Origin of the sequence: Thiothrix caldifontis (assembly GCF_900107695.1) — a bacterium.
Classification (GTDB): Bacteria; Pseudomonadota; Gammaproteobacteria; order Thiotrichales; family Thiotrichaceae; genus Thiothrix; species Thiothrix caldifontis.
In genome coordinates this window covers 112303-169378 of sequence record NZ_FNQP01000007.1, presented here as the reverse complement: position 1 = coordinate 169378, position 57076 = coordinate 112303, and the positions used below count along the sequence as shown (strand labels likewise).

57 protein-coding genes (1 of these 57 cut by a window edge) are annotated in these 57076 nt (G+C 50.1%); 33 read left to right on the top strand and 24 right to left on the bottom strand.

What is annotated here, in order from left to right:
- Window positions 1–26: 26 nt before the first annotated feature.
- The 5 genes from BLV87_RS19015 to BLV87_RS07835 all read left to right on the top strand — a co-directional run bounded on the left by BLV87_RS19015 (window position 27) and on the right by BLV87_RS07835 (window position 2601).
- Complete coding sequence (locus BLV87_RS19015) at window positions 27–305, top strand: hypothetical protein (RefSeq protein WP_139282140.1); 279 nt, start codon at window positions 27–29, stop codon at window positions 303–305.
- Window positions 230–424 (top strand): response regulator, encoded by a 195-nt coding sequence (locus tag BLV87_RS20030; RefSeq protein ID WP_093067136.1) that lies wholly within the window; start codon window positions 230–232, stop codon window positions 422–424. Before BLV87_RS19015 ends, BLV87_RS20030 begins: the two co-directional genes overlap by 76 nt.
- Before the next feature lie 67 nt (window positions 425–491).
- A complete protein-coding gene (locus BLV87_RS07845) occupies window positions 492–1619 on the top strand; it encodes a 5-(carboxyamino)imidazole ribonucleotide synthase (protein WP_093067134.1) in 1128 nt (375 codons plus the stop codon).
- Window positions 1620–1630: 11 nt separating this feature from the next.
- On the top strand, window positions 1631–2008 hold the full coding sequence (locus tag BLV87_RS07840; RefSeq protein WP_093067132.1) for a SirB2 family protein: 378 nt from the start codon (window positions 1631–1633) through the stop codon (window positions 2006–2008).
- Window positions 2008–2601, top strand: coding sequence for a class I SAM-dependent methyltransferase (locus BLV87_RS07835; RefSeq protein ID WP_093067130.1), 594 nt, complete (start codon window positions 2008–2010; stop codon window positions 2599–2601). The genes BLV87_RS07840 and BLV87_RS07835 overlap by 1 nt, the downstream gene beginning before the upstream one ends.
- Window positions 2602–2661: 60 nt before the next feature.
- On the opposite strand, the gene BLV87_RS07830 is transcribed toward BLV87_RS07835, so the two are convergent.
- A complete protein-coding gene (locus BLV87_RS07830) occupies window positions 2662–3672 on the bottom strand; it encodes a class 1 fructose-bisphosphatase (protein WP_093067128.1) in 1011 nt (336 codons plus the stop codon).
- Window positions 3673–3951: 279 nt separating this feature from the next.
- Here BLV87_RS07830 and BLV87_RS07825 point away from each other — a divergent pair, with 279 nt between their 5' ends.
- From BLV87_RS07825 to BLV87_RS19310, 4 genes are all read left to right on the top strand, one after another.
- The gene (locus BLV87_RS07825) at window positions 3952–4560 is read left to right on the top strand and encodes a sigma-70 family RNA polymerase sigma factor (protein WP_093067126.1); all 609 of its coding nucleotides are present in this window, start codon (window positions 3952–3954) and stop codon (window positions 4558–4560) included.
- Between the two features lie 22 nt (window positions 4561–4582).
- The gene (locus BLV87_RS07820) at window positions 4583–5335 is read left to right on the top strand and encodes a hypothetical protein (RefSeq protein ID WP_093067124.1); all 753 of its coding nucleotides are present in this window, start codon (window positions 4583–4585) and stop codon (window positions 5333–5335) included.
- 8 nt (window positions 5336–5343) lie between these two features.
- Entirely contained in the window at window positions 5344–6579 is a 1236-nt protein-coding gene (locus BLV87_RS07815) for a S8 family serine peptidase (RefSeq protein ID WP_093067122.1), read from the top strand.
- 134 nt (window positions 6580–6713) lie between these two features.
- Window positions 6714–6860, top strand: coding sequence for a hypothetical protein (locus tag BLV87_RS19310; RefSeq protein ID WP_175517880.1), 147 nt, complete (start codon window positions 6714–6716; stop codon window positions 6858–6860).
- An 11-nt stretch (window positions 6861–6871) separates the two neighbouring features.
- Here BLV87_RS19310 and hemF read toward each other — a convergent pair whose 3' ends face one another.
- From hemF to BLV87_RS07800, 3 genes are read right to left on the bottom strand one after another with little or no spacing between them, the layout of a single operon-like run.
- The gene (gene hemF / locus BLV87_RS07810) at window positions 6872–7789 is read right to left on the bottom strand and encodes an oxygen-dependent coproporphyrinogen oxidase (protein ID WP_093067120.1); all 918 of its coding nucleotides are present in this window, start codon (window positions 7787–7789) and stop codon (window positions 6872–6874) included.
- A gap of 58 nt (window positions 7790–7847) precedes the next feature.
- Complete coding sequence (locus BLV87_RS07805) at window positions 7848–8417, bottom strand: CAP domain-containing protein (protein WP_139282139.1); 570 nt, start codon at window positions 8415–8417, stop codon at window positions 7848–7850.
- 15 nt (window positions 8418–8432) lie between these two features.
- Window positions 8433–9062: an MBL fold metallo-hydrolase gene (locus BLV87_RS07800; protein ID WP_093067116.1), complete on the bottom strand. Its 630-nt coding sequence runs from the start codon at window positions 9060–9062 to the stop codon at window positions 8433–8435.
- Between BLV87_RS07800 and BLV87_RS07795 the strand changes: the two genes are divergently transcribed.
- Window positions 9057–9908 carry a sulfite exporter TauE/SafE family protein gene (locus BLV87_RS07795; protein WP_245706953.1) on the top strand — a complete coding sequence of 284 codons (852 nt, stop codon included), beginning with the start codon at window positions 9057–9059 and terminating at the stop codon, window positions 9906–9908. The genes BLV87_RS07800 and BLV87_RS07795 overlap by 6 nt on opposite strands.
- Before the next feature lie 74 nt (window positions 9909–9982).
- On the top strand, window positions 9983–11605 hold the full coding sequence (locus BLV87_RS07790; protein WP_093067114.1) for an ABC-F family ATPase: 1623 nt from the start codon (window positions 9983–9985) through the stop codon (window positions 11603–11605).
- A gap of 4 nt (window positions 11606–11609) precedes the next feature.
- Here the strand turns inward: BLV87_RS07790 and BLV87_RS07785 are convergent, their stop codons facing one another.
- Window positions 11610–13409 carry a tetratricopeptide repeat protein gene (locus BLV87_RS07785; protein WP_093067112.1) on the bottom strand — a complete coding sequence of 600 codons (1800 nt, stop codon included), beginning with the start codon at window positions 13407–13409 and terminating at the stop codon, window positions 11610–11612.
- Window positions 13410–13513: 104 nt separating this feature from the next.
- Between BLV87_RS07785 and BLV87_RS07780 the strand changes: the two genes are divergently transcribed.
- The 5 genes from BLV87_RS07780 to BLV87_RS07760 all read left to right on the top strand — a co-directional run bounded on the left by BLV87_RS07780 (window position 13514) and on the right by BLV87_RS07760 (window position 18341).
- The gene (locus tag BLV87_RS07780) at window positions 13514–13750 is read left to right on the top strand and encodes a DUF6489 family protein (protein WP_093067110.1); all 237 of its coding nucleotides are present in this window, start codon (window positions 13514–13516) and stop codon (window positions 13748–13750) included.
- Window positions 13751–13860: 110 nt separating this feature from the next.
- The gene (locus BLV87_RS07775; protein WP_093067108.1) at window positions 13861–14442 is read left to right on the top strand and encodes a 2-oxoacid:acceptor oxidoreductase family protein; all 582 of its coding nucleotides are present in this window, start codon (window positions 13861–13863) and stop codon (window positions 14440–14442) included.
- Window positions 14436–15689 carry a transketolase C-terminal domain-containing protein gene (locus tag BLV87_RS07770; RefSeq protein ID WP_093067106.1) on the top strand — a complete coding sequence of 418 codons (1254 nt, stop codon included), beginning with the start codon at window positions 14436–14438 and terminating at the stop codon, window positions 15687–15689. The genes BLV87_RS07775 and BLV87_RS07770 overlap by 7 nt, the downstream gene beginning before the upstream one ends.
- 13 nt (window positions 15690–15702) lie before the next feature.
- Window positions 15703–16707 (top strand): thiamine pyrophosphate-dependent enzyme, encoded by a 1005-nt coding sequence (locus BLV87_RS07765; RefSeq protein WP_245706951.1) that lies wholly within the window; start codon window positions 15703–15705, stop codon window positions 16705–16707.
- Window positions 16704–18341 (top strand): NAD(P)-binding protein, encoded by a 1638-nt coding sequence (locus BLV87_RS07760; RefSeq protein ID WP_093067104.1) that lies wholly within the window; start codon window positions 16704–16706, stop codon window positions 18339–18341. Before BLV87_RS07765 ends, BLV87_RS07760 begins: the two co-directional genes overlap by 4 nt.
- Window positions 18342–18430: 89 nt before the next feature.
- On the opposite strand, the gene BLV87_RS07755 is transcribed toward BLV87_RS07760, so the two are convergent.
- Complete coding sequence (locus tag BLV87_RS07755; RefSeq protein WP_093067102.1) at window positions 18431–21697, bottom strand: SNF2-related protein; 3267 nt, start codon at window positions 21695–21697, stop codon at window positions 18431–18433.
- 322 nt (window positions 21698–22019) lie between these two features.
- On the opposite strand from BLV87_RS07755, the gene BLV87_RS07745 reads away from it, so the two are divergent.
- A complete protein-coding gene (locus tag BLV87_RS07745; protein ID WP_175517879.1) occupies window positions 22020–22454 on the top strand; it encodes a GNAT family N-acetyltransferase in 435 nt (144 codons plus the stop codon).
- Window positions 22455–22566: 112 nt separating this feature from the next.
- On the opposite strand, the gene BLV87_RS07740 is transcribed toward BLV87_RS07745, so the two are convergent.
- Both BLV87_RS07740 and BLV87_RS19305 read right to left on the bottom strand, forming a co-directional pair.
- The gene (locus tag BLV87_RS07740; RefSeq protein ID WP_093067100.1) at window positions 22567–23568 is read right to left on the bottom strand and encodes an Abi family protein; all 1002 of its coding nucleotides are present in this window, start codon (window positions 23566–23568) and stop codon (window positions 22567–22569) included.
- A 91-nt stretch (window positions 23569–23659) separates the two neighbouring features.
- The gene (locus BLV87_RS19305) at window positions 23660–23830 is read right to left on the bottom strand and encodes a hypothetical protein (protein ID WP_175517878.1); all 171 of its coding nucleotides are present in this window, start codon (window positions 23828–23830) and stop codon (window positions 23660–23662) included.
- On the opposite strand from BLV87_RS19305, the gene BLV87_RS07735 reads away from it, so the two are divergent.
- The 4 genes from BLV87_RS07735 to BLV87_RS19300 all read left to right on the top strand — a co-directional run bounded on the left by BLV87_RS07735 (window position 23823) and on the right by BLV87_RS19300 (window position 26789).
- Window positions 23823–24233, top strand: coding sequence for a 4Fe-4S binding protein (locus BLV87_RS07735; protein WP_245706950.1), 411 nt, complete (start codon window positions 23823–23825; stop codon window positions 24231–24233). The genes BLV87_RS19305 and BLV87_RS07735 overlap by 8 nt on opposite strands.
- A gap of 239 nt (window positions 24234–24472) precedes the next feature.
- Window positions 24473–25675: an RtcB family protein gene (locus tag BLV87_RS07730; RefSeq protein ID WP_093067176.1), complete on the top strand. Its 1203-nt coding sequence runs from the start codon at window positions 24473–24475 to the stop codon at window positions 25673–25675.
- Window positions 25676–25687: 12 nt separating this feature from the next.
- On the top strand, window positions 25688–26638 hold the full coding sequence (locus BLV87_RS07725) for a hypothetical protein (protein WP_093067098.1): 951 nt from the start codon (window positions 25688–25690) through the stop codon (window positions 26636–26638).
- Window positions 26616–26789, top strand: a complete 174-nt coding sequence (locus BLV87_RS19300) for a hypothetical protein (RefSeq protein WP_175517877.1) — start codon at window positions 26616–26618, stop codon at window positions 26787–26789. The genes BLV87_RS07725 and BLV87_RS19300 overlap by 23 nt, the downstream gene beginning before the upstream one ends.
- A gap of 12 nt (window positions 26790–26801) precedes the next feature.
- On the opposite strand, the gene BLV87_RS07720 is transcribed toward BLV87_RS19300, so the two are convergent.
- Together BLV87_RS07720 and BLV87_RS07715 are read right to left on the bottom strand one after the other, a co-directional pair.
- A complete protein-coding gene (locus BLV87_RS07720) occupies window positions 26802–28472 on the bottom strand; it encodes a fibronectin type III domain-containing protein (RefSeq protein WP_175517876.1) in 1671 nt (556 codons plus the stop codon).
- 138 nt (window positions 28473–28610) lie between these two features.
- On the bottom strand, window positions 28611–29579 hold the full coding sequence (locus BLV87_RS07715) for a polysaccharide deacetylase family protein (RefSeq protein ID WP_093067094.1): 969 nt from the start codon (window positions 29577–29579) through the stop codon (window positions 28611–28613).
- 274 nt (window positions 29580–29853) lie between these two features.
- Here BLV87_RS07715 and BLV87_RS07710 point away from each other — a divergent pair, with 274 nt between their 5' ends.
- Window positions 29854–31083, top strand: a complete 1230-nt coding sequence (locus BLV87_RS07710; RefSeq protein WP_093067093.1) for an O-antigen ligase family protein — start codon at window positions 29854–29856, stop codon at window positions 31081–31083.
- A gap of 25 nt (window positions 31084–31108) precedes the next feature.
- Here the strand turns inward: BLV87_RS07710 and BLV87_RS07705 are convergent, their stop codons facing one another.
- From BLV87_RS07705 to BLV87_RS07690, 4 genes are all read right to left on the bottom strand, one after another.
- On the bottom strand, window positions 31109–34507 hold the full coding sequence (locus BLV87_RS07705) for a polysaccharide biosynthesis tyrosine autokinase (protein WP_093067091.1): 3399 nt from the start codon (window positions 34505–34507) through the stop codon (window positions 31109–31111).
- Between the two features lie 46 nt (window positions 34508–34553).
- A complete protein-coding gene (locus BLV87_RS07700) occupies window positions 34554–36038 on the bottom strand; it encodes a lipopolysaccharide biosynthesis protein (protein WP_093067089.1) in 1485 nt (494 codons plus the stop codon).
- A 2-nt stretch (window positions 36039–36040) separates the two neighbouring features.
- Window positions 36041–37162, bottom strand: coding sequence for a glycosyltransferase family 4 protein (locus BLV87_RS07695; RefSeq protein WP_093067087.1), 1122 nt, complete (start codon window positions 37160–37162; stop codon window positions 36041–36043).
- Window positions 37163–37263: 101 nt separating this feature from the next.
- Window positions 37264–38070, bottom strand: a complete 807-nt coding sequence (locus BLV87_RS07690) for an esterase/lipase family protein (protein WP_093067085.1) — start codon at window positions 38068–38070, stop codon at window positions 37264–37266.
- A gap of 81 nt (window positions 38071–38151) precedes the next feature.
- On the opposite strand from BLV87_RS07690, the gene BLV87_RS07685 reads away from it, so the two are divergent.
- The 3 genes from BLV87_RS07685 (at window position 38152) to BLV87_RS07675 (ending at window position 41770) form a co-directional block, all read left to right on the top strand.
- Window positions 38152–38841: an HAD family hydrolase gene (locus BLV87_RS07685; protein ID WP_093067083.1), complete on the top strand. Its 690-nt coding sequence runs from the start codon at window positions 38152–38154 to the stop codon at window positions 38839–38841.
- 29 nt (window positions 38842–38870) lie between these two features.
- Window positions 38871–41024, top strand: a complete 2154-nt coding sequence (locus BLV87_RS07680) for a RelA/SpoT family protein (protein ID WP_093067081.1) — start codon at window positions 38871–38873, stop codon at window positions 41022–41024.
- A gap of 206 nt (window positions 41025–41230) precedes the next feature.
- Window positions 41231–41770: a hypothetical protein gene (locus BLV87_RS07675; RefSeq protein ID WP_093067079.1), complete on the top strand. Its 540-nt coding sequence runs from the start codon at window positions 41231–41233 to the stop codon at window positions 41768–41770.
- Window positions 41771–42002: 232 nt separating this feature from the next.
- On the opposite strand, the gene BLV87_RS07670 is transcribed toward BLV87_RS07675, so the two are convergent.
- Window positions 42003–42545, bottom strand: coding sequence for a chalcone isomerase family protein (locus BLV87_RS07670; RefSeq protein ID WP_093067077.1), 543 nt, complete (start codon window positions 42543–42545; stop codon window positions 42003–42005).
- A 115-nt stretch (window positions 42546–42660) separates the two neighbouring features.
- On the opposite strand from BLV87_RS07670, the gene BLV87_RS07665 reads away from it, so the two are divergent.
- Both BLV87_RS07665 and BLV87_RS07660 read left to right on the top strand, forming a co-directional pair.
- Window positions 42661–43236 carry a LemA family protein gene (locus tag BLV87_RS07665; RefSeq protein ID WP_093067075.1) on the top strand — a complete coding sequence of 192 codons (576 nt, stop codon included), beginning with the start codon at window positions 42661–42663 and terminating at the stop codon, window positions 43234–43236.
- Entirely contained in the window at window positions 43211–44131 is a 921-nt protein-coding gene (locus BLV87_RS07660) for a hypothetical protein (protein ID WP_139282138.1), read from the top strand. The genes BLV87_RS07665 and BLV87_RS07660 overlap by 26 nt, the downstream gene beginning before the upstream one ends.
- A 175-nt stretch (window positions 44132–44306) precedes the next feature.
- Here BLV87_RS07660 and BLV87_RS07655 read toward each other — a convergent pair whose 3' ends face one another.
- Window positions 44307–46310 (bottom strand): M1 family metallopeptidase, encoded by a 2004-nt coding sequence (locus BLV87_RS07655; RefSeq protein WP_139282137.1) that lies wholly within the window; start codon window positions 46308–46310, stop codon window positions 44307–44309.
- Here BLV87_RS07655 and BLV87_RS07650 point away from each other — a divergent pair.
- From BLV87_RS07650 to BLV87_RS07640, 3 genes are all read left to right on the top strand, one after another.
- Window positions 46293–47477 (top strand): ChaN family lipoprotein, encoded by a 1185-nt coding sequence (locus tag BLV87_RS07650; protein WP_093067069.1) that lies wholly within the window; start codon window positions 46293–46295, stop codon window positions 47475–47477. The genes BLV87_RS07655 and BLV87_RS07650 overlap by 18 nt on opposite strands.
- Before the next feature lie 110 nt (window positions 47478–47587).
- Complete coding sequence (locus tag BLV87_RS07645; RefSeq protein ID WP_093067067.1) at window positions 47588–47881, top strand: helix-turn-helix domain-containing protein; 294 nt, start codon at window positions 47588–47590, stop codon at window positions 47879–47881.
- 12 nt (window positions 47882–47893) lie between these two features.
- Window positions 47894–48550 carry a thiopurine S-methyltransferase gene (locus BLV87_RS07640; protein WP_093067065.1) on the top strand — a complete coding sequence of 219 codons (657 nt, stop codon included), beginning with the start codon at window positions 47894–47896 and terminating at the stop codon, window positions 48548–48550.
- Here BLV87_RS07640 and BLV87_RS07635 read toward each other — a convergent pair.
- From BLV87_RS07635 to BLV87_RS07615, 5 genes are all read right to left on the bottom strand, one after another.
- A complete protein-coding gene (locus tag BLV87_RS07635; protein WP_093067063.1) occupies window positions 48547–49494 on the bottom strand; it encodes a hypothetical protein in 948 nt (315 codons plus the stop codon). The two genes, BLV87_RS07640 and BLV87_RS07635, sit on opposite strands and share 4 nt — an antisense overlap.
- Before the next feature lie 57 nt (window positions 49495–49551).
- Window positions 49552–50244, bottom strand: a complete 693-nt coding sequence (locus BLV87_RS07630; protein WP_093067061.1) for a hypothetical protein — start codon at window positions 50242–50244, stop codon at window positions 49552–49554.
- Window positions 50245–50344: 100 nt separating this feature from the next.
- Complete coding sequence (gene yidD, locus BLV87_RS07625; protein WP_093067059.1) at window positions 50345–50599, bottom strand: membrane protein insertion efficiency factor YidD; 255 nt, start codon at window positions 50597–50599, stop codon at window positions 50345–50347.
- Window positions 50600–50607: 8 nt separating this feature from the next.
- Window positions 50608–51990 (bottom strand): nicotinate phosphoribosyltransferase, encoded by a 1383-nt coding sequence (locus BLV87_RS07620; RefSeq protein WP_093067057.1) that lies wholly within the window; start codon window positions 51988–51990, stop codon window positions 50608–50610.
- Window positions 51991–52138: 148 nt separating this feature from the next.
- Complete coding sequence (locus BLV87_RS07615; RefSeq protein WP_093067055.1) at window positions 52139–53170, bottom strand: bifunctional nicotinamide-nucleotide adenylyltransferase/Nudix hydroxylase; 1032 nt, start codon at window positions 53168–53170, stop codon at window positions 52139–52141.
- Between the two features lie 165 nt (window positions 53171–53335).
- Here BLV87_RS07615 and BLV87_RS07610 point away from each other — a divergent pair, with 165 nt between their 5' ends.
- Both BLV87_RS07610 and BLV87_RS07605 read left to right on the top strand, forming a co-directional pair.
- Complete coding sequence (locus tag BLV87_RS07610; RefSeq protein WP_093067054.1) at window positions 53336–53989, top strand: DNA-binding transcriptional response regulator; 654 nt, start codon at window positions 53336–53338, stop codon at window positions 53987–53989.
- Window positions 53990–54105: 116 nt separating this feature from the next.
- On the top strand, window positions 54106–54573 hold the full coding sequence (locus BLV87_RS07605; protein ID WP_093067053.1) for a Dps family protein: 468 nt from the start codon (window positions 54106–54108) through the stop codon (window positions 54571–54573).
- Here BLV87_RS07605 and BLV87_RS07600 read toward each other — a convergent pair whose 3' ends face one another.
- The gene (locus BLV87_RS07600; protein WP_093067052.1) at window positions 54574–55308 is read right to left on the bottom strand and encodes a sulfite exporter TauE/SafE family protein; all 735 of its coding nucleotides are present in this window, start codon (window positions 55306–55308) and stop codon (window positions 54574–54576) included.
- Complete coding sequence (hisI, locus tag BLV87_RS07595) at window positions 55308–55694, bottom strand: phosphoribosyl-AMP cyclohydrolase (protein ID WP_093067050.1); 387 nt, start codon at window positions 55692–55694, stop codon at window positions 55308–55310. Before hisI ends, BLV87_RS07600 begins: the two co-directional genes overlap by 1 nt.
- Window positions 55695–55788: 94 nt before the next feature.
- Between hisI and BLV87_RS07590 the strand changes: the two genes are divergently transcribed.
- Window positions 55789–56457 (top strand): glutathione S-transferase family protein, encoded by a 669-nt coding sequence (locus BLV87_RS07590; RefSeq protein WP_093067048.1) that lies wholly within the window; start codon window positions 55789–55791, stop codon window positions 56455–56457.
- Between the two features lie 3 nt (window positions 56458–56460).
- Here the strand turns inward: BLV87_RS07590 and pyrC are convergent, their stop codons facing one another.
- Window positions 56461–57076, bottom strand: the 3' portion of a protein-coding gene (gene pyrC, locus BLV87_RS07585) for a dihydroorotase (protein ID WP_217629958.1). It continues 419 nt past the right edge of the window; 616 of the gene's 1035 nt are visible here — the last part of the coding sequence; the start codon falls outside the window, past its right edge; its stop codon occupies window positions 56461–56463.

Below are 57076 nucleotides of genomic sequence, written 5' to 3'. Positions count from 1 at the left end.
GGGGGTGGAGTGTCAGCATTCGATTCGTGTTGCTGCTGAGTCTGGGGTGCTCATTCGCGCCGGTAAGTGGTTCGGCGGCGGAACGTTCCCACATATTGCGTTATGCCCCAACGCCACTGGCGATAAATAATTATCTGGATTTTTTACCTGACCCCGCTGGAAAACTGGGTGTGGATGACGTGATCACGCCCGTGTATGCGGCACAGTTTCGTCACACTGGGCAGATGACATTTCTAGCAGATATGAAACAACCCGGCAGATTCGTTGCTTCAAGTCATCGGCAGAATTACCGATTATTGCGCTGACAGCACACGCCTTGGCGGGGGAACGTGAACGTTGTCTGGCGGCGGGGATGGATGATTTTTTGGTTAAGCCGTTCGAGATGGAGGATTTACAAACCATTATGCAGCAGTGGTTGCGTTGATGCGTCGTAACGCACTTTGCTGTATTCTTCGCGCTTGTTTTACCCTACTGACAGACCCTGAAGCTTCATGACACTACTCCCCGGATCAACCATCGGAATGCTCGGCGGCGGGCAACTCGGACGCATGTTTACCGTCGCAGCGCGTACCCTTGGCTATCGCGTGCTTATTCTCGAACCGGATTTTCACAGCCCCGCTGCGCAAATGTCGGATGATCACATTATTGCCGCTTACGATGATGAGGTCGCACTGGAGGCATTTGGCAAGCGTTGCGATGTGATCACCACTGAATTCGAGAACATTCCCGCGCAAACGCTGGAATTCCTTGCGCACTATGCACCAGTACGCCCCTCCGCCCATGCCGTGAAAATGGCGCAAGATCGGATTGTGGAAAAAGAATTTGTGCGGGCGTGTGGCTTGCAGCCTGTACCATTTGTGGCGATTCGCACCGCAGCCGATATTGCCGCCGCCGCTAACAGCATCCAATTTCCCGCTATCCTTAAAACCGCCCGCATGGGTTACGACGGCAAGGGGCAAGTCACGGTGCATTCGGTTGCCGAAGCACAAGCCGCGTTTGCCCAATTGCAGGGTGTGGACTGTGTGTTGGAACAGCGGGTGGCATTGGAACGCGAAATTTCGGTCATTCTCGCCCGCAGTGTTGACAGCGAAGTGCGTTGTTTCCCCGTTGCGGAGAACGAACACCGCAACGGCATTTTGCACCAAAGCATTGTGCCTGCCCGTATAGATACTGCACTCGCCGCCGCCGCGCAAGCCGCCGCCACGCGCATGGCGGATAAGCTAGATTTCGTCGGTGTCATGGCAGTCGAATTCTTCGTCACTCACCAAGGCGAATTGCTAATCAATGAAATGGCACCGCGCACCCACAATAGCGGGCATTACACGCTGGATGCTTGCGTCACCTCACAATTTGAACAGCAAGTACGCATGGTCTGCGAATTGCCGTTCGGCGCAACTGACCTGTTATCACCGGTAGTCATGGTCAATATGCTCGGCGATTTGTGGCACGATGCCCAGCCTAACTGGTTGGCATTGCTGCAAAGTGCGAATACCAAGCTACACTTGTACGGCAAACACCAAGCCCGCCCCGGTCGCAAAATGGGGCATTACTGCACCTTGAGCGCACAGCTTGACGAGGCATTAACCGAAGCGGCATATATTTTCCAACAATTGCAATAAGGACACACCACATGGACATGAATACATTGATACTGAAAGTACACGCGATTATTGCTCTGCTTTCCGTGGTTATTTACCTCATCCGGGGGGTATGGATGTTGACCAACAACCCGGCAGTGACCGGCAAGGCGGCGTTAGCGAGTGCGTCACTGTCAATGCTGATTTTACTGGGAACCGGCTTGTGGCTGGCGTTTGTCACTACCGCGCATGGTGTGGATAATTTTGTCATCATTAAAGCTGTCGGCTTGATTGTGTACGTGGTGTTGGGTGTCATTGCCCTGAAACCGGGCTTGAGCAAAGCAGCAGCGGTCATCTTATGGTTGGCAGGTGCAGCGACATTTGCGTACACCTTCCTGTATGCCAAAAATCTTGCACCGGCGATTCTCTAATGGCTGATATTCCTTACACCCAAAGCCTGCGCGACGACATCCGTTTTGATACCGAACTGTGCGGACAACCGTTCACCTTCCTGTCAACGTGGGGGATTTTTTCCCCGCGTGAAATTGATGACGGCACGGATTTGTTGCTGAAATACCTGAAAATCAACCCGACCGATGATTGCTTTGATCTCGGTTGTGGCTACGGCCCCGTCGGTTTAGTGATGGCAAAACTTGCCCCACAAGGTCAGACGTTGATGGTGGATAAGGATTTCATGGCAGTCGAATACGCCAATCGCAATGCGGGCGTGAATAAGCTAGCGAATGCCCGTGCTATGCTGAGCAACGGTTTCCAGCATATCGACAAGGATGCGCGGTTTGACGTGATTGCATCCAACCTACCCGCGAAAGTGGGCAAGGAAATGATGAGCATTTTATTGCACGACATGAAACACCACCTCAAACCGGGCGGGCGCGTGTATATCGTGACGATCAACGGCCTGCGTGAATACATGAAACGCAATCTAAAGGAAGTGTTCGGCAATTTCGACAAGCTCAAACAAGGCCAGTCATACACCGTCTCGTATGCTGAAAAAAGCAAGTAACGTAGAGAACAGAAAAGCCCTTCACCCCTTGTGGGGGAAGGGTTGGGATGGGGGGAATCTTTAAGCGTTATGGTAACCCGTAACCAATTCCACTTCATTGCGTGAACCCATTACCACTGGCACGCGCTGGTGCAAGTCAGTCGGTTGGAGTTCCATAATGCGTGAATAAGCTGTGGTTGCCATGCCGCCTGCTTGTTCAACGATGAAACCCATGGGGTTAGCTTCATACAACAGACGCAGTTTGCCGGTTTTGCCCGCCGCTTTCATTTTGCTATCCATTGGGTAGATGAAAATGCCGCCGCGAGTCAGGATACGGTGAATCTCAGCCACCATTGATGCCACCCAGCGCATATTGAAGTCTTTGCCGCGCGGTCCTTCAACCCCCAGCAAACATTCGCTGATGTAACGCTGCATCGGCGGTTCCCAATAGCGTTGGTTGGAAACGTTGATCGCAAACTCCTTGGTATCCGCAGGGATTTTTACGTCTTCGCGGGTCAGCAAGAATTCGCCGCAATCCTTATCCAGCGTAAACATGTTCACGCCATTGCCGGTGGTCAATACCATAATGGCAGAAGGCCCGTACAGGCAGTAGCCCGCTGCTACCTGTTTCGTGCCCGGCTGCATGAAATCGGCGGCAGTCGGGTTTTCGACGCCTTCAGGCGCTTTCATAATGGAGAAAATCGTACCAACCGATACATTCACATCCATATTGGAGGAGCCATCCAGCGGGTCGAATGTCACTAAATAGTGACCGCGTGGGATATTGCTAGGCAGGTTATAGACCTCATCCATTTCTTCAGAGGCTAAGGCTGCGGCGTGACCACGCGAAAGGGCTTCGATCATCACGTCATTGGTGATAATGTCCATTTTTTTCTGCTCTTCGCCCTGAACGTTTTCAGAGCCAGCAGAACCCAGTACGCCGATGAGGTCGCCTTTGCTGGTTAAGGCAGCGATTTTTTTGCAAGCGAGTGCGATGTCATTCAGTACGCAACTAAATTCGCCGGTTGCGCCTGCATGTTTACGTTGTTCTTCGAGGATAAATTGTGTCAGTGTGGTGCCAATTTGATACATACCCAGCTTCCAAGGTTAGAAAGAAAAAATCGTGTATCAGTGGATTATGATATGCTAATGGATGGATTGTAAATAAAAAAAGGCGGATCCGAAGACCCGCCAGACTTGCGAGGGAGTATTATAACTTTGAATATTACTATTTAAGTGTGTAGTGTTGCTGGTTGAGTCGCAACCACAGCGCTAGTGGTTCAACGCAAGTTGAAAAAAAGATTATTTATTGTTTTTTGGATGCTAATCCAAATTAATTAGAACCAAAACAGCAACGAGAGCGACACAGAGATGGAAGGCCACTCACAAGGCAGCAAACAACCGACTGACACCTCAAGCAAGCTGAGCGATGAAGCTCTGATGGAAAAAATTAGTCAGGGAAACCAGCAAGCATTCAGTCAGTTATACCTGAGATACCAACCTAGGTTGGTTAAGTATTGTTCGCGCGTGTTACGTGACGATATTGCTCAGGCGGCTGATTTAGTCGATGAGGCTATGTTTGATGTTTGGCGGTCAGCGGAAACGTTTGCAGGCAGGTCAAAAGTATCGACGTGGATTTATTCTATTGCCCGCAACAAAGTAGTATCGTGGTTACGTAAAACCTCGGAAGTGACACTGGAAGATGAGTCGATATTGGATGCCATGATTGACCCTGCTGCTGGCCCTCATGAGGAGTTGGCATTGGATGATATGAAACAACAATTGTTACGCATGATGAACCAGCTAACGGAAGAGCACCGTGAGGTCATCAGGCTAACCTATTTTGAAGATAAATCTGTCAAAGAAGTAGCAACACTTTTGGACATTTCCGAAAACACGGTCAAGACACGTATGTTTTATGCCCGTAAGCGCTTAGCGCAGTTATTGGAAAAGGCCGGAGTCGTTGGCTTCGACTTTTAAACGGTATTCGAGACTATACGTTATGAGCCAATATCCACATGGCGACCCTATTGAAGAAGCACGGCTACTGTTACCTTGGTTTATCACGGGAAAGTTGAGTGGGCCAGAGCGTAAGTTGGTGGAGAGTGTACTTGCAAAATACCCTGAATTAGCCGATGAATACCGCCGTGAACTTAAGATGGTCGATATGATTCGTGCCAATACGGCATTGCTAGAATTATCAGCCGTTGATACTACCCAGCAACGCTTGGAAACGCTAATGAAGCGCATCGAGCGCGAAGAGCACACGGAAAATGTGCCACAGGCTCCCCCCCAGCCATTAACACCTCAGTTGACGTGGCTACAAGGTTTGCAGCAAAAATTACATCATTTTTTCTCAAACACCTCATGGTTAATACCGGCTAACGCTGTTTTCGCTTCATTGCTACTGATTCAAGCAGGGTTCTTAGGGTGGTTTGTGTATACCAACAGTGCTTCACAAGAGGGCATTCAAGACAGTATTTATGTAACGGCCACTGCTACAGACGATTCTTCGGTTGTTCCTCTTGTTAAGGGTATGGTACTACTGGTGGATTTTAATGGGGAAGCCCAAGTGAATCAGGTGCGGGAGTTTTTGCTGCGTTGGAATGCGCGTATTGTGGATGGCCCTGAAAGCGGTGGCCTCTTCAAAATTGAAGTAAAAGATGTGTCACCATCGGCTCAAGAATCCGACGCTATCCTGCAACAAATGGGGCAGGATAATACCGTTGTCGCTTTCATCGGACGAGAATACTGAAAACCGTCATGCTAATCACACTATTACGCCCGTTTCCGCTTAGTGCTTTGATCACCCTCAGTTTACTCACCGCTTGCAGCCCCGCAGAATACAAAGTCATCGGCAAAGCCAGCGACTCCCCTGCTTGCCATCTTAGCAGCAGTATTTGTGTCGAAACGCCCATATTCCGGCGGGTGGACTATGAAAAAAATGAAATGCTTATTACCTACGACAGCCAGAAACCGGCTGAAGTTGCTGATGCGGTACTAAAAAAGTATAAATTGCGTGCTAAACGTAGTGATAATTTAGATTCCATCAAGACTACCCTGATTACGGCAGCAACGAATGGGCAAGATCCGTATGATCTGGTGAAATCTATCAAAGCCAAAGAAACCGATGTTGATGCCAATACCAGTAATTTTTACACCACTGCAAGTATGACAGGGGGGGGAAGTGGGGCATACCCATTGGGTTTGACCGGTGCAGACACCATACGCCAACGCACTACCGGGCAAGGTGTCATAGTGGGCATGATCGACACACCCATTGATATTAACCACGACTCATTTCGTTCAGACATCCGGCGTATTGACCTGATTCCGCAAGGTGATGAACGCAATCGCTTGCACGGTACGGAAGTAGCAGGCGTCATTATTAGTCAGAATAAGCGCATTGGCATTGCGCCTGATACCCGGTTGGTGGCTATCAGTGCTTTCAGCACTAACCCGGCTAACCCAGATGAACGTCGCAGCAATTCTGCTTTGGTGGCTCGAGCTTTGGAACAAGCGATGCGCGAAGGTGTACAAGTGCTCAATCTGAGTTTTGCAGGGAATGCTGATCCCGTTGTCGACAAATTGGTGCAAGCGGCTATCCAGAAAGGCATTGTCGTGGTGGCATCTGCCGGAAATGGTGGGCCGGGGGCGCAACCTGCTTATCCGGCGGCGTTGCCGGGTGTGATTGCGGTGACGGCGGTGGATAAAAATCAGAGTGTATTTAGCCGTGCTAACCGGGGTGATTACATTGACTTATCTGCGCCCGGTGTCGGCATTTTGACAACAACACCACGCAGTGCATTTCAAGTGTCTAGCGGCACTTCGTTGGCAACTGCACACGTGACGGGGGCTATTGCGTTACTTAAATCTCTGAACCCACAGTTTAATGCCGAAGCCTTGAAACAAACGGCTACTGATTTGGGTTTACCGGGGCCTGATCATGATTATGGATATGGTTTGATCAATGTTGAGCGTGCGGTAACGGCTCGATAATGAAAAACCCACAAAAATTTGATCTGTAGCAAGAAAGCAGACGTCTCGTCCCGCTTAATTTGATTTTGCGCAACGTCTCCCCTGTCTTCAACCCTTACGATAATTGCATTATTTACCGTAAGGGAGCAAACACCATGTCACATTTCTTTTCCAGTGCTGAAGGCATTGTTTTCATGTCTGTTTTCACCATTGTCTTTATTTTGGGCTTTTTAGGCTACTTGGCATGGAAGTTCTATAAACTTTCCGGTCATAAGCCAGAGCCGGGTGAAAAAAGCTGGTAAGCAAAGCGGTTTCAGGCTTCTGCCAACCAGTTACGTGGGCGTAGGAAATCGCTGTACAGGCGGGCTTCTTCGCTGCCCGGTTCAGGGTGCCAAGAATAGCGCCATTTAACCAAGGGAGGGAGTGACATCAAAATAGATTCGGTGCGTCCACCCGATTGGAGGCCGAACAGCGTGCCTCGGTCATAGACAAGGTTAAATTCCACGTAACGCCCTCGGCGGTAGAGTTGGAAGTCGCGGTGTGTTTCGGTAAACAGTAAGCCCTTACGTTTGCTGACGATGGGACGGTAAGCATTGATGTAAGCATCGCCCACGCTGCGCATAAAAGCAAAGGTGGTGTCAAAGCCCCAAGCATTCAGGTCATCGAAAAACAAGCCGCCGATGCCACGTGGTTCGTTACGGTGCTTAAGGAAGAAGTAGTCATCGCACCATTGCTTGTAGCGGGTGTACACGTCCTCACCAAACGGGTCACATGCCACTTTAGCAGCACGGTGCCAACTGATGCAATCGTCCTCAAACCCGTAATATGGCGTTAAGTCAAACCCACCGCCAAACCACCACACTGGCTCTTCGCCTTCTTTTTCAGCGACAAAAAAGCGCACATTCGCGTGTGAGGTGGGAACCAGCGGATTGTGGGGGTGAATGACCAGCGACACTCCGAGTGCCTGAAAACTACGCCCTGCCAATTCCGGGCGTTGTGCGGTGGCAGAAGGGGGCAGTTTGTCACCAAAGACGTGTGAAAAATTGACGCCACCTTGCTCAAAAACTGCACCATTGCTAATCACACGGGTACGCCCGCCACCACCACCAGAGCGCTCCCAAGCATCTTCCACAAACGTTGCACCGCCATCCTCGGCTGCTAACTGCGTGCAAATATCATCCTGCAAAGCCAGCAGGTAGTGTTTGACGGCGGCAATATCCACTTGCGACATGGTGTTCGTCCTTTGATGCTTGAAAAGCGCCTATTGTAGCGGGAAATATGCGCTGGCTCTAATAGGGTTTTTCACCAAGCACATTACCCTGTGGGTTGTAGTTGCACACCCAAATTTGGCCTTTGTCAGGGCAAATAGCCATTGCACAGCCCACTTCGGTGGAATTACGCCACACCATTTGAGTGTAATGCCCGCACATTTTACCCGGCACACAGGTATTGCTGGCGTAATCGTAGTCAGCTATTTCACTTGCCCATGCACTCGCAACGTGGGCAGACGTAATGCTTTGGACTTCAGTACGTCCATCCGTCCATTGCACGGCACTTGCCCAATACAGGTTTTCACCGGCATTCAATGGGTTCATGCCCGCAACAGAACGGTGCTGCATTTGGCAACCATTGTTCGTCGCTAAATGATTAGCCCACTGTTGCGCATAATCCGTCATTTGACTAGACCAGATCAGTGGCATCACCGCAACAGCAGCGCGTGTTTGATTATGGCTGTCCAACATTTCCATTACATTAAGGGAAGTCGTTGTCGCCGTTGATGTTGTAGAGGAAGTGTCTGAGCCACCACCACAAGCAGTGAGTAGTACCGCTCCAAGCAGCATAACAAGCGTATTGCGCACTTTACCGTCCTCGCATTATCGGATAAAGGGGTTGTGTCGGCGTTCATGACCGATTGTTGTGTTCGGCCCATGACCGGGAATGACGATAACATCATCCCCCAATAACCACAACTTAGCCTTTATAGACTCCATTAGCTGCTGATGGTTCCCCCCCGGAAAGTCGCTGCGCCCAATCGAGCCGTTAAATAACACATCACCAACAAAAACCACGCGACTCTCTTGATGGAACAATACGACATGACCGGGGGTGTGTCCGGGGGTATGTAACACCTTGAGCGTTTGTTGTCCTACGTTTAAGGTGTCGCCATCATGTAACCACACATCTGGCAAAAATGCCTCACAATGGGGTAAGCCAAATTGCTTAGCTTGCACGGGCAAAGCGTCTAGCCAATACTTGTCAGCCTCATGGGGGCCGGAAATGGGAATACCATAATGCTTTGCCAACCCCATTGTTCCCCCCACATGATCCAGATGTGCATGAGTTAGAAACACACCGGTAGGTTTCAAGTGGTGTTTTGTAACGGCTGCTATCAAGGTATCGGTATCGCCGCCGGGGTCGACAAAGGCACATTCCCGCGTGGTTTCACACCAGATAATGCTGCAATTTTGCTGAAAAGCCGTGACAGGGATAGTGAGATATTGCATAAAGTTGCCCTGAGTTTGAAGATTTACAATGGCGGAGATTATACCGTGGAATGGCAATTGCTGGTTTCATTTCTGGCACTGGGTTTGGTGGTGGGTTTTGCGGCGGGGCTACTCGGTATCGGCGGTGGTGGCATTATGGTTCCGGTGCTGACCGCTTTGTTTGTGGCGCAAGGTTTTCCGGCGGAACATGTTGTTCACGTGGCCTTGGCGACCTCCATGGCGGCGATTGTCCCTACCGCGTTATCCAGTATGCGGGCGCATCATGCCAAACAAGCGGTGCAATGGTCGGTGGTGCAACAGATTACACCGGGGATTTTGCAGGGAACCTTTGCTGCTACGTTTCTAGCTGCGGTCTTATCAACACGTGGCTTGGCGATTTTCTTTGCCGTATTCATGGCGTATGTTGCACTGCAAATGTGGTTGAATATCAAACCCAAACCCCACCGGGAATTGCCGGGGATGGCAGGTTTGTCGCTGGCAGGACTGGTGATTGGCGGTGTTTCTGCACTGGTGGCGATTGGCGGCGGCTCATTATCCGTGCCCTACATGATGTGGTGCAATGTCGATGTGCGTAAAGCTATTGCCACCTCGGCGGGGATTGGGTTTCCGATTGCCGTCGCAGGGACGTTAGGCTACCTCATCAATGGTTGGGGACAGGCGGGTTTGCCGGAACATACTATTGGGTTTGTGTATTGGCCTGCGGTGGTGTTGATTGCGCTGACCAGCTTTTTTACCACACGGCTGGGGGCAAATTTAGCGCATACACTACCCATTGCCATGTTGAAAAAAGTGTTTGCGGTATTGCTGGTGTTGTTGAGTGCGAAGATGTTGCATTCGGTACTGTGAACCATGGTTCGGAATATCAGAAAATGCTACAGTACCCCCCCATCACGCCCAATCAGATTTCAAGAGGATTTCCAGTGCTAGTTGCTGCCAATGTCACCATCCAGTTCGGTGCTAAACCGCTATTCGATAACGTTTCCGTCAAATTCGGTGACGGCAACCGCTACGGCTTGATTGGCGCGAATGGCGCGGGCAAGTCCACGTTCATGAAAATCCTCTGTGGGCTGCAAGAACCGACCCACGGTAACGTTTCCAAAGACCCCAACGAACGCATGGCGTATTTGCGCCAAGACCAGTTCGGCTTTGAAGACGTGCGCGTACTCGACGTGGTGCTGATGGGGCACGCGGAAATGTGGAAGGTCATGTCGGAAAAAGACGCGATCTACGCTAACCCTGACGCCACCGAAGACGATTACATGAAAGCGGCGGAACTCGAAGGTCAGTTCGCGGAAATGGATGGCTACACCGCCGAATCGCGTGCCGGTGAATTGCTGCTGGCGGTCGGCATCCCCATCGAACAGCACAACGGCCCAATGAGCCAAGTTGCCCCCGGCTGGAAATTGCGGGTACTGCTGTGCCAAGCCCTGTTCGCTAACCCCGACATTTTGTTGTTGGACGAACCGACCAACAACCTTGACATCAATACCATCCGCTGGTTGGAAGAAACGCTCAATAACCGTGATTCCACCATGATCATTATCTCGCATGACCGCCACTTTTTGAACCAAGTATGTACCCACACGGCGGATTTAGACTTCGGCAAAATCCAGATTTACCCTGGCAACTACGATGATTTCATGGAAGCTTCCACCCAAGCGCGTGAACGTCAAGCCAATGCTAACGCCAAGGCCAAAGAACGCATTGCCGAATTACAGGATTTCGTGCGGCGTTTCTCTGCCAACAAATCCAAAGCCAAGCAGGCTACCAGCCGCCGCAAGCTGATCGACAAGCTCAAGCCGGAAGACATCAAGCCTTCCAGCCGTCAATACCCGTGGATTCGCTTCGAGTATGATGAAAAAGAACGCCTGCACCGTTTCGCCGTGGAAGTTGAAAACCTCACCTTTGCCTATGAGGGCATGGAAAAGCCGCTAATCAATAATTTCAGCTTCACCATCGAAGCAGGTGAGAAAGTCGGTATTATCGGTGAAAACGGTGTGGGTAAAACCACGCTGCTCAAACTGCTCGAAGGCCAGTTGCAGCCGCAAAAAGGCAGTATCAAGTGGGCGGAGAAAGTGCGCATTTCCACCTATGAACAAGACCACGAAGACGAGTTTAAGAGCGACAAGTCCCTTACCGAATGGATGGCGGACTACGTGCGCAAAAGCGGCTACGAAGGTGAAGATGCAGAAACCCAAAACCGTGGCACACTTGGACGCTTGCTATTCGGCGGTGATACCGTGAAAAAGCCGGTACGGGTGCTGTCGGGTGGCGAGAAAGGCCGCATGATCTTCGGACGCATGATGCTCTCCCGGACTAACGTGATGCTGATGGACGAACCCACCAACCACTTAGACATGGAATCCATCGAATCCCTCAACGGTGCACTCGACAAATACGACGGCACACTGCTGTTCGTGTCGCATGACCGCGTGTTCGTTGGCTCCTTGGCAACGCGCATTTTCGACGTAAAGGGCAACGGCACGATTGTGGATTATCGAGGGACTTACGACGAATACCTCAGCAGCCAAGGCTTGGAATAAGCATCTATGGGCATTGGAAAGCAGCAAGTTGTGCTTCACACGCGCTGATCTTCCCGCCCGGTAAGGGCAAGGCGTCTTGTAAAATTTCGCAAGCCGCCTGCTTTCCCCCCGCGATGCCGTGCTCTATTTCCAATAATGCCAGTTTCTCGATGGCTTTGCTGGTGTTGCAATCCCGTTTCCTATCTGCACTCAAGGCTGCTTTGTAGGTGTCAGCCGCTGTATCGTATTGCCCTTCCATGACGTAACGCTCAGCCAAGGCCAGGTAAAACTGTTTGTCGAGAATCACCTTGTTGGCAGGGTTTAAAGTGCGTGCTGCATTACAGGCTTCATTGGCGATCATGGTGGGCAATGTTTCCAGCGGAGCCGCCCACGCACGTGCAATGCACAGGTTGTTTTGTATCCAGTCGATGCGGTTGTTGAGGCTGACCGCCTGTTCCAACGCGCTTTGTGCTTCCTCAATACTGCGTAATGGTGGTTCAACTGACATCAACACCACGCCCAAGTTTGCCCAGGCAAACACATTGCCGCAGTGTTGTTCGATGGCTTGCGCGTATTTCTCCACGGCTTGAATCGGGCGGTTGTTATTGAATAGCAACGTCGCATCGCCTTCGGTACGGTTGGAGCCGAGAATCTCTTGTGGTTTGGCTGGCGGTTTGGCGGCACAGTCCGCTTGCAAGGCTTTGACAGAAGGTAAGGCTATCTGGGGTGTGACCAGCACCATGCTGCGCATCGTCAAACTGTCTGCTTGGAAGTCACTGGCATCGGGTAGCGCGGGAAAGGCAAGCGGAGCCACCGCAGGTGCACGCTTCGGCTCAGGGATACGCACTGCGATTTGCGCCATTTCCGGTGTGGCAGAGGCTTCGCAAACCTTGGTAATGGCATAATCCGGGCATAAGAGCTGGGTCTTATCCAAGGCATTGCCCGTGATTTGCCCAAGAATATGCCGCAGCGTGTCATTATTGCCCGCGATATTGTGTAATCGGGCAGAATGCAATTCGGCTAACAATTGTCCCAAACTTTCCGGGGTAATCTGGCTGCTTTGCAGGCGTGAACAATACTCAAACCATTGTCCCAATTGGCTATCAGGGTGCTCACTGGCATCCGCCTCCCCACTGCAATAGTAATACAGGTTATGACTTTCCGAAGCGACACTTAACAAGCGCTGACGGCTTTCACGCAACATTTCACTCAGCAAATCCATGTTCAAGGCATTCGGGTCGCGTGTACCGAGGTTACGTTCAAAACCAAAGATGCGTCCTTCCAGCTCAACTTGCAGAAACAGCTTGCCCTGATCCTGGTAAACCGTGCCAGTAATATTGCGCCGCCCGAACAAGCTGGCAATGAATTCCACCACATCGTTGATGGAAATCCCCGTCTCCGGTAATTTAATGCTTGCACCCAGTAAATAATCTTCGGTATTGCCGGTTACGGTGTCGATTGTGACCTTGCCATTACGGCTCGTGCGTTTGACGGTGGTGTAAATATCGGCTTCAGCCAGCAATAACTCCTGTTTCAGCGCATTGGCAATTACCCGTCCGGCATCCGAATGGCGATCCGTCATGCTTTTAGGCACTGCAAAGGGCTTGACCAATACCAGTTGCGAACTTTCTACCGCTTTGTACACCACAAACAGTACAATCAACAGCAAGCCCAGTGTGGCAAACAGGCGCAAAAACCCCATAATGCGTTCCGTCAGCAAGCGCATGACATCAAGTGAGCGAAGCAGTAGCGCTTGTCCGTAGTGTTGTAGCGTTTGGAGTCGCAAACGCCACACCGGTAACTCAGCAGGGGTTGGTTCAGCCATGATTGCCCGATTCCTTTGCAAGGGTTTAGCTGATTATAGGCAATATAAACCCGATAAACGAATTTGTGGCAAAATGAGTGCATTGCAACAAGAGGGAGTAAACCATGAATATCACCGTCAATGTCGATATGACGCCAGAAGAACTGCGTCGTGTCATGGGGCTGCCAGATGTGCAGGAATTCAATCGCGAAGTCATGGCACAAATGCTGAAAAAAATGCAGGAGGGTGCAGAAGGTTTCGATCCGATGGTATTTTTCAAGCCGGGTGTTGCGGGAAATACCGATGTGTTTAAGCAGTGGATGGAGCTATTTGGTAAGTTTGGTGGTGGTGTGAAGAGCTGAATGGGCGTTTTCCCGACTTCCATCAAGTAAAGCTTCCTCCAAAGCTGCTAGGATGACGGCGCATAAGAGATAAGAAATACGCTTTCATCTTCGCTAGAAGGGAGTACCACATGTTTCAAGTCAGAATCCACGGGCGTGGTGGGCAAGGCGTTGTCACTGCCGCCGAAATGCTCTCCATCGCTGCCTTTGTCGAAGGCAAACATTCGCAAGCCTTCCCCAGCTTCGGCTCCGAGCGCATGGGCGCACCTGTCATGGCATTTTGCCGTATTGACGATAAGGAAATCCGCCTGCGTGAACCCGTCCTCACCCCCGACGCGCTGATCATTCAAGACCCCGGTCTGCTGCATCAGGTCAACCTGTTTGAAGGGCTGGCGGAACGCGGTTACATCCTCATCAATTCCAACCATTCGCTAAGTGAACTGGGGCTGGACACCTTCTTGCAAACGCATCCCGGCGAACGCATCAGCGTCATTCCCGCCAGCGAACTGGCTCTCAAGTACGTCGGTCGTCCGTTGCCCAATGCCGCCTTGCTGGGTGGTTTCGCTGCGCTCACAGGGCTGATCCAGATGGAAGCGTTGCAAGCCGCCATCCGCCAAAAATTCAGCGGCAAGATTGCCGAACAGAACATCGCCGCTGCGCAAGCCGCCTTTGCCCAAGTGCAGGCCACCTTACAGGGAGGAAACCCATGCTGAAACAGATCGAAGGCTCCCAAGCCATCGCCGAAGCCATCGGCCTGTGCCGCCCGGAAGTGATTTGCGCCTACCCCATTACCCCGCAGACCCACATTGTCGAAGGCTTGGGGCAAATGGTGGATCGGGGCGAGATTAGCCCGTGTGAATTCATCAATGTAGAATCCGAATTCGCCGCGCTGTCAGTCGCTATCGGTGCAAGTGCTGCCGGAGCACGCTCCTACACTGCCACGGCCAGCCAAGGTTTGCTGTTCATGGCGGAAGCGGTTTACAACGCATCCGGCCTTGGTTTGCCCATCGTGATGACCATTGGCAACCGCGCTATCGGTGCGCCGATCAATATATGGAACGACCATCAAGACAGCCTGTCGATGCGCGATTCCGGCTGGATTCAGCTCTACGCCGAAACCAATCAGGAAGCCGCCGATTTGCATATCCAGGCTTTCCGGCTGGCGGAAGAACTTTCAGTGCCGGTAATGGTATGCGTGGATGGTTTTATCCTCACCCATGCCTACGAGCGGGTAGATATTCCTGCGCAGGAACAGGTCGATGCTTACCTGCCACCGTTCGAGCCGCGCCAACTCCTTGATCCGATCCACCCCGTCACTATCGGCGCGATGGTCGGGCCGGAAGCCTTCATGGAAGTGCGCTACCTCGCCCATTACAAGCAGATGCAGGCACTGGGGCTGATCCCGGAACTGGCGGAAGCCTTTCAGGAGCAATTCGGGCGCGATTCCGGCGGCCTGATCAAGCCGTACCGCAGCGAAGACGCCGACACCATTGTGGTCGCCCTCGGTTCGGTCAACGGCACGATCAAGGATGTGGTGGATGAGTTGCGTGAGGCAGGCATGTCGATCGGCTCGCTGGCGATTTGCACGTACCGCCCGTTTCCGCACAAGGCAGTACGCAATGCGCTGGAACACGCCAAACGTATCGTGGTGGTGGAAAAATCCCTCGCGCTCGGCATCGGCGGCATCGTTGCCACCGACGTGCAGATGGCGGTGGCAGGCTTGCACAAGCCGGTGCATACCGTGGTGGCAGGCTTGGGCGGCAGACCGATTACCCGAGATTCCCTGCGCAAGCTGTTCCACCGTGCCGACGCAGGCCATCTGGAACGGCTGGAATTCCTCGACCTCAAGCACGATGTCGTCCATGAGGAAATCGCACGCATGGAAGCCGGACGCCGTTCCGGGCCGATTGCGGAAAACATCCTGCACAGTGTCGGCACTGTCGCCAGTCAGATTCGCTAGGAGAACAACAATAATGGAAACCACCATCAAGTTTTACCAGACCGACACTTTCACCGTCGGCAACCGTCTGCTGTCTGAAGCTGAACGCAGCGTGCAGGCGGGGATGCAGCGCACCAACGCGCTCAATTCCGGGCATCGCGCCTGTCAGGGCTGCGGCGAAGCGCTGGGCGCACGTTTTGCGGTGGACGCAGCGATGCGGGCGGCGGGCAATGACCTGATTGCCTGCAACGCTACCGGCTGCCTCGAAGTCTTTTCCACTCCGTACCCGGAATCATCCTGGCAATTGCCGTGGATACATTCGCTGTTCGGCAATACCGCTGCGGTCGCTACCGGCGTGGCGGCGGCGCAGCGGGTCAAGGGGACGAAAACCCGCGTACTGGCGCAAGGCGGCGACGGTGGCACCACTGACATCGGTTTCGGTTGCCTGTCGGGGATGTTTGAGCGCAATGATGACGTGCTGTACATCTGCTACGACAACGAAGCCTACATGAATACCGGGGTGCAACGCTCGTCCGCCACCCCGCCTGCTGCCCGCACTGCCACCACCGTGCCGGTTGGGCAACACCCCAACGGTAATGTGTTCGGCAAGGGCAAGAGCGTGCCGCTGATTGCGATGGCGCATGAAATCCCCTACGTGGCGACCGCCTCCGTCGCCGATTTGCGCGATCTGGAAGCGAAAGTCACCAAGGCGATGAGCATTCACGGGGCGCGTTACATCCACATCCATGTGCCTTGCCCATTGGGCTGGGGTGCAGATCCGGCGCATACCATCAAACTGGCACGGCTGGCGATTGAGTCCGGCCTGTTCCCGGTGTTTGAAGCAGAACACGGCGAAATTACCGGACATCGCGCCATCCGCGAGCAAGTGCCGGTGGAAGATTATTTGAAGTTGCAAAAACGTTTCGCGCATTTGTTCCGCAATCCCAAACAAGTGGAAGTGATTGCGCAATTGCAGGCGATTGCCGACCGCAATATCCGCCGCTTCAAACTGTTGGAAAAGAGGGGGGCTGCCGTATGAGTACGCAGATCGAAAAACCGTTCGCCATCACGCTGGACAGGAATACCAGCCTTGCCAACCATACCGGCTCGTGGCGCAGCAAACGCCCGGTGTACGTTGACCGTTTGCCGCCCTGCAACGCCACCTGCCCGGCGGGGGAGAATATCCAGAACTGGCTGTTCCATGCCGAATCGGGCAATTACGAAGCGGCGTGGCGCAGCTTGACTGAAAACAATCCGTTGCCTGCGATCATGGGGCGGGTGTGTTACCACCCCTGCGAAGGCGCATGTAATCGCGGGCAACTGGACGCAGCGGTCGGCATCAATGCGGTGGAACGCTTCCTCGGCGATGAAGCCTTGAAACAGGGTTGGGCGTTTGCCAAACCTGCGGTGGAAAGCGGCAAGCGCGTGCTGGTAGTCGGCTCAGGGCCTGCGGGTTTGTCCGCTGCCTACCATTTGCGCCGCATGGGGCATGGCGTGACCATTGTGGAGGCAGAAACGGCGGCAGGCGGCATGATGCGTTACGGCATTCCGCGCTACCGTTTGCCGCGTCAGGTGCTGGATGCCGAAGTGCAGCGCATTGTGGACATGGGGGTGGAATTGCGCCTCGATACCCGTGTGGATGATGTGTTGGCAATGCAGGCGGCGGAAGGTTTCGACGCGGTATTCCTCGGCATTGGGGCGGGGATTGCGAAACGTGCCTACATTCCGGCGGGCGATGCCAGCCACATCACCGATGCGGTCAGCGTGCTGCACGAAGTCGAAGACAGCCAGCCCTTGCTGGGGCGCAAGGTGGTGATATACGGCGGCGGCAATACGGCTATCGACGTGGCGCGTACTGCCAAGCGGCTGGGGGCGGAAGAATCCATCATCGTCTACCGCCGCACCCGCGACAAAATGCCTGCGCACGATTTCGAGGTGAAAGAGGCGCTGGAAGAAGGGGTGAAACTGAAGTGGCTTTCCACCATCACCGAAGCCGGGGAAGGCAACATCACGATTGAGAAAATGGCGCTGGACGCGAAAGGTTTCCCGCAACCGACTGGCGAATTCGAGACCTTGCCTGCCGACTCGGTAGTGCTGGCGTTGGGGCAGAATGTGGAACAGACCTTGCTGGAACACATTCCCAATCTGACCATGAAGTGGGATAGCGTGCAAACCGACGCAGTGATGATGACCAGTCATGATGGTGTGTTTGCCGGGGGCGACATGGTGGCGGGTTCCGAGCGCACCGTGACCGTGGCGGTCGGGCATGGCAAGAAGGCAGCGCGGGCGATTGATGCGTGGTTGCGTGGCGAGCTTTACCAGCCTGCGCCCAAGCATGAGCCTGCTACCTTCGAGCGCCTCAACACCTGGTATTATGCCGATGCGGAAAAGACCGTGCGCCCGGTGCTGGACATTATCCGCCGCCAGTCCACTTTCGATGAAGTGGTGGGCGGGCTGGATGAAAGCAATGCCCTGTTTGAAGCACGGCGCTGTTTGTCATGTGGCAACTGCTTCGAGTGCGACAACTGCTACGGCGTGTGCCCGGATAGTGCAGTGATCAAGCTGGGGGCGGGCAAGCGGTTTGCGTTCAATTACGACTACTGCAAGGGCTGCGGGCTGTGCGCGGAGGAATGTCCGTGCGGGGCGATTGTGGTGGAATTGGAAGATAAATAGCGCTGGGGTGTAATGTAAGGGCAGACTTCCGTGTCTGCCTTTTCTGAATAGATGTACTTAATTCGATTATTGTAAATCACTAATTTTCTTCATGAGGCAATGCCAATAATGCAGGCACTAATTTCTCTCCAATAAGACTTCTTGTATGGTGCCCTCTCTAAAATTGCCTGAAGTTTCTCTGGTTTCATTTCTTCTTCAGTGAACTCCTGAAAATAAGAACCTGTTTGCAAATCGCCTATGCTGATCACTCTTTTTTTATATGTTTGCCGTTTGTTTCTTAGGTAAGGCGAAAATAGATCAATCCACAACTGAGAAAACCCGTAGTAATCTATACTATACTCTTTATCAATAGAGGCTGGCTTAAAAAGCTCCAATATTTTTTTAAGTATGGGGTGCTTTGTCTTTTTGTTGGAGTTTAATTTTTCCAAAATTGCTTTTGCAGTTTCTAGTGCTCGCCTTTTTTTATTTGGTAATACCCTGATTTCATTGTTTTGAATTATTTCTAAATAATGATTAAGTGCAGTGGTCGTTTCTTCAGTCCAAGCTGACTCCTCGTTGTTTGAATTATCTAGATGCTGGCGTAGCAAATTGCAAATCTCATTTAACTCAAAATGTATTATGCCCAATGAATCAATAAAATACCACTGACAGGGAGTTTTTTTATTCCCTCGGATAGCCAAAAATATCCAATTCTGATTTGAACTCAAAATACTCAACTTGCACTTCACAGATGCATTAACATTTTTAAGTTGCTCATAATGCAATTTTTCAATTAGTGGGTTCAGTCCATCGTATAAATTATGCACCGCACCAAAAGCATCTTTCATGTCACCCCATAAAAAATCATCTTGTTCCATTTTTTCTAAATCTTTTTGCATATCATGGGGTCTAATGATTTTTAGAGAACCATGACTATGATATTTTTGCATTAATTCATCAGGTATTTGAAAGTTTGAACCAATTAAAATTTCAGTATCTGCAAGGGTTCGTAAAAGTCGATGATCGGTTTTTAATGCAAATGCATCAGAGTCATTTGGCCAGAAAATGTTGATTTTTTTGTGAGGACTGTCAAGTCGATCAATGCGACCTATTCGTTGCTCAGCAATTCTTAATACGCTTGGCATGTCTAAAAAAAATAAGGCAGACGCCTGTTGAAGATTAACTCCTTCTGACATGGAGTCGGAAAACAACCCCAATAAATTATTGGCTTTTGAACCCAATTCAAATTTCTGCAAAATATCATTCCTTTGCGTATTTCCAGTGACCACCACTGTCTCTATTTCGCGATGCTTTTTTGCAATCAGGTTCTTCAGGTAGTCCAAGGTAATAATTGTACTATCAAACGCAATAATTATTGAATTTTTTGACTCCTTAAATAATCCAGTCATTTCTTTGATTTTTGCAATCTCTCTTGAGTCGGATATTTTTTTTGATAAATTGGAAATTTTCGCATAAATAGAAGCTTCTTTTTCACAGGCTTGAATATATTCCTCTTCATTAACAAGCCAAATCGGAGGACTCACCTTTTTAAGATTATGTTCTGGAAGAATATTTTTATAGTCATTAATCTTTTTGTAGAAATTTCCTGTCAGGGGTTTATTGGATTTGAATTTAAAGTAATCGACAGCACATTTTGTACCCTCAATAAGCTCAACTACTGCTGCTTTGGAAGATCGTAATTTTGCTTGGATCATGAAAACTGATAGTGATCTTGCGGCTTTAAGACGCATCTCCAAATATTGTTCTTCGGTAATCTGATAAATTTCAGAAAACTCCAGCTTCCTTAAATATAACAACCCTTTTAATTGATCGGCAAGCTCGTTTATTTTGTTTGCAATTTCTTTATCTTCTTCGCTTTCCCTAGTATCATAAGTATTGTTAATGGCTTCTGGGTATTGACAGGGTATGCCAAATTTATTTATGTATTTTTCAGGCTCATGCTTTATAAACTCTTTAATTTGATTTTTTGTTTGTCGAACTATGAATTTTTGTATATAGGTGCGTAAATTTCCTAGATCGCTTTCGTTCTGTAGAGATTTTGTTTTTTTTAGTCTTTTGAACTGTTCCAATTCATTGTCATTTAGATTATCAATATCTAGTATTTCAATAAGCCTGAGTAGATCTTTTGCCTTCTTATTTATTGGAGTAGCTGTAGAGAGTATGACATAATCTGAAAGGTGTTTAGAAATACTCTCACTGCGCAGAGATTTTATATTTAAGTAGTTATGGGCTTCGTCTATTATGAGTATATTTGCAAGCTGTATTCTTTTAAGCGTGTTTTGGTAATTTGAACTTTTATTGTGACTCAGCAAACCCATTGATAATGGAGATGAGTAAGTGAATTTTACATCTAGCAATTCTTTATCCCAGTTGCTGGTTACAATTGGCGGGCAAATTATTAAGGCATTTGCTTTATTTTTTCGACCTGTTTCCCATAGCCAGTAAAACAGCGAGATGTAAAGTGTTCCAATTAATTTTGTCTTGCCAGAACCCGTAGGGTTAGCAATTAAAACACACCCTTGATTTTGCAAAACATAAAAGGCTTGCAACAAAGAAGTTTGCTGCAAGGGCCATAGACTAATGGAGCTTATTTTTTCATGTAACTCAGGCAATTCGTCAAACCAATTCCCATCAACGAGTTCCGTAATGGCTCTTGCCAAAGCTTCTTGCCATGAAACTAGAGACAGCAACTGTTGTAAAAGTTTTATAATATCTTCTGTGTAGTCTGCTCCCTGACGATAAAAGTTCTCTGCAATTTGACGGATGCTATCATACTGATAATGTTCAGTGGTTCCCTCAGGGCTGTCCATTATGCGTATATTTGCTTCTTGCTGTTGCTTGAGTCCGTTAATGCTGAAATTTGCTGAGCCAAGAATTACATGTTTATTGCCGACATATATTTTTGCATGTAAGTGATCAAGAATTTTAAACTGAATTTTCTTGGCCTTAATTAGCTCAATAATTTTAATTACATTGCCACCCTTGAATATAGAATATCCCTGCTCAAGCCAATAGTCTTTGATTTCATTTTTTAAATCAGACTTTCCCCATGTTTTTCTTTTAAATACATTAGGCTCCCAACCTAAAATTATCTTGGTTGAGTCTAAGTGACTTGTTAACTCATTTTTCCCAAAAGAATCTATAATATGAGAAAGCGAGGTAAATCCCGTTGCGATCAAATAATCATCACTATCTTTAATGTCGGTGTTAACTTGCTTAAGAACAGTTCTCTTCTGGCTAGGAATATTGAGAGGAAAATCTTCGTTTGGAGGCCAAAATAAAGGGCGAGCATCGGTATCTAAAAATAGCTCAGTCTGGTCGGGATTCAATTTTTTCTTTCTAGAGAATTTCTTCATTGCAAATTTCAGTACGTTTAATTGTAAGCTCCAGCAAACGATTTTATCAAAATATGCGTCAATTGTTTCGCTGATGTCAATAAAATGATTTCAGTGTATGCTGTTGTATGACAATGCTCTGGCAGAGGATTGCGCCATCCATACTCAGCGTCCGCGTCAACGAAACCGAACGCAACCTGCTGGAAACAGACGCACACCACCCTAAGCGAGTTCGTGCGCCGCAAAGCCGTGGAATCCGTGGAATCCGCCGAACTGGAAGTAATGGAACAGCGTATCATCGAAATTTTCATCCCCGTGTGGGAGCAGTTTGAAGCATGTCTGAATGCACCCACCAAGGAAATCTCCGCTCTGCAACTATCACCAGCTCGGCGTTTCCCGCACCAATGTCATTTGCGATACCGGATCAGGCAAAGTCACTGGTTTCGTTTCCCTGACGGCTGCGGAAATCTGCCGCGAATTCCTGCCAGAATCCGAACAGCGCAATCGCCCCCGAACCGTTCCTGCCATCCTGCTTGGGCAACTGGCGGTTGATCCTGAGTATCAGGAACAAGGGTTGGAAAAGTCGCTGCTGTTCTTCGCTTTCAGGACAGCGGTGCAGATCAGCGAACAGATTGGCTGTGGCTGTGTGATCACGCATCCACTAGATGATAGTGTCCGCACGTTTTCCGGAACTGTGGGTTTCAGGACATCCCCGTTTGACCGGAACCGTTCGATGGTAGTGCGAATCAAGGATTTGCAGCAAAACGGATTTTGCTAATACTCCAGCCTTTACGCTATACTTGCCTACAACACGGCCCCTTTCGGTTGAACTGCTTCGGCAGGGAGATTGCTAAGGGGTTTTTTATTATCTGTATGATAATATTCACCTTTTACCAACTCCACTGCTCCCATCCTGAAACGGTTCCCATCCCCTGAAGATTCAAGTCCAGATGGTCTAACTGTGGAAAAGTCAGCAAATGTTCTTTCAAGCGTTGCCCCCAGCTTGAACTTGGATTGATCACATCCAGCAAATGTTTGGCAATGCAAAACAGCAAAAACGGGCGAGCCAAACCGTGAGCACTGTCTTGAAAATGGTCGACCCAGCAAACTTCTCCACGCGGTGAGCGTTTGGGCTGATCGACGATATTCCGGTTCCATAAACGGCTATGGTGAGCGCAAACATTGCGCAGGTAGTTCAAGCTCCTCAGCCAGGAGGCAAATACTCGCCCATTACTGACGCCATATTTGATAGCGATAGCATCCTGATCCTCCTCTTTCATACCTTTGAACAGCATCGAAAGACAACCAAAATCCCAAACTTCACATGCTACCCAGATGGGTAATGGCAATCCATACTTTGTCTTGTTGTGTTTGATGAATTCCTCTTTCGAGCGGGAAATGAGGCTTGCATGTTTTGTCAGCCACTCATGGTATTCCGTCAGCCCGGAAACTGGATCCAATTTATGGGCGAAATCATCAAACAGCAGATCTGGCTTCAGATAAGCGAAGGGGTCTTTTTCTCCCAAGCGATGGCTAATATCGACTCGTAGGCCAATTTCAATGCGCTCCAGTGCATCCAGTACAAGCATTCGCAGTTTTTTATCAAATACATATAGGTCAACGGCATTCTCGAAACTTGCTCCTGGCCTGAAGTCATCGAATAACAGCTTATCCGTATCACCACGCTTGAACTTTTTCCTGTTGATCGGTGCCTCTAAAGGGCAACAAACCTCGCTTCGTTCCCGGAAGGGAAACCAATAACCGCTTAAGCGGTAATAGCCAATTCGTTCCAGCTTATCGAGAGCTTTTGCTTCATCCGTGACAAGCATTCCACGCGATTTCAATTGCTCCAGTTGAGCCTGATAGCTTTTCCATGGTTTGGTGTAACTCATCTTTATTGGGGGGGTTCCTTTGCAAGTTGTCCATCTGGCATGCGTTATTACAAACAAAATAAGTGAACCGTTGATTGTACCATTACTCATTTTATAGTACGCATACCGCAATCGCCCCCAAACCGTTCCTGCCATCCTGCTTGGACAACTGGCGGTTGATTTGGAATATCAGGGGCAATGACTGGCAAAGTCGCTGCTGTTCTTTGCATTCAGGATAGTGGTGCAGATGAGCAAACAGATTGGCTGCTGCATGATTGCGCATCTGCTGGATTGGTGTACGGCGGCGGCAATACCGCCATCGACGTAGTTACCAGCCTGCGCCCAAGCATGAGCCTGCTACCTTCGAGCGCCTCAACACCTGGTATTACACCGATGCGGAAAAGACTGTGCGCCCGGTGCTGGACATTATCCGCCGCCAGTCCACGTTTGACGAAGTAGTGGGCGGGCTGGATGAAAGCAATGCCCTGTTCGAGGCGCGGCGCTGTTTGTCGTGCGGCAACTGTTTCGAGTGCGACAACTGCTACGGCGTGTGCCCGGATAGTGCGGTGATCAAGCTGGGGGCGGGCAAGCGGTTCGCGTTCAACTACGACTACTGCAAGGGCTGCGGGCTGTGCGCGGAGGAATGTCCGTGCGGGGCGATTGTGGTGGAGTTGGAGGAGAAGTAGCGCTCACCAAAAATTTATTGACTTTAACAACATTACCGCTACACTTTCTCACCATTATCAACCTTATTTTACGGAGACACCCAACATGCTGAATGGACACATACGGAGCAATTCAATTAACTAGTGTCTCCCGCGCTTGTGCCGGGGGACTGATTTCAGTCATCCGGCGTAAGAATGCGGTGCTTCGTGTGCAGCATGTCGAAAACCCCGGATGGCCTAAAAACCAACGGGGTTTTTTTATGCCTATCAGTTTTATGCTCAATAAGGGCAAGGTTCCGGTCAAGATTTTTACTGACGATGTGGATAGCGGTTCGCTGACACAATTGGGAAATCTGTCGCAACTGCCCTTCATCCACAGCCACATTGCGGCGATGCCTGACGTGCATCACGGCATTGGTGCGACCGTGGGTTCTGTGATTCCCACCCGTGGCGCGATTATTCCCGCCGCAGTCGGTGTCGATATTGGTTGTGGGATGAACGCGGTACGGCTATCGCTCAAAGCCCACGACTTGCCTGACAACTTGTACAGCATTCGCACGGCGATTGAACAGCGGGTGCCGACCGGTTTCGATGAACACGAACGCCCCAGCATCAACGGTTCAACACTCAATAACATGGGCAAGCACCTCGATGTGATTACCAACAAGCACCCCAGTCTGGTGAAAATGTTGAAAAACTTTCATCGCCAATGGGGCAAGCAACTCGGCACACTTGGCGGCGGCAACCATTTTATCGAGCTGTGCATCGACGAAGGCGACGACGTGTGGGTAATGCTGCATTCCGGCAGTCGCGGGGTGGGCAATGCCATCGGGCGTTATTTCATCGAAAAAGCCAAAAAGGATGTGGGGCGGGAACTCGGTCAATTGCCGGACAAAGACCTCGCCTACTTCACCGAAGGCACGCAGCATTTCGATGATTACGTTGAAGCGGTCGGCTGGGCACAGGATTACGCAATGGTCAATCGCCGTGAAATGATGCGCTTGGTATTGGACGCATTGCAACGCAGCAAAGCCTTACCCGCCTTCACCACCACCCGCGAAGCGATCAATTGCCACCACAATTACGTGCAAAAGGAAGAGCACTTCGGCGCGGAAGTCTACCTGACCCGCAAGGGCGCAATCAGTGCGCAGTTGGGGCAGCTCGGCATTATTCCCGGCAGCATGGGCGCGAAATCGTACATCGTGCGTGGCTTGGGCAATGCGCAATCGTTCTGCTCCTGTTCGCACGGTGCAGGGCGACGCATGAGCCGCACCGAAGCCAAACGGCGTTTCAACACACTCGATCTGGAAGCGCAGACCAAGGGGATCGAATGCCGCAAGGACAAAGGTGTGGTCGATGAAATTCCCGGCGCGTACAAGGACATCGACGTGGTGATGCAGAACCAAAGCGATCTGGTCGAGGTCGTACATACATTGCGTCAAGTGATTTGCGTGAAAGGTTAAACGAGGTGAAATATGGAGAAGACACAAGTTGAACTGATCCGCGAATGCTTGAGCGGCAACCGCACGGTGTTTCGTTACGCACCGGAGAGCTACGCACTGCAATTGCTCAAGGATTACATCGGCAATGGTATGGGGATTGCGGCATTGCGCCGCTCTCCTTATGCCAAATTGTTAACCAAACCCATTGTCACCGAAGCCTTGGCTTTAGCAGGTAAAGGACAATTAGAGCCGTGGCATTTGGAAGCGGTCATTGCCCAATACCGCGACCACAAGCCGCTGAATTTCATCCTCACGTTGGACGAGTGGGGCACAGACGACAAGGACGACCGTCACTGGAAACAGACTTGCCGCACGGGTTACGACTTGGTACTGCAACTGAATTTTGCCAACGACCACCACCAGCACCTCAAAACGCTGGTCGGTGAAGACGATGTTGCGCCATTTTCCTATCACGGGCATCCAGTGCGCAAGGATGGCACAGTGGAAACGCTGGCGTGGGCGCGGATTGATCTTGATTTCGTCAGCAATCAGGCGTTGATCGAAGAAATTCAGTCCGATTGGGTCAAAGGCGTGGCGGATAGTTACAAAAACTATTTGTACGGTGAGGACAAGATGCAGCAATACCGCGAGGCATTGCGCCCTTACGCCAAGGTGTGGGATGAAGCGATGTTGACAGCAGCACTCTGCTTCATTCGCCGCGAACTGGGTATCCGCGACGTGTTTTATCACAGCTATGACACGGGCAATCGCCTCAAGGGTATCGAGCGTTACTACCACCTCGGCAAGCCGCCGCGTTATTTGTACACCGAATTACCGAAAAAGTTTTGCTTCGTCCCAACCAGCGAAGCACCGGACTTCCTCAAACCTGTCCGTTATCTGCATTACCTGCAACGTCACGGTAAAGCACAATGGTTCAAACTGCCAACACAGGAGCAAGCTCATGGCAAAAAAGCAGCCGCGTAAGCGCAATCCCGTCGCCCACCACCTGTTTATTCAGCGCGGAGGGGTTCACGAAAAAAGCAATTCTGCCAAACGGCAGGAAGATAAACGTCAGTTACGTAAACTGATCAGCAAAGCAGGTGCGGGAAGCGCCTGCTTTGAGCAAGCCGCATAGTGGCTTAGAACGTTACATATTCACCGTTACAATATTGCTATACGCAGAATAAGTGCCATTGGTATGGTAAGCCCGCACACGATAACGATAACTTTCACCGCTTTCCAGCGTGGGGTCAGTATCGGTAAAGCTCACTGCATTCACCCCAACCGTCCCCAAAAACTCAAAACTCGTACAACCCGCCTTTAGGCAGCGTTCCAGCTTGAATCCTGTTTCATTGTTACTGGCATCCACCCAATTTAAGCGCACCTGATTGCCAGCAAGTACTGTTGCTGTCAAGTTAGTAGGCGCTGCAATGGATGTTGAGGATGTGGATATGGTGATATTCACGGTATTGGAATAAGCAGAATAATTGGTTCCCCGGTAAGCCCGCACTCGATAACTGTAGGTTTGATTCGCCTGTAAATTGGTATTGGTAAACTGGACGATATTCGCCCCCGTCGTTTTGATCACCGTAAAGTCAACGTTAGTACAGGTCGCTTTGAGGCAACGTTCAATTTTGAAGCCAGACTCATTATTACTGGCATCCACCCAGTTTAAACGTACCTTATTGCCAGTAAGCACCGTTGCGGTCAGATTGGCAGGCGCAGCAATGGATGGTGGCGATACAGGTGTGGTTATGTCCACCGTATTAGCATAGCTGGAATAATCTGCTCCCCGGTAAGCACGTATCCGGTATCGGTAGAGCGTATTACTCGTCAGGTTTGTATCGGTAAAGCTCACTGCATTCGCCGCAACCGTACTCCGAAACGCAAAGTTAGTACAGCCAGCACCTTGGCAACGTTCAATGCTAAAGCCAGATTCGTCACTACTGGCATCGACCCAGTTTAAACGTACCTGATTGCCCGCCAGTGCAGTTGCTGTTAACTGGCTAGGCGCTGCTGGTAAAGTGACAGGAGCCGGAGTCAGGGCATAAGCTTCCTGAAACGTATAAAACTTCAACCCTAAACCTTTTGCAATATCAATAATCTGATTCAGTTTGCTGGCACGAATCGCATACTGGGAATCGGCATCCGGTGAGGTATCATCAAAGATATAATGACCATACAAGGTAATAATTTCATTGTTATTTTTCGCACGAATCAAGGCTTGTTCTATTTCTGCTACGGTGCGCCCATAGCGATTATCAAGGCTCTCCCCTTCCAGAACACCGTAGGTCTTGTCGCTGTTATGGTAAATTTCGTCCATTTGCGCCAGTTGTTTGCTTGCATCGTAAAAGGTTGTGCGCAAATAGGGAAGGTACGGCCTGATAGCGGCGTCATAGTTTTCGTCACGCTCACCGGATGGGTATGAAAAGCTGACCGGATTGAAGCCATCAGCCTGCATGTTTTGTATGGCTGGGATGACTTGGGTGTTCACGTATTCCTGCGTTCTGCTAGGATCAAACAAAAACTCACCCACACCGGTATGGTCATAACTGTGGCAACCTATTTCATGCCCTTTGTTTTGCAAATCCCGTAGTTGGTCAATCTGGGTCGGGCGGGATAGCTCATGCCACTTGGTTACAAAGAAGGTGGCACGTACATTATCAGTCCTGTTTGCAAAAAAATTATGCCAAAGCCCCGTACTGGTGTCATCAAAGGTTAATACGACGCCCGGTTGATTGGTTGCTGCCTGGGCACTGGCACCAAACAAAACAGCTAACCAATAAATCACGACCCATTTTTTGAAAAAACTTCTCATAGCTCCATACCCTGTGTTGATAGAAAAACTCAGAATCATCATGAAATTAATACTAGATAAAAATGATGGTACTTCCATGAATATAAGCACCAGTGATGGATATATACTCTCTGGACGACAGACCATAGCGATCTGCCGCTAAATGGTTATGGTTTTTTTAAATGACTGACGAACTTTTAGGGCAAAAACAAGCAACAGGTAACTGAGGTGAAAGCTGCCACCGCCGCCGTTGTTATTATTGGTTTGTGGAATGGCATCAGGTGGCGCAGTTGCCGTGCCAGTATTATTGACGCTGCCTGCTGAAGAAACAGGGAGGGGGATCAGTTGGTTTTGGACTTCAAAGGCTTCATGAAACGTATAAAACCTCAGTCCCAATCGTTGGGCTATCGCGATAATCTGGTTTAACTTGCTGGCACGAATTGCATACTGAGAATCCGCATCGCCGGATGCGTCATCAAAGATATAGTGCCCATATAAGCTTATAATTTCATGATTGTTCTTTGCACGAATAAGCGCCTGCTCAATTTCTGCTATCGTAACGCCATAACGGTTATCCAAGCTCGCTCCAGCAAGTACAGCGTACACCTTGTCACTGTTGTGGTAAATTTGATCATTTTGAGCCAGTGGTCTGGCTGGATCATAATAGGTTGTACGCAAATAAGGTAAATAGGGTCTGATCGCGGCATCGTAATTTTCATTCCTTTCCCCGGAAGGATAAGAGAAACTCAGCGGGTAGAACCCATCATTATTCATATTGCGTATTGCCGGGATCACTTCGGTATTAACATATTCTAATGTCCGGTTGGGATCAAAAAGGTACTGACCCACCCCTATATGGTTGCGGCTATGGCAACCTATTTCATGCCCGTGGTTTTGCAGATCCCGTAATTGCTGTATCTGTGCTGCGGATAAGGTATGCCATTGACTGACGAAGAATGTGGCTCGCACATTGTCAGTCCTGCCCGCAAAAAAATTATGCCAAAGACCCGTACTGGTGTCGTCGAAGGTCAACACAATACCCGGCTGATTGGTTGCCGCTTGGCTATTGATCGCTAAAAGCATAGCCGATAAACAGATTACGGTTAGTTTGCTAAAAAGCCCCTTCATGTTGTTTCTCCAGCTAAAACCCTTATAAAAATGCCACTAATGCTTGTAAAGCCGAAATCACATGGCCTAGGTGAAGATAGGAGGTCAGTAATATTCTGGTGTCACTGTATTGATGAAGTGAATACTTTCGGTGATAGGTGGATGTAAATCGGTTCAGTGTAAATCGTATCCACTCCCATACTAGTCGTCTTACGTAGTAGTCGCCTTATCGCAAAAATATGGTGATTGTGTGCAAAAAAATTTATATGGAATAAAAACATAAGGAGACACAACCTTGCGCACGTTTATCTTATGGCTATTTGGCCTGCATTTTATCTTTCTGGCTTACCTGAACAATGTTTATCTGGCAGGTTTACCTGTCAGGTCGTTTCTGATTTTGCTGGCAGGTGGGCTGGTATTGTTATTGGACAGCAGTGTGGTTGCCCGCTTGAGACCGGTTAATGTGATTTATGTTTTGCTGGCTATTTTGGGACTGGTAGTTTCTCTGACCAATAATGTTGGGGTGGGGGGAATCATCAGCGGTGAAATGCGACTGTTGCAATCCTATTTATTGCTCATGGTGGCTTACTTTATTCTGGAACAATACGGTTTTCGGGTGCTGGCTTTTGTTTTACTGAGTTTGGCACTGCCCTCGGCCTTGATCGGTATTTTACAAGGGCTTGGTGTACACGTTGCCTGGGAATTTCATGCGATTCTTCAGGAAATGCAGAATAAGGAAATTAGCGATGAAATGCGCACTCAAATGGCAGAGGTACTGGATCGCCCACCCGGACTAACGCTGTATGCCATTCCCCAGACGTATATGCTATTGAGTGCGATGGCGCTGATGCTTTACTGGGTTATCAAAAATCCTGCCAATCAGCGTGCTCAATGGTTGGGGGGGGTAGGCTGCGTCATACTGGCAGGAGGGATTTTTGCGTCGGAAACCCGCTCTGCGATGGGGGCTGCCTTGCTAATGCCAGCCTTGGTTTATTTACGGTTATTCCCAGCGCGGGTGATTCCGCTGGCGGGGGTAGCCGTATTATTGGGTGCAATGGCTTACCTGTTGATGCCGGGTAATGCCGATGTGGATTCACGCCTTATCAATTTGGATGATGCTTCCGCTGCGGGGCGTTCCACCCTTTACAAATACGGTATTGAGTTATTTTGGCAGAAGCCTTGGGGTTACGGTTTTGAGTTCAATACGGTGGAATATGCAGTGGAGTATTTTGTGAATGAACGCAATTTGTTTGATTACGGGCCGTTGGAAAAAGCGCAGTACATTGTACCGGTACACAATTCCATTTTAAATTTGATGCACACCTACGGGTTTTCTGGATTATTGTTATTAGTGTATTACCTTTACCGTCTCATTAAGGGGAGCTGGTATCGGTTAGCTATTATTGTCGCTACGTTAGTGAACTCTGTGTTTCATAACGCCGGTATTTTAAGCAATGATTTGTTTATGGATATGGTCATTGCGGTCATGCTCTATGAGATTCACCGGGAACAGCCCACCGCCTGAGGTGGGCTATGGTGAATGGCTATGCTCAAGCAGGGATGAGCATGTTACGTCCGTCAGAATAGTTGGATGTCTTGCTAATGTGTCTAAGGGGAACCATGTTTTGTACCAAACCGAGCAGTTTGCCATGGCTTTTCTCTAAGCACTCAATCGAGGTACGGACTTCCTGTTTGGTCGAGGTGTTGTTAGCAACAATTAAAAGCGTGCCATCTGCACGGTTGGACAGCAATAAGGAATCTGCCATGCCTAATACAGGCGGTGCATCAATAACCACGTAGTCAAATAGTTCACGTGCCTTGTCGAGCAGTGATTGCATCCGTGAACTGGAGAGTGCTTCTACCGGATCGAGGATAGCTGGCCCGGCACAAATGGCAAACAACATACGTGTGCTTTTTATCCGGTACAACGGGCTTTGGCTGAGGTTGCCACTCAGGTAGTTAGTTAATCCACTACTATTATCCAAATTCAGGTGCTTGTGGACGGTGGGTTTACGCAAATCAGCATCTATCAACAGAACTTTATGGCCGGAACTAGCCAAAAGGGTTGCAAGGTTGACGGCTACAGTGCTTTTGCCTTCACCGGGCAGAGGGCTGGTAATATGTAATATCTGTGGAAACTTGCCATGATTTGCTAACACTAGCGAGGTACGCAGATAACGTAAGGCATCAAGCCAGACAGCAGCGGATTTTGGTTTGAAAATGACCGTAGATCCCTCACTCACCGCTTTATTGTAAGGCAGTGCATGTAATACTTGGTATTTGCCTCCAGCTTCTTGCAGATCCGCAGAGATACGCACTTTGGGCTGCATGATTTCGCGCACGAGGATAAGCAATGAACTCAGTAGGAAGCCAGAAAGCAGGCCCAGCAGCAGGTATTTCGAGAAACTAGGGCCATCCTTACGTGACGGAGCAACGGCAGTGTCGACAACACTCACGTTGTCACTTTGCACTGTTTCGACCACACTGACTTCTTTTAAGCGCTGTAATAGCCCTTCGTATAAACTACGTAAACTGTCTACGTCACGTTTTAGGTTGGCGTAACCAATGTTGTCGCTGCGAAACGTTAAGAGTTCCTTTTCTAGTAACTTGATTTCTTTGGCTAACTTCTGTTCTTCATCCTGTGCAGCATCAAAGGAAGCGCGAAGGTTATTGACCGTATTTTTACGGATCAGCGCCGTTGCTTCGGCAATTAAACGTTCACGGCTGCGAATTTGCTCTTGTAACGACAGCATGGCGGGGTAATTTGGCTTGAATAGCTCTAGGTTGGACAGGTAAGAACCTTGTAATTTGCCAAGCTCTTGCTTATGTTCCTGAACAACCGGGTCGTCTTCCGCATTCAAGATACCGGAAAGTTCGCCCTTATTATTGAATTGGCTTTGGGTACGAATGCGGTTTTCCTTGGCTGCCATGTAAGCTTTGCTCAGGGCTTCCAACTTTTGGGCGATGAGTGGCTCATCTGCATTGGTATCCACGATATTTTTGGCACTGGCGTAACGGATCAGAGCCGCTTCAGCGGTCTGGAGTTTTTCACGTGCTGAATAGATTTGCTCGTTCAGGAAACGCTTGCCGTTCTCTGCGACTTCGCGGCGGTCTTCATATTGTTGTTCCACAAATGTTTGTGTCAGGGTTTGAACAACATTGCGGGCTTGCTCAGCATTTTGCCCCGTGTACTGGATGTCGATAATCCGTGAGCTTTTGACCGGTTTGATACTGAGGTTTTTGAGGAAAATTTCTTCTGCTGTGACCTGCTCGGCAGCATTACTTGATTCGCCATCAGTGGGGAGCAGACTACGCACGAATTTAACCAAGTCATTGAACGGGTCAGTCAAGACATACATCGCGGGCTTAAAAGGACGTTCTGCCAGCAGACTGTCTCGTATAGCCAGTTTGTCAATCACACGTTTCGCTAAATCACGGCTGCGAAGCATCTTGAATTGCGTGTTGTAGAAAACCGTCTCATCAATGTAAGAAGGTGGTCGAGCAGTATCAACATCATAGTTCAGCAGCATGGGGCTGCGTGTATCCACTTTGATGCTACTTTTGGCTGTATACGTTGGGTTAGTCAAAGCGGCAAGCACCAACAGTAATAATGCCCCCCCTATCGCAGACAACAGGACAGGGCCGAGGTTATGGCGCAATGCTCCCCAGTACTGCCGGAACGGAATTTGCTGTTGAGGTGGCGCGTAGTAACCACGACTTTCTTCCGGCAACATGATACTAGCTGTGTTAGTTGTTTCGGTAACATCAGCGGCTCTATTGATAGGGTAATTTATAGACATTGTTTGTTTGCCTTGCATAGTCAATAGGTTTGCAGTCTGCCCTGAGACTGGCTGCATGACCTTCTGGTAAAAGCGTATGAATTGTTCGGTAATCAGTGTCCATGTGTAATTGCTCAACACATGCTGATGTAAAATACTGCCTATGTGTTTTACTTGGGCAGGGTTTGTCATCACCTGTTGCAAATGCGTGCTTAAGGCGTTGACATCACCCACAGGGAATAAAATACCTTTATTGCTTAATGCTTCCACATTGGCTTCAATATTGCTTGCGATACAGCAGCGCCCTAGGCTCATTGCTTCCAATAGGGTAATGGGCAGCCCCTCCGTTTCAGACGGTAATACATACACGTAGGCATTGCTGTACCACTCAATCAGCTCGTCACCATAGACAGCACCGGTAAAGACAATACGGCTGTCATTGCCTGCGAGAGCACGTAATTCGTCACCGTAAGCATCACCTGCCCGCGCATTGCCCACAATCACCAGCTTGAGCGGAGGGGACTCCAGCCGTTTATAGGCCAGTAACAGGTCATGTACCCGCTTTTCTTTGGATAGCCTGCCGACAAATAGAATGTAACCGTCCATTTTAATTCCATAGCGGGAAATGGTCTGGCAAGGGATAGCCTGACGAGGCGTGATGCCTGACGGAATGTAGGTAACATCCCGCCTGTATTTTTTATGGTAGTAATGGCGCAGCGAGCGTGACACTGCAATGGAATCGTGAGCGAACCAAAAACTGAGTTTTTCAGACAGGAGAAAGACAATACGTGCCAGACCGTTCCAAGCATGAGCCCACTCATGCCCATGGCTTTGGAAAATGGTACGCCGCCCTGCTAGCCGGGGAATGAAGGAAAATAGACTAGGACCAATCGCTTGGTAATGCACAATATCCAAGTGCTTAATAGTGAACTGGTGAAAGCTGGCAAGAGCAACCAACAGCATTTTTTCAAAATACACGTGCTTTAACGTCGGCAATGGAATAATCCACATGCCTTCATGGAAAAAAGGCCGGGAATACTGGGGGGTCTTAATGGTGTAAACAATAACCTGATGGCCTGCATCAACCAAGCGTTTGCCCAGTTCCAGTGTGTAGGTTTCCACCCCGCCAATGCGGTCAATACCTTTAATGGCAATAAATGCGATTTTCACAGTATGTCTCTAACCGTTACTTAGGTAATTGTTACAATAGATAAGGCTAATGGGTATTGCTATGAGGCTTGAGACAGGTGGTAAAAATAAGAAGATGATTTGGTACGTGGCGCTTTTTTAAAATCAGAAAAAACAGCAGAGTTTCCAGTGTCAACATAAGTGCGAGTAAAACCCAGCCATGCAGACCAGCACGAGCGCCTAGGAATGTTAAGCCCCACAAGCTCATGACGAGCAGTGTGGCTGGCAGCGTTTTACAAGCTACCATTCGCCACAAGCGGGTCGGACGTACAGAAAGGGCTGCGGCAAGGCTATTCATGCGTAACAATGTTGCCAAGAATGCAGCTAATACGCTGGCGTAGATAATCCCATCAGTAGCAAACAGGGTGCTAAAAGGCCAGAGCAAGACTAACTTAATGCCCATTTCAGACACACCCAGTAGTGCATTGGCTTTTTGTTTGCCCACGGCATTGAAATACGGCGTGGTTGCCAACTGCACTGCCAGCCCTAGCAACGTCAGGGTAAAAATCGTCAACGGTAGGTTGAGGTAAGCATAAGACTGACCGACCCACAGGGTTAGAAAGGTTTCACCCACCAACCAAGTATTAAAAACCGCTAATAGTGCTAACCCCACGCCAATTTGCAGTGAGGTTAACAGGGTATCTAAGGCACTGGCGAGGCGTTGTTCCCCGACCTGACGTATGATGATGGTGTCCCAGTAGCTTTGAAAGCGCATCAGAATTTGTGTCAGCATGTCGATCAGCACGATCATGATGGCGTAAGGCGCAACGGCCTGAATACCAATCAACACCCCGACCAATACATTGTCGGTGCGGTATTTGAAAAAATCAGCCGTTTGACTCAATGCTGTGTATTTGCTGAAACGCAATAACGCTTTCAAATGTTGCCAGTCTACGGCTTGCCATTGCACATACACGGTTTTGTCACGCCGATACACGCTGATCAGCATGAGGGTGAAAAATAGTACATTGACAACAGAGGCGTACAACAGGATGGCTATCAGTCCCCCCCCTAGCCACAAGATCAGGGGTATGCCCAACAAGCGCAGACTGATACGCACGGTTTCAAACCAACCGATTTCCAGGTAGCGGACTTCTGCCCGCAAGATACTTTGGTAAAGCCGCAGCGGCACAGACAGGGCTACTTCCACTAGCAAAATCGTGATCACGTCCCGCAGTGCTTGTTCAAGTTGTGGGACGCTGAATTGCACTAATACCGCAACAAGTAATAACAAACCTGTTAATAGCAGTGACAGGAACATCGAGGTACTTAGCGTCATTTGCCAAGCACGTTTATCATCGCCATGTAAGGCGAGGTAGCGTGTACAGGCGTAAGCAATCCCAAAATCTAATAACAGTAAATAACCTACAATGGCATTCGCCATCGACCACAAGCCAAAAGCATTTTCACCCAGTGACTTAAGTACAAAAGGTAACAGTAACACTGCACCTAGGGCATTGAGACCGATAGCAAACAGGCGAATCAGTGTCGAGCTAGTATAATTTTTGCTCATAACTAGGTGCGCACAGTCGCAGCAGCAACCAAATCCACGATATGTTGATTCCAATCGAAGCGATAACGTGCCTGACAAGCGGCAGTTTTGCTTCTGAGCACGGTGGCATAGCCCGGTAATTGCAGGAATTTATTCAGTTTGTTGATCAATACCGCATGCTGGTTGGGGGGGAAAAGTAATTCACGGTCAGGCAGCACCTCGCGTATTTCAGGAATATCACTGGCAAGGCAAGGCAGACCATAGCCCATGGCTTCCAGCAAGGCATTGGGCGAGCCTTCATGCAGAGTAGGAAAGACAAACAAATGGCAGGTTTGCAAGATAGACGCAACATCACTTTGCCAGCCGAGGAAGGATACTTTATCGGCAATTCCTGCCTTGTCAATGAAGGCTTGCAGTTGGGCTTGATACCCCACGCCGCTGGTGTCGCCACCGATTACGAGATACTCCCAATTTGTGCTACTTACTTGGCTAAGGGCTTCCAGCATAAACTGGATATTTTTGCGTGGTGTCACCACCGAGACTGTCGCAATACGCAGGATATCGTGGCGAATGTCGGGGCGTGGTAAGGCCAGTGGTTGTGTGACTATATGGTTAGGTAAGCACACCGTTTTGGTGTTTCCCCCTGAGCGTTGATTAATGATAGCCCGCATCGTTTCGCTGGTGGTAATCACGCGATAAGAGTAGCGCATTCCCAATTTTTCCAACACACGGTGAAAGGCAATACGCAACCCTGCAAAGCGTTTTTTGCGCGAGTCAAAAACATCATCGCCGCGTATAAAGGTCAGGGTGCGCACCCCCAGCCCCATACTGGATAGAATGGAAAGAACAGCGTAAAAAAATGAAAATATGAAATGTTGCGTAATCTGGTGTTCACGGGTCAAGCGGCGCATCTCACGTACCGCCCGCCAGCAAAATTCCGGCCAATACCATACGGAGGAGGCTTTTGAGCGCATCGGCAAAATGATCGGGCGAATGTGCTTTCCCGTAACAGGTAAGGGTTCGGCTGCAATGTAAAAGACGGTATAACCTGCTGCATCCAAGGCTTGCCAGGCACGGTATAAGCGGGTGGTAAACCCGCCTTGCTTATGCCGGTAATATGCTGACAAGATAGGGGTAGCGCTCATGAAACTCACTCAAGGGTTAACATAAGCGCACGTTATCACTCTATGAGGTAGGTGTTGATAGCGGAAACGAACAGTGGTAGCAGACGCGGGAAGACCGGCATTCAGCGTGCCAAAATCCTCGCCAATACATAGCCATCCCGAATGCCTAAAAAGTGTGAGTTCTGCACCGTCCAGTATTCTGATTTTCCCAGCAATGCAAAAGTATTATTCATATCCTGACTGTAATTAGGTACTACGAAATCGAACCGATCGGGGCGAATTTGGTTATCACGCACCACTGACACGTAACGAATGGCAGGGTGACGCTGATGGTTCAACCAGTATAGGAAACGCCCCGGCTTTTCCACACGCATGTCATCGTATAAATCATCAGCATCGCCACTCCACTTGCCGAAGCCCATCATTTCTGTAAAAAAGCCCATCGGGGTATCAGTAGCTAAACTAGCCAGATCGGCACTCGGTGTTCCCACATGCGGGGTTGCTAACGTCACTAAGGCATTTACCGGCACACTATTAGCACTGACTAACCATGCGCGTGCGACTAAACCACCAGCAGAATGCCCCACCAAAGTCAGTGGCTCTTGGCGTTGCTCATACAGGTGTTGCAGGTAAGTGTTTAACCAATAAGTTTGCAGCATAATAGGAGCGCGGGGGGGTAACTCCACCGTGTAAAAAATGCGCTCTGGCTTAACCCCCGGTGGTGTTAAGTTATAAACTCCTTGGGGTGTCATCACGACATTGCCACCATCGACCCAACCGTATTGTTGCAACACGGGGGTAACACCTTGTTTGCGCCAATCCATGCCGTTTCCCTGAAAACCGTGTACCAGTACCACCGTTTGCGCCCATAATGTGGCAGGTAATAACAGCAAGCTGGCTGCCAGTATTATTAAATGTCGAATTTTCATGTCACCCTCCACTAATCTTCATGCTGTGTTAGCTAATGCTAATATTACCGTTGAATTCTACTGCAAATATTGAGTTTCATCATGACTATACGCTGTATTGCTTTTGACCTTGACGATACCCTATGGGCGGTAAGGCCAGTGATTGAACGCGCGGAACACCACTTTTATACCTGGTTGCAACAGCACTACCCGATCATCACTGAACGTCATTCACCGCATGAACTCATCAAAAATCGCATGAACTACATGCAGCAATACCCTGAATTGCACTATAATCTGACTCGTTTACGCAAAAATTGGCTGGCAACCTTGGCGCAGGAACACGGTTATACCGATACATTGGTCGAATCGGGCTTTGAAGTGTTCTGGCTGGCACGTAATGAAGTGACCTTCTTTGAAGGGGCGTTGGAGGCGCTGGAGTCACTATCGGCACGTTTTTTGCTCGGCGTGATCAGCAATGGTAATGCCTGTGTCCACCGTATCGGGGTTGGGCATTTATTCCAGTTCACACACAGTTCTGCTGAGGCAGGGGTTGCAAAGCCGCACCCAGCTATTTTTCATCAGGCATTAGAACAAGTAGGTATTTCCCCTCAGCAGGCCGTCTATGTAGGCGACGACCCCGTGAGGGATATTCAGGGGGCAGCCAGTGCAGGCTTGCGTACCGTCTGGTTTAATCCCGAACACCAAGCGTGGCCGGGGGGGCAAAAACCGGATGCGACCATTTACCATCTTGCACAACTGGAGGCTGTTATTACGACACTACAACAATAATTATTTGGCACAGAGGAAGCACTGCCGATATGCGACATAGCCGAACCACCAACACCGAATCCCGTACCCGTCAGGCATGGATTGAACGCTTTTGGGTTTCCGATAATGAACGGGATTTCTACCTGTTGGGGCAAATTATCGACAACTTATTGCTGCTGCCCCCGCCTGCCGACCCGTTACAACCCTGTAGTTTGGATGTGGCCGAAATTCTCCGGCATCTGGATGTGGATCAAACCACCATCATGGCAGCCCTGTTGTGCGACAACCGTTTCCAACAAACCCTGACACTGGATGAGGTGGAAAAAGAGTACGGTCAAGCCGTGCGGCGCTTGTGCGAAGACATGCGCAACCTGCAACGTTTCCGGGATTGTGTGGAAAATACCGATTCGAGCAGTTCCCGCCAGGAACAGGGGGAACAATTGCGGCGCATGTTGATGGCGATGATCAAAGACATTCGCACGGTGTTGATCAAGTTGGCATGGAGCCTGCAATACCTGCGGTTGTTATCTCGCGAGGAACTGTCTGACCTGCACCGTTGTGTGGCGCGTCTGAGCATGGATTTGTACGCACCGTTGGCTAACCGTCTGGGTATCAGCCAAATCAAATGGGAACTGGAAGATTTGTCCTTCCGCTTTTTGCAACCGGAGGTGTACAAGGGGATCGCCAAATCGCTGGCAGGCAAACGGATTGAACGTGAACAATACATTGCTGATTTCATCCACATTCTGAAAGAATTGCTGACGAAGAACGCCATCAAGGGTGAGGTATACGGTCGCCCCAAGCACTTGTACAGTATCTGGAAAAAGAAAACCCGCAAACAAATTGAGATAGATGAACTGTACGATCTCCGTGCCGTGCGGGTGATTGTCGAAGATGTCAACACCTGTTACCGCACCTTGGACGTGGTGCATAACACTTGGCGGCATATCCCCGAAGAATACGATGATTACATTGGCAACAAAAAGCCCAATGGTTACGAGTCTATTCATACGGTAGTGGTTGGGCCGGAAAGTAAATTCGTGGAAGTGCAAATCCGTACCCATGAAATGCACCGTTTTGCGGAGTTAGGGGTTGCCGCACACTGGTATTACAAAGAAGGTGGGCGACAAGACAAAGCCATGAGTGAGGCTATCAACGCGATGCGCCGGTTGCTGGATAGCAACGACAGTGATAGCGATTTGATGGAAGATTTCCGCACCGAAGTCTTCAGTGACCGGGTGTTTGTGCTCACCCCCAAGGGCCGTATCATTGATATGCCCAAAGGCTCAACGCCGGTGGATTTTGCCTACCATGTCCATACCAGTGTCGGGCATCGTTGCCGAGGGTCAAAGGTTAACGGCAGCATTGTGCCCCTTAACTACGTGCTCAGAAACGGTGATCAGGTTGAAATCCTGACCAGTAAACACGAACACCCGCGTCAGGATTGGATGAAGCCAGAGCTGGGTTATGTAAAATCCGGCAGTACCCGCCAAAAAGTACGCCAATGGTTCAGCCAGCAAAACCACGAACAAAATGCTAAAGACGGTGAACGCATTCTTGAAAAAGAGCGCCATTTGCTCAACTTGCGCAAATTGGATTATGCAGAGCTGACCAAACAGTTTAGTCGGCCGAGTGAACGCGATTTATTGATTGCGGTGGGTCGCAATGAAATTTCTCCTGCCCAAATCCGCCATTTTCTGCTGAGTGCACACGAACCTGAATTCAAACTGCGTAAGACACACAGCCCGGAAATGCCCAGCAGCGCGATTGAAGTGAGGGGCGTCAGCAAACTGTATACGCAAATGGCGACGTGCTGCCATCCCGTCAACGGTGATCCTATTGTGGGTTACTTGTCACAGGGGCGTGGGGTGATTGTGCATCGTGCCGATTGTCCTGACTTGGCTAACCTGCGCAAGGAACGTGAAGAGCGCATTATTGAAGTCAACTGGGGTACGCATGGTGCGGCCTATGCGGCTGACATTACCGTGTCCACCTTCAATAAATCGGGGGTGTTAGGGGATATTGCCAGTTTGTTAGCCAAGGAAAAGGTTAACATTCACAGCTTGCATACCCGTGATACTCACGATCCGTGCTTTGCGGTGATGGACTTTACGCTGGAAATCCGTGATGTGCAGCAATTGGGCGAAGTGTTGGAAAAGCTGTTGCAATTGCCCTCGGTGATTGATGCCCAGCGTAAAAGTTGAAGAGGCATAGGCTTTCTTGACTATAACCTCAACCTTTCCAGACAGCGGGCGGAAGCCTTGGTGCTGGCGGGTGAAAATAGTCAGCCGTTGACATGCATGAGCAAAAAAATCCTATTGCCATGCAAAATAATTCTAATGATTTGTACATGACATAACTTATCGTTAATACAGGTTATTTATATAAACCCTGTTTTTCGGAGGGCGTCATGAATATGCAGCACATGCCTCAGATAGCAGCAAACCATAACCGTAATGCGATTACGCTCATGGTTTTCAGGCTGGCAATCATCGTTTCAATCAGCTTTGTCTTTACAAGCTGCGCCACTTTGTCCTATGACGACATCCTGACAAAACAAGGCTGGTCTGTAACCAAAGTTATGACAGTAAACCATTTTGGTAGCCCATCAGAAAATGATGGTTTCAGGCCGGAAAGCTTTTTATTTGAGAAGGAACTGGATTCTCGCCGGAACCTGTTAATTGGTTATGTGGAGAATTCAAAAGGCCGTTCTGGTCCTACTATTGGATATTCCAAAACTTTTTACCAAAACAAGCGTTTTACGCTTGCCGGAAAAGTGCAAGTAACCAGTAATTATGAAGGTGCTGCTTTAGGCGTCATACCGATTCCACTCATGAGTACCCGCTATCATTTGAGTAAGAAGATTGATGTCATGCTGGATGCAGTGCCTGTTCCCGGTGGTGATGAACCATTTGTTCTGGTCATTACGGGCATCAATATTGATTTTTGATTTGTGTAGTAAAGCAAAAAGGGATTTCAGTGAAACGCATGAAGAAAATGCTGTTTGCTGCCTTATTGTTAGTAGGGGGAGCTGCCTCAGTAAGTTCGCTGTCACCGATACCGCCACACGGCATCCAGTATGTGACTTTTGGCAAGGACTCCCGCACAATCCTTTGCGTCACCCGATGGGCTAGAGGGTCAGAACCATTCAGGCGATTGCTCCTGTTATTGGAAAACGCCTCTCAACGCCCCAGCAGCGCCTTTTTCAAACTCGCTTGTACGGGGTTTTCGCCCAACCAAATGCCAAACAAGGCTTGCTTAAAATCATTACCTGCAATGGTGGCTGAGGGCTTGCCATTCTTAATAATCACCACCTTGGCGGGTGTGTAGACAAAATCATAGACATCGCCTTCCTTGATGGCTTCTTTGAACACCGTGATTAACTGTTCAATACCTGGCTGAAGCGCGGGGTCAGAGCTGGATTGTTTAAACCCCTCACGCACGGCTGCTTCCATCTTTTCACTGGTAATCATGCCGGAGGTGATTTCTAAACGCATCGCAGTTGGTTGGTTCGCAGCAAGGATCACAGCCGCATCCGTGCTTTTCTCCTGCACATACAAGCCTGCGGTGTACAGATTGAAAAAGGCTTTGGTGCGAATACCTTTGCCATTCAGATTCAGCGCCTGCCCAGCAAATGTCTGTTGGGTGGGAAAAGCATCAGCGGCATCACCGACCAGCGGTAGCAGGCACAGTAAAGCCAGCCAGAATTTTAATAGGGTACGCATACCTTCCTCCTCGTTTTTGCTGTGATGATAACCACTTATCTATACCACGTTGGCTGGTCTACCACTAGCTGTTAGACTCATCGCAACCCGATAAACCATTGATAAAAATAACGCCATGAATACCGGACTCATTATTTTCTTCTCCCTGTTGGGTGGCCTGCTATTGTGGGGCATTCTGCTTTACAACCAATTGGTGTTACTGAAAAACAATACCGAAAAAGCCTGGAGTAATACCGATGTGTTGCTTAAACAACGTAATACCGAGCTACCGAAGCTGATCGCGGTGTGCAAAGAGCACATGCAATACGAGCAGGCGACGCTGCAAGCCGTCATGGAGGCGCGAAATCGTGTGGTCAGTGCCATGCAATTCGGCAATATGGAGGCTTTGGAGTCCGCCGAACAGTCCTTGCGCGTTGGGTTAGGGAGTTTGTTTGCCGTTGCCGAAGCCTACCCTGAACTCAAGGCCAGTGAGTCTTTTCTGCATTTGCGTGAACGTATCAGTGGTTTGGAAGACAGCATTGCTGACCGTCGTGAGTTCTACAACGATGCTGCCGCCATCAATAACACCCGCATTGAACAGTTCCCGGATGTCATGATTGCCAAAGCGTTTAGTTTCAAGCGTTTCCGTTTGCTGAGTTTTAAGTCTGAGGAAACTGCCGATGTGGATGTGGCTGCGCACTTTACTGCCTGAACTGAGCCATCCTCACGACCGTTCGGATGCTGATGGTCTGAACTGGTATCAAGTCGTTGAAAACCAACGGTTTGCCGTATTACGTAAAGGTGGCGTGATTAACCTTGCCTCGACATGGGGCTTTGCGCTGGTTTGGGGGGCAGGCTGCGTCTGGCTGTCACAGCAATGGGGGCGGGAATGGCTGTTGTTGCCCGCTACCGTTAGCTTGTTATTTGCTTTGGGCTTATACCGCCGTTATCGCTTGATTGTGGATACCCCAACCTCGCGTTTGAGCAGTAGCGCCCAAGGTTATGTGGAGTTATGCGGCAAAGCGGCTTTGCCTGAAGGCGAAAGTTTTCGGGGTTTGCCACACTTGCCGGTTATGGTGTGGCTACCGGGTTATGTGGAGGATCAACCATTTGTGTTGGAAGATTCCCATGGGCGTTGCCTGCTTTACCCGCAATACGCTGAAATTGTGACCCGCACGGGTGATAACCACTTGTTTTTGCTGCACGCTATTTACCCCGGACAACCGTTGTATGCACTCGGCGAATTGCATACGCAGCGCCATGACACGGTGTCATTGGAACGCCGCGAACGTTTAGCCGCGCTACTGGCTGAATGGAAAAATAACCCGCAGCAATTACTGCAAAACTTCGATGCGAATGGCAATGGGCAAATTGACCCCGATGAGTGGCAGACAGTACGCGCCGCCGCCGAACGTTGGGTGGATGATGACATTCGCGAACAGCAGCGAGCGCCGGGTATGCATGTGATGGATGGGGCGAAAGCTGGGCAACTGTTTCTGATTACCAATATTCCACCGGAAGAACTCGCGCAACGCTATCACTGGGCAGCGTTGTTGCATATGCTGGTGTGGTTGGGGTTGATGGGGTTAGCTCACGCTAGGTTTTAAAACCATACTCATGGGTAAAAAAAGAAAGCCGGACAATTGTCCGGCTAAAATCCATCTACAAGAGAGTCGAGAGAAAACCACCATCGGCGAGAAATGTCAGATTGCTGCTGATGTGTTGAAATCATTATTTCATAAATTTTATGAATAACTAGTCGTGATCGAGATAGCCGTCGAATTAAAGGCGATGGGCGGAAAAATTCAAGGTTAACGGTGAATCTTTCAGCTCCCACTGGCCTTTGGCGACGTTTTCACCGTTGGTACTGTCAAACACCAGATAGCTGTATTTGCCATAATGCGGCAGTTTTGCCAGCATCCTCTCCAATCCATCGGGGCTAGAGGCATCCAATAAAACAATATCTTGCTGTCCTGCCCGCAAACCCAGCGCCAGTGTGTGCAAGCCGCAGGTGTAATTCACACTATTGAGCGTATACGCCGCATCCGTCATGCGAAACGGTTCTTGCGCCCGCTCCAGCAGCCCTTGCAAGGCCGCATTATCGCCACCCAGCAATATCACAGTGCCAGTATCCGGCAACGGTGCATCGTCGTATTGCACCCGCAAAGCAGGGTCACGTTCTTTCAACCCATCCAGCCAGCTTTGCCATGCCAACTGCATCGCTTCATCCGTTTGGCGCGAGAGTACGTAAGTCTTGTCGCTCTTGCCATTCATGATGCCGATGGTGGCAGGCATTTCTGCTGCATCCGGCAAGCGGAACAGGTCAAACTCAGGGTCAACGGCCACTTGCTCAGGCTTAGCAGGGAATACTAGCTCGAAGGTTTGTGTAGTCTGCGTCATCTGCAACGTGTCGGTGCGCTCCGGTTGCTCACCCGCGAAACGGCTGCGCACCGGAATGCTCAGTGGGAACGTCTTACTGCGTTGTTCCTGCTTCAAGGTCAGTTGCAAACGGTAGTTGCTCCCCTCCGGTGTCAAGCTATGCGCTGCAATGGCTAAGCGTGGCGCACCCGTGCCCTCTAGCCATGTTTGCCGGAAGGTTTTATCTGCCTGCAAACTGTCCAACAAGTCGCCAAATGTCGCTGCTTTAAAGCGGTATGCCGCATAAAATTGCCGTAAACCCGCAAAAAACGCCTCATCCCCCTGCTGTTGGCGCAGCATATGGAACAGCATCAACGCTTTGCTGTAACCAATCGCCTGCGTGGTTTCATCGTGGCGGCTGCGGAAATTGGTCAGCGGAAAATCGTCTTGCTTGCCCACAAACGTCGCGTATTTTTGCAAGCTGCTGCGGCGGTATTCCGCGCCTTCGCCGACTTGTGCCTTGATGCGCTGGTCAGCCAAATACGCGGTCAAGCCTTCTGTCCAGTTGCCTTGGCTGGCATCGACATACACGCTATTGCCCCACCAGTTATGCAAAATTTCGTGCGGAAACGACGAGTGCAAAATAAACGGCAAGCGTATCACCCGTGACCCCAGCAAGGTGAATGACGGCATTCCCCAGCCCGTTTCCCAAAAACTTTCCACCGTGGCAAATTTGGCGTAAGGGTAATCCCCCAACAGTTTGGAATACTCGTCCAGATACTGCGCGGTCGCTTGCAGGTAACGCTGTGCCAGTGCGTCGTCTTTTTCCTGCAAATACACCATCGCAGTAGCGTGCTTGCCTGCTTGTTGGTAGACCTGAAATTTGCCTGCCAGCAAGTAAATACTGTCTTGCGGTTGCGTTTCTGCCCAGCCCGCAGCGGTTTGCTTGCCTTGGCTGAGACTCACCCAGCCATCTGGTAACGTAGTCTTTAGTTCAAACGTATGCAGTGCATTGCCGGTTTGTGCATACCATTGGCTGGCACTGTCGAGGTAAATGCCTTTCTCATTCAACAGCACACAGGCTTGGGTAAGCCATGCGCAATCGGGCGTGGAGGTCAGCCTACCACTGTATTTGAGGGTGATTTCCCCTTGATTGGCGGGAAGTGAAATACTATAGCGGCCTGCTGTTTGCGTCGTGTTGGAGAGAATTTCGGCATTGAGTGTGAATTGTGGGTTGAGCATGAAGGTAAACTGCCCGTTCACCCGCAGGTTTTCGGGGATGCGTAAAGTATCTTCCACCTGCAAGCTGCCGGTTTTAATATCGGGCGTTACCCGCAGTTCATGGTGTAATACTGGCAACGTTTCGGCTGCACTCAAGGTTGGCAGCCATAACACAAACAGGACAACAAGATGTTTCACAATCGGCATAAAGCATTCCTTGGTTTCGTTAGCCGCACGTTATTAGCGGCAGGTGTGGCACTGGTTAGTGTATTCCCTGTGGGCAGTGTTGCCGAAACCCTAGAACACGCAAATCTGGCAGAGGTATTGGCGTATCTCGGTGAACATTCGCCTGCGGGGGTGGCACAAGGTAAAACGTTGGCATTTTCTACCTTAGTGGACACTTTGGCACAAAACCGGGTGGTATTTGTGGGTGAAATCCATGACCGTTATGATCACCACCTCAACCAGCTTGCGGTACTGCAAGCCTTGTACCAACGCAATCCCCGTATGGCAATTGGGGTCGAGTGGTTCCAACAATCCATGCAACCGGTGTTGAATGCGTATTTGGCGGGCAAACTGAGTGAGCCAGAATTGTTGCGCCAAACGGAATATTTCGAGCGTTGGGGCTACGATTATCGGCAATTGCGCCCGATTCTGGAATACGCCAAAGCCAAGCGCTTACCCGTGATTGCTTTGAACGCGCCGGTCGAGTTGACGCGCAAAGTTTCCCAAGGCGGTTTGGAAGCGTTGAGTAAAGCCGAGAGGGCGCAATTGCCGAGTACCATTCAGCCTGCTGATGCTGCTTATCAAGAGCGGTTGCATAAGGTGTTTGCCGTGCATTCGCAAGATTCGCAACAATTTGAACGCTTTATGCTGGTGCAACGTATCTGGGATGAAACCATGGCGCACAACGTTGCCCGTTACTTGCAAGCGCATCCCGAACATCAGATGGTGGTGTTTGCAGGTGTTGGGCATATCAGCGACGGTGCAGGTATCCCGCAAGATGTAGCAAGGCAGATGCCGGGAATCAAACTGGCTACCGTTGCCAGCAGTGATACTCCAGAACCGGCGGTCGCCGTGGATTATACCTTGCTGACCGCAGCGGTGACGCTACCAGCCACCGGCAAACTGGGGGTTTTGCTGGATACCCAAGACAATCGTTTGAGCATTGCCGTCGTGGATAAAGACAGTGCAGCCGGTAAAGCGGGGCTGCAAAAAGGCGACCGGCTGGCAAGTCTGGAGGGTGTTACGCTGCAAACCATGGCGGATCTGAAACAGGTGTTATCGCAACACCAAGCAGGCGATTCGGTAAACATGGCGGTGGAACGCCCCGGCTCGCAAGATTTGCTTGCCTATACGGTGGTATTGCAATAATTGTCTTTACATCAGAAAAATCTATTTTGATGCATTCAAGGTGAACGTTTAGCCGCGATACTACGACACAACTTTCAAATGTTGATTACATAACAATTGGAGGGGCACTCATGTCAAGCAAAGACTTGGCGATATACCTTGAGCAGCGCATTACTACTCTCGGTATTTCCAGATCGGAAGTGGCACGGCGGGCGGATATATCACGGCAAACCTGGTATCGGCTCTTGAGCGCTGATCTTACTGATGCCAAACTGTCAACGTTAATTCGCTTGGCAGAAGCATTAGACACAACCCCCATGCATCTGTTGGGGCTGTATTTCAGAGCCGATAGCGCAGACACAACATTGCCATTCTCCGCAAATACCCAACATTTCTCAGCGGCGGAGGCACGTAATATTAATTAACGGAGCAAGATCATGCAGGCAGACTTTTGGCTGGAACGCTGGGAATATAATCAGATAGGCTTTCACCAGCCCGAAATCAACAGCCATTTACAGGCATTCTGGGGAAATTTGGATGTGCCCAAGGGAAGCAATATTTTTGTACCTTTATGCGGAAAAAGCCGCGATATGCTGTGGTTACGTTCGCAAGGCTTTCTGGTGACAGGGGTGGAAATCAGCCCGATTGCGGTTCATGATTTTTTTGCAGAAAACGGTTTGGAGCCGATAGTAACGCGCCAGGGGGCATTTGAGCGCTGGGAATGCGACGGCTTGGTCATCTTGCAAGGGGACTTTTTTCATCTCACCACTGCCGACATAGCCGCTTGTGCTGGCGTATTTGATCGCGCCTCCCTGATTGCACTGCCGCCTGAGATGCGGGTTAGTTACTCTATGCATTTCATGGATATTTTGCCACCACGAGTCCCCGTTTTATTGATTACCCTAGAATACGATCAGCAGGAAATGAAGGGGCCTCCGTTTTCAGTACATGAAACGGAGGTGCGCGGGTTTTATGAGCACCACTATACTATTGAGCGTTTGTTGGTGTTGAATGCACTGGATGATGAACCGGGTTTTCGCCAGCGCGGGCTAACCCGGCTGGATGAGAAAGTGTACGTGTTGACACCGCGTTAAGGTGCGGTGGTTTGCGCTGTTTGCAGGTATTCAGCGCGAACTTGCTCGACGCGGTGTTGCAGTTTGTCGATGAATTCAGCCAGTTTTTGGCGTTTGGCTGGGTCTTCCACTTTGCCGAGAAGTTTGTTGGCTTCCGCAAAGTCGGTCAACATGGCGTAACCCGAAGCGAGTTGTACAAAACTGCTGGAACGTGGTTCGATACCTTCTGGCAGCGTCGCAGACAGTTTGAGAGCCGATTCTAAAACTTGACGCGCCGCGATTTGGTTGCCAAACAAGGCTTGTTCGTTTGCTAAGCGGGTTAATAGCTTCACTTGATCTGCTAATTGTGGCAGTTTTTCGGCTGTCACCAAGGCTTGTTGTAAACTTTGCCCAGCCAATTCCCACTCATCCATCAATAAATGGGTTTTACTGATAGCACCGAGAATTAAGGCTTGTTGCGTAGGGTCTTGGGTTTGTGACAGCTCTTGCTGAATGCGGGCGATTGTTTTGCGGGCATTGTCGACCTGCTGCTGTTGCAATTGCCATTCGGCGATGTCTAACAGCAGCAAAGTACGCGGATAGGCTTCGGGGGTTTGCGCAATGATGGTATCCGTGAGATCGACTTCATCCAGTTTGAGCAATTGCTGAATACGCCGCCGGTTTTCAGTGTGTTCGTCCTGGCTGATTTGGAAGCGGGTAGGTGTCAGTTGCTGCCCCTCCATTTCGGCGATAGCGGTTTGGGAAACCTCGGTTTTGACTTTCTTTTCCGTGGTGGCTTCTGGGGTTGTCGGTTCTTGGGTATCGGTTTTTAAGGCTTCGGTTATCTTCGTTTCGTGTTGCTGCGGGGCTTTGGTTGGTTCTGCTGGGGGTTTCGCCGTTTCCATGGCTTCAATAGGGTCTGTGCTGCCGCCGCTGGTAATTGGCATGTTTTCGAGTTTTGCACCCATGTCTTGGGCTTTTTCCATCAGCTTACCAAGTGCTTCGTCTCTTGCGGCTTGGCTTGCTGCTTCTTTTTCCGCTTGTTATTTGGCAGCGACTTCAGCTTGTTGGGCGAGTTCTTCTTCCGTGGGTTGGTTGTAGTAATAAACACCCCCTAGACTCAAACTTAAAGCCGCAACAGCAGCAGCTACTTTGAGGCCGATGTGATCTGGCTTGGCAGCAATGCCCAAGCGACGGCGTGCTTCTTCCTGCAATAACGCTTCTTCTTCAAGCTTGGCTCGTTCGAGCACTTCGCGGATACGTTTGGAACGTTCGTTCTCGTGTTTTTGGCTTTCACTTTGCATCACTTGTTGCAGACGCTGCTTTTTGTGGTAGCGTTCGCCGACAATACCACAGGCTTCGCAAGCATCCATACGCCCATTCTGGCTGGTGTTGAGCTTGGTTTGTTGGTGTCCACAAGCGGGGCAAGTGTAAATGCCCATGTCGCCGGGTGTTTCTTCGGTCTCTTTAGGGACAATCTGGAGTGTAGGGCGTAACACACTGCTTACACCTAACGTGTGCAGCTTTTGGCGAATAACTTCCGCTTCATCGGTATCAATATTGTCACGGATAGACACCATGCCATTATTAAATAGCAAGGCATCGGAGAGTTTAAATTCGAGGTGAGCACTGTGGTCGTCCAGCAAGGTGAGGATTTCACTGACCAGTTTTTCTACCGGTTTGTCTGAGGTATGCCCTGTAACGACTAAATCAACCAATTGTTGTACTTCTGACATAGTGTTTATCCAATATTTTTATTGTTTACCCAATAGGGTGATATTGTTATCAAGCGTATAAACAGTCAGCTAGCTTGTAAACCCTAACCAGATGAACGTACTACGGATCATTCGGGTTACTATGGGATTTGCCGCATTTGCAGGCATCAGGGACGGGGTCAAGCCCGCCTTCGTGCCAGGGATTGCAACGCCCGATACGCCGGATGGCTAACCAACTGCCTTTGAGTGCACCGTGGGTTTCAATCGCCTCCTTCGCGTAATGCGAACAGGTGGGGTAGAAGCGGCAATTGCTCCCCAGCAGCGGGCTGAGGAACAATTGGTAGAAGCGGATGAGGGCGATGAGGAGGTGTTTCATGCCAGCGATTATACGGCGTTGCTACGTTCCCGTACTACGTTAAAACCATCATTCACTAATAACTCACCATTGCGGAACACCGGACGCAGCAAATTGCTTTCCCACGACAGCGCATCCTCGCGGATGGTTTTGATCACGCCCGCATCCCTAATCACCGCCAGCCGCCCACGCTTGGAATGCTTGCCGGAATCCGTGACCGGCTGCTTATATACATCGCGCCACGCACCATTGATTTGCATTGCGGAAGCCTTCATCGCAAAGCGCAAGGTATCGCGGTTAACCTTCTGCAACAGCCCGCCACCCATGCCAAACGCGACATTTTCGGTCGAAAAGCCAGCCTGTTGAATGCGTTGCAAAATCACGCCGATGGAATCCACATCCACCCCATCGCCCTGAATCACGCGCACGCAATCGCTCAACACTTTGTAGCCCTTGCTGTTTACGCGACCACCGAATTCGGCATACAAACGCTCCAGCACTTCCGGCACGATCTCTTCCGGCACGCCGGAATCGGGGCGAATCACCACGGTTGCGCCGCTGCTTTCGACCTGCGCCCGCAATTGCTTGCCCCAAATCTCGGAAACGGCGTGGTAAATGTCGTAGGAATCGGACACGACCGCGAGCAATTTCCCCGCTTGCCCAAATTGTTGCAGCATATTGGCGTAAGCATCCGTTTCGCCTTCGCGCCCCCACGCGGTAATGGTGGAATGTTCTGCCGCCGGGATTGAAAAGCCTGCCATGTCCGCGCCGTAATATTGACGCGCCGCCAGCAATGCCACGACCGTATCGCCACCCATAAAATTGACCAAGTGCGCCATGCCACCGAGTGCTGCGGATTCGTGCGAAGACACCCCGCGTGCGCCGAAGTCATGCAGCTTGAACGGCAACTCCGCAGCCGGATTATCGCAAGTGGCCTCAAGGGCTTGGCGTATGCTTTGCTTCACCTGCCATGACAGTGTGGCAACCGTGGTGGGATACCAGACCGCCCGCAGCAACGCCGTTTCCAGATACGAGGTCAGCCAAAACGCTTGCGGGTCAGTGTTACGGATTTGCACCAACGCATTGCCGGTGGGGACAATCATGCCTTCGGGCAACGCTTGGATTTCAACGGGTAGGAAACCGCCGTGTTGCTGCACAATCTGTTCCCAGCCTTGGCGGAAAAACGGTACGCCGTGCGCGGCAAACAACGCCTCCGCCTCATCAATATCTGCGGTGGTGACGGGCTTGAGCAGGTATTCCTTGATGAATGCTTGCAAGCCGAAGAACAGTGTTTGTGGAAACTGCCCGCCGCGTGATTCGATATAGGATGACACCACCTCAGTCCCCGCCGGGTATTGCAAAAAGTGGCTGGCTTTGTAGCTGTCAGTGTTGAGAATCAAGTTAGTGAACATAGGAAATCCTCCTGTGTAATGGTATGAGTGGCAGTCTATCTGCCACCGTTTGCCCTCACCCCAACCCCTCTCCCAGAGGTAGAGGGGCTAAAGAAAGGGTTTTGTTCCCCCTCTACCTCTGGGAGAGGGGGCTAGGGGGTGAGGGTCTTCACCCAATCATCGTCTTGATGATCTGGAAATGGTCTTCAAACAGCCGTTCAGGGTCTAGGTCGCCCAACGGCATCCAGAAAGCGTGCTGCGCATCATCGCCGCCTTTCACTTTCGGCAAGCCATGCGCATCGGGTTTGAGTTCAATCAAAAACGCATGGGTAATGGTGCGCCCACGCGCCGAACGGTACGGATCGTCAAACACTTGCTCTTTCACAATCGACCCCGCCAACACGGGTGCAGGCACTTTGATGCGGGTTTCCTCACGCAATTCACGGATGACCGCATCACGCAGCTTTTCGTGTGGGTCAAGAAAACCACCGGGTAATGCCCATTGCCCTTTGCCGGGGCGGGCTTTGCGTTCGATCAGCAAAATGTGTCCGGCTTGTACCACCACAGCATCGACGGTAACAAACGTTGGGGCGTAAGGGGCAGCTTCCCAGCCTTTGCGGTACTGGTTCACGAATTCCCACTCGCTGGCAATGTGCTGAAAGGCATCAGATCCTCGGAAATTTTCCAGCCAAGTTTGCACCGCTGGCGGGATCTCACTATGTGTAGTACCGTGTTGGAAATACTGTTCGCGCAGCGGCGTAGATGACACCCCGCGCACATTTTCCACCGCGACAGATTGCCATTGCGGAAACATCGACAGGTAATAAGAACTGTGGTCTTTGCTGTGCCCAATCAGGCCGACACGCGGCGCGGCACTGCCCACTTTTGGCGGGAAACGGCACGTAATGCCATGCACGGTTTGTTGCACGCGGGTAATCCAGCCTTGCTCGTTGTAGGTGTCATCCAGCAACGGCGCAAGCATCAAGCGTTCGCCCGCCTCAGGAAACGTGGCACGGATAAAGGCTTCACGCTCAGCAAATGTCCAAGGATTACGCAAAGTGCGCGGTTGGTAACTCGAACCGATCAACACAATCACGCGCTCGGCACGTTGCAACGCGGTTTCCACCACGGCTTGATGCCCCGCATGAAATGGCTGAAACCGACCAATGAAGACCAGAAAATCAAAATCAGGTTTGAACATGTCAGTAAGCTCCTTACTGAGAATGGTTGGGCTTGGTCTATCCAAGCTATTTATGATTAAACGCTCATTAGTGTACAGCGTCAATGCCAAATATCTGCCACAGACTACCGCTTAAGTGTTAGAATTTTCGACATAAAGGGCAAAAACATTTCTCAGGGGCGACGCATGTTGGAATATCAGGATTTTTGGCTGGAAATCATTAAGGTCATACCAGCGTACTTATGGGTAATCGGGGCATTCAGCGCTTTTTTGTTGGCATACGATCTGTATTCACGGCAATTATTGCTCAGTACTTATGCGAAACAACGACCGAACTGGTTGGCTGATCTGTCACAGGTCGAACGTGCTTTGGATGATGTACTCACGGTGGCGGCGCGAAATCCGCATTGGCATATCGAGGTGAATGCAGCGGATAAAGCACAGGTGTTACGGCGGCTGCAAGGCAATGGTGAGATGTTAAGCGGTTGCCGCGTGTTATGGTTGGATGATCGCCCCGATACGTTAGTGAATGAAATCCGCCTGTTGCAATATTTGGGCTTGGACGTCATTACCGTCACTTCGGTGGGCGAAGCCTTGGGGCATTTGAAACAGACCAGTTGTGAACTATTGGTGTCGGATATTGCCCGCCCCGAAGGGCAGTCGAATGGCATCGCCACCTTGCAAACCTTGCACGATCATTACCCTAGCTTGCCCGCGATTTTCTATGTGGGAAATTTCAATGCGCAAGACGGCGTGCCAGCCGGTGCATTTGGCATCACCAACCGCCCCGATGAGTTGCTGCACCTGATTCTGGACATTATGGGGCGCAAGTGCTTATAGCCGTTGTTCTGTTTTTGTGAACGTTATAAGATAAACATTCAATTTATTAAAACAATGAAGGTGTACTATACTCATTTCATCTGATCAAAACAGCCATACAGACAGGGAGACTTCTTATGGACATCAATATCGGCATTCCCAACGACCAACGCCAAGCGATTGCTGACGGGCTTTCGCGCTTGCTCGCTGACACTTACACGCTTTACCTGAAAACCCATAACTACCATTGGAATGTGACGGGGCCAATGTTCAACACCCTGCACCTCATGTTCGAGACGCAATATAACGAATTAGCGTTAGCCGTCGATTTGGTGGCAGAACGCATTCGCGCCCTTGGCTACCCCGCACCGGGTACTTACGCGGCTTACAGCAAGCTTTCCTCCATTAAGGAAGAAGAAGGCGTACCCAAAGCGCAGGACATGATCCGTAATTTGGTGGAAGGTCAGGAAGCGGTAGTGCGGACTGCCCGCAGCATTTTCCCACTGGTGGATGCTGCCAGCGATGAACCCACGGCGGATCTGTTAACCCAGCGGATGCAAATCCACGAAAAGAATGCGTGGATGTTGCGCAGCATGTTGGAGTGATTAGCTCAACGCCTTGAGTGTCAGCGACACACTGGCCAGCAACAACAATACCCCAATCAGGCGCGTCATGTGCGTTTGCGTTAACCCCGTATGCACATGACCGCCTACCCACAATGCCCCCAACATCAGGGGCAAGGCAAACAACGCATTCCACCACACCGTTTGCGCCAGCAACAATCCGGCAATAAAAAACGTCGCAATCCGCACCGCCCCTTCGATGAAAAACAGCGCAGAAAATGTTGCCCGCAACAGCGTTTTATCCTGAATCCGATGATTCAAATAAATCACATACGGCGGCCCGCCTGTGCCAAACAGCCCACCGACCGTGCCACCGGTGAACGAAGCCGGAATTGCCCACCACGCCGATACCGGTTTTTCACCCTTCAAATTCAACAAGCTGCGCACCGCAAACACGAAAATAAACGCCGCCAAGATCAGCAACATCGGCGTAAGTGGTAAATTCACCAGCAATTGCGTGCCGACCATCACCCCGATCAGGCTGAAGGGAATCAACATGCCGACTTCACGCCATTGCACCCGCTTCAAATCCAGCCCGCCCATTACCAGCGATGCAGTGAAATCCAGCAGTAAAATCAGCGGCACAACGAAGGTCAGCGGCAGAAACAACGCCAGCAATGGCACCGCAATCAAGCCCGACCCAAACCCCGCAATGCCGCGAATAAAATACGCCAGTACCACAATCGCCGTTGCAGCGGCATACTGCCAGACTTCCATCAGGCGTACAGCGTTTTAGGGTCAATCAACACCTCACGGTCAATAATCACTTGATCGCCTTCCACCTTATTGTAAAAGCACGAACGCCGCCCGGTATGGCAAGCCGGGCCAGTTTGATCCACCAGCAGCAAGATAGTGTCAGCATCGCAGTCAATACGGAATTCCTTTAATGCCTGCATTTGCCCCGACGATTCACCCTTGCGCCAAAAGCGGTTGCGTGACCGTGACCAATAGCAAACGCGCCCGGTTTCCAGTGTTTCTTCGATGCTGGCACGGTTCATCCATGCCATCATCAGCACTTCATGCGTGTCGAATTGCTGGGCAATCGCGGGAATCAAGCCATCGCTATTGTATTTGAGGGTATCGAGGGTTTCGGTCAAGGTCATGGGAATTCCTGTTTCAGCAGTCAGTTAGTGGTGCGAGTATACCAGCATGTTGTAGGATGTGACCCACCCCTGACTTAGATGAAATAAACGACACATGATAACCCTGTACCAATTCAATTCCTGCCCGTTTTGCTGGAAAGTAAAAGCCTTCCTCAACTACACCAAAATCCCCTACAACCTAGTGGAAGTGACCCCGTTTGGGATGAAAGAGCTGGATTTCACCGACCACAAAAAAGTCCCCGTGCTGAAAGATGATGCTGAAATCGTGGTCGAATCCAGCGCGATTGTGCGTTACCTCAACGACAACTACGCGCATTTGCTGCCCACCCCACAGGATGACGAGTGGCAAGCTTGGGTGGATAACACACTGGTGCATTACCTACCACCATTGATTCACCCGAATATCGGCAAATCGTTCCAAAATCTGGGGCTGGTGATGACCAGCAGTAAGGATGGTGCGGTTAAACGTTTCTTCGTGCGGCTGGTCGGTGCAATGGTGATGCCACGTGTCGCCAATAAAATGAAGCTGAAGCACAGCATCCAAAACCCTGAAGCCGAGTTTCAAACGGCGTTAGCGCATTGGGTCGATAACGGTTTGGCTGGCAAAGACTTTTACGCGGGTGAACAGCCGGGTTTGGTGGATACCAGCGTGTTTGGCGTGTTGCGTTCCGCGCAAGGCATGGGGATTTTGGAAGCCGCTGCCACCAGCAACCCTACGTTTGGGCGCTGGTACGCAGCTTGTCGTAGCATGATGGATGCCTAACCGTTACGCCAGATGCCAGCCGACTGTTTCACCAGCCCGCAGGGGAATTAACGCATGGTCGCCAGCGTTGAGCGCTGCTGGAACTGTCCAAGGCTGCTTCACCAGCGTCACTTGCTCCTGATTACGGGGTAGCCCATAAAAGTCGGAGCCGTGGAAGCTGGCGAACGCCTCCAGTTTATCCAGCGCTCCGGCTTGTTCAAACACCTCGGCATATAGCTCAAGTGCCGCGTGTGCGCTGTAAATACCCGCACAGCCGCAGGACGATTCCTTGTCATGACGCAGATGCGGGGCGCTGTCTGTTCCAAGGAAAAACTTCGGATTGCCACTGGTAGCGGCTGCCACCAGTGCCTGACGGTGGCTTTCACGCTTGAGTACCGGCAGGCAATACGCATGAGGACGGATACCCCCCTGGAACATGGCATTGCGATTATACAGCAGGTGATGAACCGTAATGGTGGCAGCGACATTAGCCGATGCCGCCGTCACAAACGCTGCGGCTTGCGCGGTGGTAATGTGTTCCAGCACCACCCGCAGGCGCGGCAAACGTTCCAACAACGGCACAAGAATGCGCTCGATGAAAACCGCTTCACGGTCAAAAATGTCAATGTTGGTATCGGTG

Bases quoted from the DNA above. Each gene is read 5' to 3' on its own strand.
- BLV87_RS07770 (WP_093067106.1), top strand. From the start codon at position 14,436: ATGCTGAAACAGATCGAAGGCTCCCAAGCCATCGCCGAAGCCATCGGC.
- BLV87_RS19300 (WP_175517877.1), top strand. From the start codon at position 26,616: ATGGCAAAAAAGCAGCCGCGTAAGCGCAATCCCGTCGCCCACCACCTG.
- BLV87_RS07690 (WP_093067085.1), bottom strand. From the start codon at position 38,070: ATGAAAATTCGACATTTAATAATACTGGCAGCCAGCTTGCTGTTATTA.
- BLV87_RS07650 (WP_093067069.1), top strand. From the start codon at position 46,293: ATGTTTCACAATCGGCATAAAGCATTCCTTGGTTTCGTTAGCCGCACG.
- BLV87_RS07815 (WP_093067122.1), top strand. From the start codon at position 5,344: ATGCTAATCACACTATTACGCCCGTTTCCGCTTAGTGCTTTGATCACC.
- BLV87_RS07615 (WP_093067055.1), bottom strand. From the start codon at position 53,170: ATGTTCAAACCTGATTTTGATTTTCTGGTCTTCATTGGTCGGTTTCAG.
- BLV87_RS07725 (WP_093067098.1), top strand. From the start codon at position 25,688: ATGGAGAAGACACAAGTTGAACTGATCCGCGAATGCTTGAGCGGCAAC.
- hisI (WP_093067050.1), bottom strand. From the start codon at position 55,694: ATGACCTTGACCGAAACCCTCGATACCCTCAAATACAATAGCGATGGC.
- BLV87_RS07620 (WP_093067057.1), bottom strand. From the start codon at position 51,990: ATGTTCACTAACTTGATTCTCAACACTGACAGCTACAAAGCCAGCCAC.
- BLV87_RS07665 (WP_093067075.1), top strand. From the start codon at position 42,661: ATGAATACCGGACTCATTATTTTCTTCTCCCTGTTGGGTGGCCTGCTA.
- BLV87_RS07605 (WP_093067053.1), top strand. From the start codon at position 54,106: ATGGACATCAATATCGGCATTCCCAACGACCAACGCCAAGCGATTGCT.
- BLV87_RS07745 (WP_175517879.1), top strand. From the start codon at position 22,020: ATGCACCCACCAAGGAAATCTCCGCTCTGCAACTATCACCAGCTCGGC.
- BLV87_RS07590 (WP_093067048.1), top strand. From the start codon at position 55,789: ATGATAACCCTGTACCAATTCAATTCCTGCCCGTTTTGCTGGAAAGTA.
- BLV87_RS19310 (WP_175517880.1), top strand. From the start codon at position 6,714: ATGTCACATTTCTTTTCCAGTGCTGAAGGCATTGTTTTCATGTCTGTT.
- BLV87_RS07760 (WP_093067104.1), top strand. From the start codon at position 16,704: ATGAGTACGCAGATCGAAAAACCGTTCGCCATCACGCTGGACAGGAAT.
- BLV87_RS07825 (WP_093067126.1), top strand. From the start codon at position 3,952: ATGGAAGGCCACTCACAAGGCAGCAAACAACCGACTGACACCTCAAGC.
- BLV87_RS07755 (WP_093067102.1), bottom strand. From the start codon at position 21,697: ATGAAGAAATTCTCTAGAAAGAAAAAATTGAATCCCGACCAGACTGAG.
- BLV87_RS07610 (WP_093067054.1), top strand. From the start codon at position 53,336: ATGTTGGAATATCAGGATTTTTGGCTGGAAATCATTAAGGTCATACCA.
- BLV87_RS07630 (WP_093067061.1), bottom strand. From the start codon at position 50,244: ATGTCAGAAGTACAACAATTGGTTGATTTAGTCGTTACAGGGCATACC.
- BLV87_RS07720 (WP_175517876.1), bottom strand. From the start codon at position 28,472: ATGAGAAGTTTTTTCAAAAAATGGGTCGTGATTTATTGGTTAGCTGTT.
- BLV87_RS07780 (WP_093067110.1), top strand. From the start codon at position 13,514: ATGAATATCACCGTCAATGTCGATATGACGCCAGAAGAACTGCGTCGT.
- BLV87_RS07785 (WP_093067112.1), bottom strand. From the start codon at position 13,409: ATGGCTGAACCAACCCCTGCTGAGTTACCGGTGTGGCGTTTGCGACTC.
- BLV87_RS07640 (WP_093067065.1), top strand. From the start codon at position 47,894: ATGCAGGCAGACTTTTGGCTGGAACGCTGGGAATATAATCAGATAGGC.
- BLV87_RS07700 (WP_093067089.1), bottom strand. From the start codon at position 36,038: ATGAGCAAAAATTATACTAGCTCGACACTGATTCGCCTGTTTGCTATC.
- BLV87_RS07645 (WP_093067067.1), top strand. From the start codon at position 47,588: ATGTCAAGCAAAGACTTGGCGATATACCTTGAGCAGCGCATTACTACT.
- BLV87_RS07730 (WP_093067176.1), top strand. From the start codon at position 24,473: ATGCCTATCAGTTTTATGCTCAATAAGGGCAAGGTTCCGGTCAAGATT.
- BLV87_RS07820 (WP_093067124.1), top strand. From the start codon at position 4,583: ATGAGCCAATATCCACATGGCGACCCTATTGAAGAAGCACGGCTACTG.
- BLV87_RS07845 (WP_093067134.1), top strand. From the start codon at position 492: ATGACACTACTCCCCGGATCAACCATCGGAATGCTCGGCGGCGGGCAA.
- BLV87_RS07765 (WP_245706951.1), top strand. From the start codon at position 15,703: ATGGAAACCACCATCAAGTTTTACCAGACCGACACTTTCACCGTCGGC.
- BLV87_RS07840 (WP_093067132.1), top strand. From the start codon at position 1,631: ATGGACATGAATACATTGATACTGAAAGTACACGCGATTATTGCTCTG.
- BLV87_RS07715 (WP_093067094.1), bottom strand. From the start codon at position 29,579: ATGAAGGGGCTTTTTAGCAAACTAACCGTAATCTGTTTATCGGCTATG.
- BLV87_RS07680 (WP_093067081.1), top strand. From the start codon at position 38,871: ATGCGACATAGCCGAACCACCAACACCGAATCCCGTACCCGTCAGGCA.
- BLV87_RS19305 (WP_175517878.1), bottom strand. From the start codon at position 23,830: ATGCGCAATCATGCAGCAGCCAATCTGTTTGCTCATCTGCACCACTAT.
- BLV87_RS07685 (WP_093067083.1), top strand. From the start codon at position 38,152: ATGACTATACGCTGTATTGCTTTTGACCTTGACGATACCCTATGGGCG.
- BLV87_RS07835 (WP_093067130.1), top strand. From the start codon at position 2,008: ATGGCTGATATTCCTTACACCCAAAGCCTGCGCGACGACATCCGTTTT.
- yidD (WP_093067059.1), bottom strand. From the start codon at position 50,599: ATGAAACACCTCCTCATCGCCCTCATCCGCTTCTACCAATTGTTCCTC.
- BLV87_RS07675 (WP_093067079.1), top strand. From the start codon at position 41,231: ATGAATATGCAGCACATGCCTCAGATAGCAGCAAACCATAACCGTAAT.
- BLV87_RS07800 (WP_093067116.1), bottom strand. From the start codon at position 9,062: ATGCAATATCTCACTATCCCTGTCACGGCTTTTCAGCAAAATTGCAGC.
- BLV87_RS07655 (WP_139282137.1), bottom strand. From the start codon at position 46,310: ATGCCGATTGTGAAACATCTTGTTGTCCTGTTTGTGTTATGGCTGCCA.
- BLV87_RS07775 (WP_093067108.1), top strand. From the start codon at position 13,861: ATGTTTCAAGTCAGAATCCACGGGCGTGGTGGGCAAGGCGTTGTCACT.
- BLV87_RS07695 (WP_093067087.1), bottom strand. From the start codon at position 37,162: ATGAGCGCTACCCCTATCTTGTCAGCATATTACCGGCATAAGCAAGGC.
- BLV87_RS07660 (WP_139282138.1), top strand. From the start codon at position 43,211: ATGTGGCTGCGCACTTTACTGCCTGAACTGAGCCATCCTCACGACCGT.
- BLV87_RS07740 (WP_093067100.1), bottom strand. From the start codon at position 23,568: ATGAGTTACACCAAACCATGGAAAAGCTATCAGGCTCAACTGGAGCAA.
- BLV87_RS07830 (WP_093067128.1), bottom strand. From the start codon at position 3,672: ATGTATCAAATTGGCACCACACTGACACAATTTATCCTCGAAGAACAA.
- hemF (WP_093067120.1), bottom strand. From the start codon at position 7,789: ATGTCGCAAGTGGATATTGCCGCCGTCAAACACTACCTGCTGGCTTTG.
- BLV87_RS07670 (WP_093067077.1), bottom strand. From the start codon at position 42,545: ATGCGTACCCTATTAAAATTCTGGCTGGCTTTACTGTGCCTGCTACCG.
- BLV87_RS07635 (WP_093067063.1), bottom strand. From the start codon at position 49,494: ATGGAAAAAGCCCAAGACATGGGTGCAAAACTCGAAAACATGCCAATT.
- BLV87_RS07600 (WP_093067052.1), bottom strand. From the start codon at position 55,308: ATGGAAGTCTGGCAGTATGCCGCTGCAACGGCGATTGTGGTACTGGCG.